Origin of the sequence: Escherichia sp. KTE96 (assembly GCF_000408525.1) — a bacterium.
Taxonomy (GTDB): Bacteria; Pseudomonadota; Gammaproteobacteria; order Enterobacterales; family Enterobacteriaceae; genus Escherichia; species Escherichia marmotae.
Genome location: NZ_KE137149.1, coordinates 1,420,832 through 1,478,502, shown reverse-complemented (window position 1 = coordinate 1,478,502; position 57,671 = coordinate 1,420,832). Strand labels below are relative to the sequence as shown.

50 protein-coding genes and 2 pseudogenes (2 of these 52 running past the window's edge) are annotated in these 57,671 nt (G+C 45.8%); 26 read left to right on the top strand and 26 right to left on the bottom strand.

What is annotated here, in order from left to right; genetic code table 11:
* Positions 1 to 105, bottom strand: partial view of a type I Zorya anti-phage system protein ZorB1 gene (gene zorB1, locus A1WG_RS07470; RefSeq protein WP_001515827.1) — the 5' end (the start) only. The gene continues 633 nt to the left of window position 1, outside the view; 105 of the gene's 738 nt are visible here — the first part of the coding sequence; its start codon is at positions 103 to 105; its stop codon lies off the left edge, out of view.
* 11 nt (positions 106 to 116) lie between these two features.
* Entirely contained in the window at positions 117 to 2,672 is a 2,556-nt protein-coding gene (gene zorA1, locus A1WG_RS07475; RefSeq protein WP_016242599.1) for a type I Zorya anti-phage system protein ZorA1, read from the bottom strand.
* A gap of 411 nt (positions 2,673 to 3,083) precedes the next feature.
* Here zorA1 and A1WG_RS23555 point away from each other — a divergent pair, with 411 nt between their 5' ends.
* Positions 3,084 to 3,224 carry a hypothetical protein gene (locus tag A1WG_RS23555; protein ID WP_228029511.1) on the top strand — a complete coding sequence of 47 codons (141 nt, stop codon included), beginning with the start codon at positions 3,084 to 3,086 and terminating at the stop codon, positions 3,222 to 3,224.
* 168 nt (positions 3,225 to 3,392) lie between these two features.
* Here A1WG_RS23555 and A1WG_RS07480 read toward each other — a convergent pair whose 3' ends face one another.
* From A1WG_RS07480 to A1WG_RS07505, 6 genes are all read right to left on the bottom strand, one after another.
* Entirely contained in the window at positions 3,393 to 4,775 is a 1,383-nt protein-coding gene (locus A1WG_RS07480) for an amidohydrolase family protein (protein WP_001515825.1), read from the bottom strand.
* 9 nt (positions 4,776 to 4,784) lie between these two features.
* Positions 4,785 to 5,735, bottom strand: a complete 951-nt coding sequence (locus A1WG_RS07485; RefSeq protein ID WP_001515824.1) for a carbamate kinase family protein — start codon at positions 5,733 to 5,735, stop codon at positions 4,785 to 4,787.
* Between the two features lie 142 nt (positions 5,736 to 5,877).
* Positions 5,878 to 7,296, bottom strand: a complete 1,419-nt coding sequence (locus A1WG_RS07490) for a YlbE family protein (protein WP_000083466.1) — start codon at positions 7,294 to 7,296, stop codon at positions 5,878 to 5,880.
* Entirely contained in the window at positions 7,296 to 8,843 is a 1,548-nt protein-coding gene (fdrA, locus tag A1WG_RS07495; protein ID WP_001515822.1) for an acyl-CoA synthetase FdrA, read from the bottom strand. The genes A1WG_RS07490 and fdrA overlap by 1 nt, the downstream gene beginning before the upstream one ends.
* Entirely contained in the window at positions 8,833 to 9,696 is an 864-nt protein-coding gene (locus A1WG_RS07500; RefSeq protein WP_001515821.1) for an oxamate carbamoyltransferase subunit AllH family protein, read from the bottom strand. Before A1WG_RS07500 ends, fdrA begins: the two co-directional genes overlap by 11 nt.
* 39 nt (positions 9,697 to 9,735) lie before the next feature.
* Complete coding sequence (locus A1WG_RS07505; protein WP_001515820.1) at positions 9,736 to 10,341, bottom strand: ankyrin repeat domain-containing protein; 606 nt, start codon at positions 10,339 to 10,341, stop codon at positions 9,736 to 9,738.
* A gap of 257 nt (positions 10,342 to 10,598) precedes the next feature.
* Here A1WG_RS07505 and A1WG_RS07510 point away from each other — a divergent pair, with 257 nt between their 5' ends.
* Positions 10,599 to 11,096 (top strand): DUF1097 domain-containing protein, encoded by a 498-nt coding sequence (locus A1WG_RS07510; protein ID WP_001515819.1) that lies wholly within the window; start codon positions 10,599 to 10,601, stop codon positions 11,094 to 11,096.
* Positions 11,097 to 11,187: 91 nt separating this feature from the next.
* Positions 11,188 to 12,120, top strand: coding sequence for a LysR substrate-binding domain-containing protein (locus A1WG_RS07515; RefSeq protein ID WP_001084382.1), 933 nt, complete (start codon positions 11,188 to 11,190; stop codon positions 12,118 to 12,120).
* A gap of 41 nt (positions 12,121 to 12,161) precedes the next feature.
* On the opposite strand, the gene pdeL is transcribed toward A1WG_RS07515, so the two are convergent.
* The 4 genes from pdeL to A1WG_RS07535 form a co-directional block, all read right to left on the bottom strand.
* Positions 12,162 to 13,250 (bottom strand): DNA-binding transcriptional activator/c-di-GMP phosphodiesterase PdeL, encoded by a 1,089-nt coding sequence (pdeL, locus tag A1WG_RS07520; RefSeq protein WP_001515818.1) that lies wholly within the window; start codon positions 13,248 to 13,250, stop codon positions 12,162 to 12,164.
* Between the two features lie 995 nt (positions 13,251 to 14,245).
* On the bottom strand, positions 14,246 to 14,941 hold the full coding sequence (locus A1WG_RS07525; RefSeq protein WP_000370394.1) for a LutC/YkgG family protein: 696 nt from the start codon (positions 14,939 to 14,941) through the stop codon (positions 14,246 to 14,248).
* The gene (locus A1WG_RS07530; protein ID WP_000023937.1) at positions 14,934 to 16,361 is read right to left on the bottom strand and encodes a LutB/LldF family L-lactate oxidation iron-sulfur protein; all 1,428 of its coding nucleotides are present in this window, start codon (positions 16,359 to 16,361) and stop codon (positions 14,934 to 14,936) included. Before A1WG_RS07530 ends, A1WG_RS07525 begins: the two co-directional genes overlap by 8 nt.
* 10 nt (positions 16,362 to 16,371) lie before the next feature.
* Positions 16,372 to 17,091, bottom strand: a complete 720-nt coding sequence (locus A1WG_RS07535; RefSeq protein ID WP_001102096.1) for a (Fe-S)-binding protein — start codon at positions 17,089 to 17,091, stop codon at positions 16,372 to 16,374.
* A gap of 493 nt (positions 17,092 to 17,584) precedes the next feature.
* Here A1WG_RS07535 and A1WG_RS07540 point away from each other — a divergent pair, with 493 nt between their 5' ends.
* Positions 17,585 to 19,138, top strand: a complete 1,554-nt coding sequence (locus A1WG_RS07540) for an L-lactate permease (RefSeq protein WP_024191840.1) — start codon at positions 17,585 to 17,587, stop codon at positions 19,136 to 19,138.
* 168 nt (positions 19,139 to 19,306) lie between these two features.
* On the opposite strand, the gene rclR is transcribed toward A1WG_RS07540, so the two are convergent.
* Entirely contained in the window at positions 19,307 to 20,170 is an 864-nt protein-coding gene (gene rclR / locus A1WG_RS07545) for a reactive chlorine-specific transcriptional regulator RclR (RefSeq protein ID WP_001515816.1), read from the bottom strand.
* A gap of 225 nt (positions 20,171 to 20,395) precedes the next feature.
* On the opposite strand from rclR, the gene rclA reads away from it, so the two are divergent.
* The 3 genes from rclA (at position 20,396) to rclC (ending at position 22,665) form a co-directional block, all read left to right on the top strand.
* Entirely contained in the window at positions 20,396 to 21,721 is a 1,326-nt protein-coding gene (rclA, locus tag A1WG_RS07550; protein WP_001515815.1) for a reactive chlorine resistance oxidoreductase RclA, read from the top strand.
* 108 nt (positions 21,722 to 21,829) lie between these two features.
* Positions 21,830 to 22,066, top strand: a complete 237-nt coding sequence (gene rclB / locus A1WG_RS0122110; protein ID WP_000475158.1) for a reactive chlorine resistance periplasmic protein RclB — start codon at positions 21,830 to 21,832, stop codon at positions 22,064 to 22,066.
* A gap of 11 nt (positions 22,067 to 22,077) precedes the next feature.
* Positions 22,078 to 22,665, top strand: coding sequence for a reactive chlorine resistance membrane protein RclC (gene rclC, locus A1WG_RS07555; protein ID WP_001515814.1), 588 nt, complete (start codon positions 22,078 to 22,080; stop codon positions 22,663 to 22,665).
* Positions 22,666 to 23,104: 439 nt separating this feature from the next.
* On the opposite strand, the gene A1WG_RS07560 is transcribed toward rclC, so the two are convergent.
* Positions 23,105 to 26,671, bottom strand: coding sequence for an SIR2 family protein (locus A1WG_RS07560; protein ID WP_001515813.1), 3,567 nt, complete (start codon positions 26,669 to 26,671; stop codon positions 23,105 to 23,107).
* Positions 26,672 to 27,371: 700 nt separating this feature from the next.
* On the bottom strand, positions 27,372 to 28,397 hold the full coding sequence (locus A1WG_RS07565; RefSeq protein ID WP_370567165.1) for an alpha/beta hydrolase: 1,026 nt from the start codon (positions 28,395 to 28,397) through the stop codon (positions 27,372 to 27,374).
* Between the two features lie 404 nt (positions 28,398 to 28,801).
* Here A1WG_RS07565 and A1WG_RS07570 point away from each other — a divergent pair, with 404 nt between their 5' ends.
* The 7 genes from A1WG_RS07570 to A1WG_RS07600 all read left to right on the top strand — a co-directional run bounded on the left by A1WG_RS07570 (position 28,802) and on the right by A1WG_RS07600 (position 35,614).
* The gene (locus tag A1WG_RS07570; protein WP_001515811.1) at positions 28,802 to 29,734 is read left to right on the top strand and encodes an AEC family transporter; all 933 of its coding nucleotides are present in this window, start codon (positions 28,802 to 28,804) and stop codon (positions 29,732 to 29,734) included.
* 47 nt (positions 29,735 to 29,781) lie between these two features.
* Positions 29,782 to 30,915, top strand: coding sequence for an alpha/beta hydrolase (locus tag A1WG_RS07575; RefSeq protein ID WP_001515810.1), 1,134 nt, complete (start codon positions 29,782 to 29,784; stop codon positions 30,913 to 30,915).
* 40 nt (positions 30,916 to 30,955) lie between these two features.
* Positions 30,956 to 31,636, top strand: coding sequence for a heavy metal response regulator transcription factor (locus A1WG_RS07580; RefSeq protein WP_001237983.1), 681 nt, complete (start codon positions 30,956 to 30,958; stop codon positions 31,634 to 31,636).
* Between the two features lie 15 nt (positions 31,637 to 31,651).
* Complete coding sequence (locus tag A1WG_RS07585; RefSeq protein WP_001515809.1) at positions 31,652 to 33,109, top strand: heavy metal sensor histidine kinase; 1,458 nt, start codon at positions 31,652 to 31,654, stop codon at positions 33,107 to 33,109.
* A 63-nt stretch (positions 33,110 to 33,172) separates the two neighbouring features.
* Positions 33,173 to 33,652: a (R)-mandelonitrile lyase gene (locus tag A1WG_RS07590; protein ID WP_001515808.1), complete on the top strand. Its 480-nt coding sequence runs from the start codon at positions 33,173 to 33,175 to the stop codon at positions 33,650 to 33,652.
* Positions 33,630 to 34,391, top strand: coding sequence for a carboxymuconolactone decarboxylase family protein (locus tag A1WG_RS07595; RefSeq protein ID WP_001515807.1), 762 nt, complete (start codon positions 33,630 to 33,632; stop codon positions 34,389 to 34,391). Before A1WG_RS07590 ends, A1WG_RS07595 begins: the two co-directional genes overlap by 23 nt.
* 158 nt (positions 34,392 to 34,549) lie before the next feature.
* Positions 34,550 to 35,614 carry an alpha/beta hydrolase gene (locus A1WG_RS07600; RefSeq protein WP_000859697.1) on the top strand — a complete coding sequence of 355 codons (1,065 nt, stop codon included), beginning with the start codon at positions 34,550 to 34,552 and terminating at the stop codon, positions 35,612 to 35,614.
* A 233-nt stretch (positions 35,615 to 35,847) separates the two neighbouring features.
* Here A1WG_RS07600 and A1WG_RS07605 read toward each other — a convergent pair whose 3' ends face one another.
* Both A1WG_RS07605 and A1WG_RS07610 read right to left on the bottom strand, forming a co-directional pair.
* A complete protein-coding gene (locus A1WG_RS07605; RefSeq protein ID WP_000848740.1) occupies positions 35,848 to 36,894 on the bottom strand; it encodes an NAD(P)-dependent alcohol dehydrogenase in 1,047 nt (348 codons plus the stop codon).
* A gap of 162 nt (positions 36,895 to 37,056) precedes the next feature.
* Positions 37,057 to 37,926 carry an aldo/keto reductase gene (locus A1WG_RS07610; protein ID WP_001515806.1) on the bottom strand — a complete coding sequence of 290 codons (870 nt, stop codon included), beginning with the start codon at positions 37,924 to 37,926 and terminating at the stop codon, positions 37,057 to 37,059.
* Positions 37,927 to 38,176: 250 nt separating this feature from the next.
* Here A1WG_RS07610 and A1WG_RS07615 point away from each other — a divergent pair, with 250 nt between their 5' ends.
* Positions 38,177 to 39,028: an aldo/keto reductase gene (locus A1WG_RS07615; RefSeq protein ID WP_001195264.1), complete on the top strand. Its 852-nt coding sequence runs from the start codon at positions 38,177 to 38,179 to the stop codon at positions 39,026 to 39,028.
* 26 nt (positions 39,029 to 39,054) lie between these two features.
* The gene (locus A1WG_RS07620; RefSeq protein WP_001515805.1) at positions 39,055 to 40,044 is read left to right on the top strand and encodes an aldo/keto reductase; all 990 of its coding nucleotides are present in this window, start codon (positions 39,055 to 39,057) and stop codon (positions 40,042 to 40,044) included.
* A gap of 34 nt (positions 40,045 to 40,078) precedes the next feature.
* Here the strand turns inward: A1WG_RS07620 and A1WG_RS07625 are convergent.
* Positions 40,079 to 40,997: pseudogene (locus tag A1WG_RS07625) on the bottom strand (LysR family transcriptional regulator).
* 148 nt (positions 40,998 to 41,145) lie between these two features.
* On the opposite strand from A1WG_RS07625, the gene A1WG_RS07630 reads away from it, so the two are divergent.
* From A1WG_RS07630 to ykgO, 5 genes are all read left to right on the top strand, one after another.
* Positions 41,146 to 41,928 carry an SDR family oxidoreductase gene (locus tag A1WG_RS07630; protein WP_000699099.1) on the top strand — a complete coding sequence of 261 codons (783 nt, stop codon included), beginning with the start codon at positions 41,146 to 41,148 and terminating at the stop codon, positions 41,926 to 41,928.
* A 125-nt stretch (positions 41,929 to 42,053) separates the two neighbouring features.
* Entirely contained in the window at positions 42,054 to 42,305 is a 252-nt protein-coding gene (locus A1WG_RS07635) for a YdgH/BhsA/McbA family protein (RefSeq protein ID WP_000645741.1), read from the top strand.
* A gap of 317 nt (positions 42,306 to 42,622) precedes the next feature.
* A complete protein-coding gene (ykgR, locus tag A1WG_RS07640; protein WP_000662202.1) occupies positions 42,623 to 42,724 on the top strand; it encodes a small membrane protein YkgR in 102 nt (33 codons plus the stop codon).
* Positions 42,725 to 43,197: 473 nt separating this feature from the next.
* On the top strand, positions 43,198 to 43,461 hold the full coding sequence (locus A1WG_RS07645) for a type B 50S ribosomal protein L31 (protein WP_000812360.1): 264 nt from the start codon (positions 43,198 to 43,200) through the stop codon (positions 43,459 to 43,461).
* Positions 43,461 to 43,601, top strand: coding sequence for a type B 50S ribosomal protein L36 (ykgO, locus tag A1WG_RS07650; protein WP_000866436.1), 141 nt, complete (start codon positions 43,461 to 43,463; stop codon positions 43,599 to 43,601). Before A1WG_RS07645 ends, ykgO begins: the two co-directional genes overlap by 1 nt.
* Positions 43,602 to 43,695: 94 nt before the next feature.
* On the opposite strand, the gene A1WG_RS07655 is transcribed toward ykgO, so the two are convergent.
* The 3 genes from A1WG_RS07655 to A1WG_RS07665 form a co-directional block, all read right to left on the bottom strand.
* Positions 43,696 to 44,373 (bottom strand): tetratricopeptide repeat protein, encoded by a 678-nt coding sequence (locus tag A1WG_RS07655; protein ID WP_001515804.1) that lies wholly within the window; start codon positions 44,371 to 44,373, stop codon positions 43,696 to 43,698.
* A 59-nt stretch (positions 44,374 to 44,432) separates the two neighbouring features.
* Positions 44,433 to 45,728, bottom strand: coding sequence for a prolyl oligopeptidase family serine peptidase (locus A1WG_RS07660; RefSeq protein ID WP_001143170.1), 1,296 nt, complete (start codon positions 45,726 to 45,728; stop codon positions 44,433 to 44,435).
* 88 nt (positions 45,729 to 45,816) lie between these two features.
* Positions 45,817 to 46,464 (bottom strand): O-methyltransferase, encoded by a 648-nt coding sequence (locus A1WG_RS07665; protein ID WP_001515803.1) that lies wholly within the window; start codon positions 46,462 to 46,464, stop codon positions 45,817 to 45,819.
* A 145-nt stretch (positions 46,465 to 46,609) separates the two neighbouring features.
* On the opposite strand from A1WG_RS07665, the gene A1WG_RS07670 reads away from it, so the two are divergent.
* Positions 46,610 to 47,287, top strand: a complete 678-nt coding sequence (locus tag A1WG_RS07670) for a TetR/AcrR family transcriptional regulator (protein WP_001515802.1) — start codon at positions 46,610 to 46,612, stop codon at positions 47,285 to 47,287.
* A gap of 156 nt (positions 47,288 to 47,443) precedes the next feature.
* On the opposite strand, the gene A1WG_RS07675 is transcribed toward A1WG_RS07670, so the two are convergent.
* Both A1WG_RS07675 and A1WG_RS07680 read right to left on the bottom strand, forming a co-directional pair.
* The gene (locus A1WG_RS07675; RefSeq protein WP_000677460.1) at positions 47,444 to 48,217 is read right to left on the bottom strand and encodes an ABC transporter ATP-binding protein; all 774 of its coding nucleotides are present in this window, start codon (positions 48,215 to 48,217) and stop codon (positions 47,444 to 47,446) included.
* Complete coding sequence (locus A1WG_RS07680; protein WP_001146466.1) at positions 48,214 to 49,281, bottom strand: FecCD family ABC transporter permease; 1,068 nt, start codon at positions 49,279 to 49,281, stop codon at positions 48,214 to 48,216. The genes A1WG_RS07675 and A1WG_RS07680 overlap by 4 nt, the downstream gene beginning before the upstream one ends.
* A 209-nt stretch (positions 49,282 to 49,490) precedes the next feature.
* On the opposite strand from A1WG_RS07680, the gene A1WG_RS07685 reads away from it, so the two are divergent.
* Together A1WG_RS07685 and A1WG_RS07690 are read left to right on the top strand one after the other, a co-directional pair.
* Positions 49,491 to 50,540 (top strand): ABC transporter substrate-binding protein, encoded by a 1,050-nt coding sequence (locus A1WG_RS07685; RefSeq protein WP_000700644.1) that lies wholly within the window; start codon positions 49,491 to 49,493, stop codon positions 50,538 to 50,540.
* 2 nt (positions 50,541 to 50,542) lie between these two features.
* Positions 50,543 to 51,235 (top strand): substrate-binding domain-containing protein, encoded by a 693-nt coding sequence (locus A1WG_RS07690; protein WP_001515801.1) that lies wholly within the window; start codon positions 50,543 to 50,545, stop codon positions 51,233 to 51,235.
* Between the two features lie 257 nt (positions 51,236 to 51,492).
* Here the strand turns inward: A1WG_RS07690 and A1WG_RS07695 are convergent, their stop codons facing one another.
* Positions 51,493 to 52,107, bottom strand: coding sequence for a YagU family protein (locus tag A1WG_RS07695; RefSeq protein ID WP_001019913.1), 615 nt, complete (start codon positions 52,105 to 52,107; stop codon positions 51,493 to 51,495).
* Between the two features lie 677 nt (positions 52,108 to 52,784).
* On the opposite strand from A1WG_RS07695, the pseudogene A1WG_RS24615 reads away from it, so the two are divergent.
* A pseudogene (locus tag A1WG_RS24615) lies at positions 52,785 to 52,961 on the top strand (integrase); the annotation flags it as partial.
* Between the two features lie 438 nt (positions 52,962 to 53,399).
* On the opposite strand, the gene A1WG_RS07700 reads toward A1WG_RS24615, so the two are convergent.
* Positions 53,400 to 54,365, bottom strand: a complete 966-nt coding sequence (locus A1WG_RS07700; protein ID WP_000049501.1) for a hypothetical protein — start codon at positions 54,363 to 54,365, stop codon at positions 53,400 to 53,402.
* Positions 54,366 to 55,037: 672 nt separating this feature from the next.
* On the opposite strand from A1WG_RS07700, the gene A1WG_RS07705 reads away from it, so the two are divergent.
* Positions 55,038 to 56,246 (top strand): type II restriction endonuclease, encoded by a 1,209-nt coding sequence (locus tag A1WG_RS07705; protein WP_000110239.1) that lies wholly within the window; start codon positions 55,038 to 55,040, stop codon positions 56,244 to 56,246.
* 34 nt (positions 56,247 to 56,280) lie between these two features.
* Here A1WG_RS07705 and A1WG_RS07710 read toward each other — a convergent pair whose 3' ends face one another.
* On the bottom strand, positions 56,281 to 57,671 hold the 3' portion of the coding sequence (locus tag A1WG_RS07710) for a DNA cytosine methyltransferase (protein WP_001288444.1). Its footprint extends 43 nt past the window's final position; 1,391 of the gene's 1,434 nt are visible here — the last part of the coding sequence; its start codon lies off the right edge, out of view; it ends in the stop codon at positions 56,281 to 56,283.

Sequence of the window (57,671 nt, the reverse complement as noted above, 5' to 3'; positions counted from 1 at the left end):
AAACAACACCATCATGGCAGTCATCAGATCTGCATAGGAGATCCAGAAAGGTTTTTCCGCTTCATCGCTGCGCCGTTGCCTGCCATTAAATACCCGGTTAAACATCAGCCTGTTCCTTACGCGCGACGATGACGGAGTACCGTTTCCAGCGTATCCACGCTTTCACCGATAATCTCAACCGAAGAACTTAAGGCTCCTGCCGCTTTAGTCAGTTGCGTATCCATCTCCTGTAGTGAACGATTCAGGCCGTTTTCCACCCCGGTCGTAAAGGATTCAAAACTGGTTCCCATCACCTCGGCAATGTTATGCAGAAACTCCTGAGCCTCGCGGTTATATTGTTGCAGGCGTTCGGAATACGCCTTCAGATCGTCAACAAAACGGCTGCGGGATGATTGTTCATCATGGCTACGGTTAATCAGCGTTTCGAGTGCGGTTATGGCATTCGCCACGACTTCACGGGTATTACGATAATCAGCAATCAATGCCCCCAACTCCGCGCTGGCACCGGAAAGCGTGCGCCCTGCCTGTTGCGTGCTATTCAGCACCTCGGCGGTCAATTGATTAGCCTCGGCAACGCGATCGCCCGCAGCTTCAAAGCGGTCGGCGGCCACGCGCATTTTGTCGGCTCCTGTTTGTATCTCTTCCAGATGGCGCGTGGTGTTTTGCGCCATCCGTTGCAGCAACTCGCCAGAGGCTGATTGCTGTTCACGTAGCATCTGCATCAGCGACTCAACCTGACTTTCAAGCTGACCAATGATTCGCTGCGCTTCCTGTTGCAACGCACTCTGCGCTGATTGCTGTTGCTGACTGAGCGACTTCTGACCTTCTTCCAGTTGTCCAAACAGGCTGCCAAGTTGGCTACCCAATTGATCAATACCGCTGGTCATTTTCTCTCGCAGGGCATCCTGGCTGGAATGCATGGTTTGCTGTAACGACGTCATAAACTGTTGTTGTTGCTCGGCCGCCGCCTGCTCACGCGCTTCGCTACGTGCCAGGAGCTGCTGAGTCTCTTCATGCAGCACGCGTTGCCCTTGTTCCTGAGTCTGGCTCATCTGTTTTTGCCCGGACTCTAGTTGGCTGAATACGCCCGCCAGGTTTTGCGTCAGCGCTTCCACCCCTTTGCTCATATTGCCTATCAGCAGATTTTGCGCCTGATTTTGCTGCTGATTAAGTTGCTGCTGGCCATTTTCCAGTTGTGCGAAAAGCGTTGCCATATGACTGCCAAGCGTATCCACAGAAGCCGCCATTTTTTCCATGGTTTCATTTTGCCCTTGCTGAACACTGGACTGGATAGCCTCAATAAAAGCGCGCATCTGTTCCGCCATCGCTTTTTCACGCGCTTCACTGTCGGCAAAGATTTTTTCCAGTTGTTGTGCCATCCGTTCGCCCGCACCCTCACCTTCTGCGCCAATACGGGCAACGGACTCCTGCAAACTACGCAGCATCTCATTCATCCCTGCCTGCATCTCCTGCTGACCGCTTTTCATTTCGCTTAACAGTTGAGAGATCAGTTGCGCGCTGCCCTGACGTGAGTCATCCCCGGCCTGACGCATATCCTGCAACAACGTAGAAAAACCGCTTTGCATCGACTGAATGGCTTCCACAGAACGCCCCATCATCTCCTGCATGGTGGTGAACTGCTGACCAAAGGTGTTATCCATTTTGCTCATAAAGGCAGTCAGGACGTTCTCCAGCATCGACTGCACACGATGGCTCTGATCGCCGGAAGCGGTTTGCACCACACCAGCAATTTTATCCAGCGGATTTTTCAGACTGGTTTCAATAGCGCCACTGACCTGTTCAGCAAACTGTTGGCCTGACTCGCGATATGTCGTTGATAATGTCTCTGCCAGCTTTTGATTTTCCCGCATCTGGCTATCTACCAGGTTTTGCAGCATTTCACGCAGGTCAGTGACCAGACCATCCTTAAGTTGCCTCGCATGGGTGGTGTTTTCTTTAGTACTGGAAAGAAGTTGCGAAAGGTAATCTTCACCGACGCCGCCTTCAAAAAGCTGGTCAATGCTGGCGGTAAGGAGTTCAAGATTTTTATAACATTGCGCCAGTCGCCATTTTTCAAACATGGTGACCAGAATAGAGAACGTAATAGCAAATGCCGAACCTAAAAACGCATACAGAACGTCGCGTAAAAGGTTAGCGACACTGGCGCTGACCTGCTCTGGCGTGCTGGGGTCAAAATGGTGCAAACCAATCATCAGCCCCGAAAAGGTGCCGATAATCCCAATTCCGGTCAGGATGCCAGGGAGATGTTTAAACGCTTCTGTATAGAGAGGAATTTCGACTAATAACGGTTCCGTAAACCATGCTGACGACGGAGCCGTTGAGCGGATGGCGCTAATTTTTTTTTGCCCGCTGTTTTCATCAAACTCAAACTGGCGATGTAGAGACTCTTTAAATTCGCTCCAGGGGTGCGCAAAAAATTTATCAGAGAATAACGCGTCTAATTTTTCGAGTTGTTGTGCCGGTTTTTCATTGCCAAGTAGCCGAATTGCTTTCGCTTTTTGTTTAAAGCGTGCTGAAACCCTAAATGAAGGAATAGCGTAACGGACAATGAAACCCAACAACAAAACCCCAACCACAATAGCGACATAAATCGGCACATTTTCTGGATTAACAGAGGTTAACGTGTCGAGGAACGAAGTCAGCGAAAACATCTAAATACCTTGAGTGAAGGAAAAGAAATTTGCAGGGCAGAACATCACCAGCAAGGAAAAAAACCGCCCGCTCATTATAGGAAAAGTCTCGATTTTTACATCTACAAAACGTTATATATCTCATAAAAACATTGATCAAACACATGCGTAAGAAATTTAAATCGCTTGATGGGAATAATTCACAGAATTTATGCTTTTTGACACAAAGATTGTGGATTTTATTTTTTGCCGCCGGGCTTACGGATGAAACTTTTTCATGGAGTGCGCGGCTTCTAATAACGTCCAGTCACTATTCAACGAGACAATTAAATGAGTGAGATTGACATTAAGGGCGATGAAACGCTGGTTGCTCTGCTACTGAACGCCGACAAAAACGAATACCACCAACGCCAATAAATTCATTTTGCGAAAATGGCACAACAATCGCTTAATGCCGCAAAAGTCGCAATTAAGGACGCCCGTCAGGCGTTCGGCCAATTCCAGCAAAATATGCTGGATAAGCCGTTACAGACCAGCCGCATGTTGATGGAAATGAAGATGGTAAACCGGTGAAGTATTATGCGTTGCCGAATGCTTAAGGCGACTCGTAAGATTTGCTGTGTGGTTAGTGGAACCACACACTATTTCTCATGTTCAGGAGAGTCAAAGCCAACAAAGCCATATTCAGGCGCCCCCATCCCTGGGGTTACTGCTCGCCGTTACAAACGCGTCAAATGCACATCACCCTGTCACACTCCCCCATACCAGTTGTCCTTTATGGAACGTCGCCGTGCGCGGCGAGATACGCGCCACCGCCTCGGCGGAACAGGAGGCATCCACCAGCACAAAACTGGCGTCATCCTGCGCTTTTGGCCAGACGCGCTCGCCTTTTTCATTCAGCGGCAAAACGTCACCAGTGGCTAAAAACAGCGAACGGGACAGGTTTTGTTCGTTAGGGCGAATATAAAGCTGCGCGTACAAATTGGCTTTCTCCAGCATGTCGCCCAGGCCGTAAGGCGACCAGTGATCAATAACGCTGTCGGTGCCGGTCATCACTTTTACGCCCTTGTCGTGTAGCTGCTTGAGCGGCATATGCAACGTGCCAATCGGCACCGTCGAGGCGATAGAAATTTGCTGCGCCGCCATCCGGTGCGCCAGTTCATCTACCTGTTGCTCGTTGAGCATGGCCAGCGCAAAGGCGTGGCTGATGGTCAGCTTGCCTTTTAGTTGCGGCGTTTTCTCTACCGTTTCAACCATATAATTGATGGCCGCCACGCCCGCCGGAGTGGTTTCGTGCAGGTGAATATCGACGCCTTTGTCATAGTCCAGCGCAATCTGGAACATGGTGTCGAGAGATTTTTCCATCGCACCATCAACACTGGTCGGGTCCAGGCCGCCGACGTAATGCGCGCCTGCCTGCATCGCTTCGCGCATTAAGGGTTCCGATTTCGACAGCAGCAAACCGTGCTGCGGGAAGGCGACAATTTCACACTCGAAGCCCGCCTGACGTCGTGCCAGCACCGCCTGCAAATTTTGCAGATTTTTCAGGCCGGAAACCGGTTCGATATTGCAGTGGCTGCGGGCAATGGTGGTGCCTTTCGACTGCAATAAATCGATCAGTTTTTCCGCCCGCTCCTGAGTGTACGGTTGCAGCTCCGGCAGCATTTTCTGCTCGAGCTTGATCATGTCCTGGATGGTGGTGCCTGCCGGGCGATTGAGTGAACGCCACGGCCCGCCGTAAAAGGTTTTGTCGAGATGAATATGCATGTCGCGGGTGGTGGGCAACATCAACTTACCGCCAGCGTCATAGTGCGGCAGCGTGGCGTCCGGATGCTGCTTGTTCTCGCGCAGCGCAACAATTTTGCCGTCCTGAATCTCCACGGTCTGGCGCGCCGTGCGGGTCTGCACCGCCACGCCGTTTTCGTAGTCAAAACCGTTTTCCAGCAGCACGTTGTCGAGATAGTAATGCGGGTCAGTGATTTTCATGGTGTTGTTCGCTTCGCAGTGGATTGTGTCAGAGGCTGCCGCATGGGCAAGCGGCACAGACGTACCAAACAGCGCGGCGGCGGTGACCATCTTACCGCTCTGGCTCAGAAACTCACGGCGGCTATTGCTTTCTTTCATCTTACGTCCTTACGTTTTAATAATATGAGTGCCCGTTTCACCGCGCAGCGCCGCGGGCAGGCATTCCGGCGTGGTGATAATCACTTCTTTGCCGCCCTGTTCCAGGAACGTCAGGCTGGCGATGATTTTTGGCAACATGCTGCCGGGCGGGAAATGCCCTTCCTGCATATAACGGGTCATAGTGGCAATATCTACGCGATCCAGCGCCTGCTGCTGCGGTTTGCCAAAGTGGATACACACTTTTTCCACACCGGTGGTGATCACCAGAATGTCGGCGTGAATTTCACGCGCCAGTAGCGCGGTAGAGAGATCTTTGTCGATAACCGCGTCCACGCTTTGGTAATCCCCCGCTTCGCTGCGTACCACCGGAATGCCGCCGCCGCCCGCGCCAATCACCACAAAGCCCTGTTGGATCAGCGCTTTAATAGCAGGTGCTTCGACAATACGTTTCGGTTCCGGCGAGGCGACAACGCGGCGATAGCCCCGTCCGGCATCTTCTACAAAACGCCAGTCAGGGTTTGCCTTTTGTAATGTGTCACGCTGGGTTTCACTGAAGAATGCGCCAATAGGTTTGGTGGGATGAGCAAAACCCGGATCGTTTTTATCCACTTCCACCTGAGTCACCACGGTGACGGCTTTTTTCTCGCCGTGGCGGGCAAGCCGGTTATTCAGCGCCTGTTGGATCAGGTAGCCAATGCCGCCTTGCGTATCTGCCACACAGTTCGCCAGCGGCGTTAGGGGCAGCCCTTCTCGCTCATGGGCAATCTCCGCGCGGCGTAAATCCAGACCGACCTGCGGCCCATTGCCGTGGGTCAGCACAATGTCGTAATCGGAAGCCAGCATTTCCAGCACCGTATCGGCGACGGCTTTCACCGCCTCCGCCTGATGCTCAATCGACTGGCTGGCGTTATCTTTGATAATGCTGTTGCCACCAATGGCAACGACCACAAGTTCTTTCATGTTGTTATGTCCGCTACAGAGGGTGATGGGGTTATGACCAACGCCAGACTGCCTGATGCGCTACGCTTATCAGGCCTACAATTCTCGTGCCATTCGCAGGCCGGATAAGGCGTTCTCGCCGCATCCGGCATAAACATGTAAGTCAAACGCCGTAACGTTCACACCAGCCAAGAATGGCTTTCTCGAAGCAGGCGAATGGTGGATGCACAATGCCCGCGCCAATCATGCCGACGCCTGCATCTTTATGAGCGATGGCGGTGTTGATCACCGGCAGAATGCCGCTGCTACCCACACGGGTGATGTCGATAGCCGATGGCACGCCCATAAAACCCAGCAGCGGAATGGTGACGTTAGGGTTTTCACCGAGGGTGATTTCACGCATCTGACGGGAGAAATCTATAGCCTCTTCCACCGTGCCGCCCACCAGCGCGACGATTGCAGGTGCGGTCGCCATAGCAAATCCACCAATGCCATAAGTTTCGGTAATAGCACTGTCTCCAATATCCAGCCCCGAATCTTCCGGCTTATAACCGGCAAACATCGGCCCGATGACCTGCTGCGCCGGGCCGGTAAACCATTGCCCCGGTAATCCGCTGACCCGCAGGCCGAACTCGACGCCGTTACGCGCCATCGTGGTCACTACGGTGCTGTATTCAATGCCGTGCGCCGCATCCATCGCCGCTTTACACATTGCCATCCACGTCGGGCCGGAGAAATAATCGCTGCTGGCAACAAACTCAAACACTTCGCGCTGTTGCTCCACGGAATAACCTGCCTGAATAATCCCCGGCGTCAGCGCCTGAATCAGCAGCGTCGTCCCGGCGTTATTACGGTTATGGCATTCATCGCCCATATGCAGCGCCTGCGCCAGCATTAAGCGCAGATCAATCTCGCCGATAATTTTCATCGCGTCGCGCAGCATTGGCCCCTGCACATCACGCATCCAGTTGAGGCGGTCAATCACGCTCTGGTCGTTAGCGCCCATACGCAAAATCTTCGCCATCTGCTCGCTCATGTTGGTGTAAGCGATGTTGCCGTAGGTTTTGTTTTTCACGATGTGCATAAACATCGAGGCCGAGGTAACGCCCGCCATCGATCCCACACAGTCGTGTTCGTGGCACGGCGAGAAAGTGATCTCCCCGGAAGCCGCCAGTTCAGCCGCCTCATCGAGATCTTTCGCCAGCCCTTCAAACACCAGCGCACCGGTGACCGCACCTTTCATCGCGCCGCACATTTTTTCCCAGGTAACCGGCGGCCCGGCGTGAAGAATGGTTTTCGCCGTCATGCCCGGCACCACGTTAATCGCCTGATCAAAACCAATCAGCACCGGATGCGACTGGGTAATCCGCTCCAGCGCCTGCTGGTTAGCGGCAGCGATTTTGTCCGCCAGCGGCGAATCAGCAATGTTGTCCAGCGCCTGTACCACCTGCATATTGCCCTGTCCCGGCGGCGTCCAGTCTAGTTGGGTCACTTCTACATGCTGCTTTTTCAGATCATCGCTAAACATGGCGATGCCGACGTTAATAACGTTCAACGGTTGGCTAAATAGTGACTGGCTCATCAGGCTTCCTCCCCTTTGCAGATAAATTCACGCGCCAGCAATCCGGTATTGGTGCTGCTGCTGGCCAGAATTACCCCGGCATCAAGCAGCATCTGGCTTTGTTGTGCTAACGATGGCGTATCAAGATCGGTGCCCAGTACATAGGCGAGAATGATCAACTCACGGCCTTCGGCTGCGGCGATCGCTTTCGCTTCTTTGATCGCATCGAGGGTGGAGCCGACCGGATCTTCATGCGATCCAAATCCGAGCACGAAATCCATCACGATCACCGCCACTTCTGGATCGCGCGCTTCTTCGATCAAGCGGCTGATACGGTTGGTCGGGTCAATCATCGGGTGCGGCTTGCCGTTGGTGAAGTCGTCATCGCCAAAGTCGAGGAAGGTGTGTTTGATGCTGCGGTTGATATCTTGCAGGCGGAATTCCGGATCGGGCTGGATGTTGCTATAAACATCGCCATGTTTTTCCATCACCGCGAACATGGTTTCGTCACACAGCGTGCCGCCGCAGAACAGTCCACGAATGTATTTCTGTTGTGGTTGCAGACGCGCACGGACATCAGCAATCAACGGCTGGTTCAAGGTATGCAGATCGAGATGTTCTTGTTTCACGCCGGAGAGCATTACCGCTTTCAGCGCCGCCTCTTTGCTGCCGCGGGCAAACTGTAGCCCCTGCTCATCCACTGGTGTTTCACCACGACCGAGGAAGCAAACCACCACCGGCTTGCGGCAGGCGCGCGCACGTTCCAGCACTTTACGAGCCACCGCAGGCGCAGGCGGTTTGGAGATCAGCGCGATGATTTCAGTTTGCGGATCGTTTTCCAGCATTCCGATGGCATCGAGCATCATCAGACCGCCAATTTTCTCGCTCAGGTCGCGCCCACCGGTGCCGATCAGTTGCGAAACGCCGCCGCCAAATTCATGGATACGGACGCTCAGTTCCTGGCTGCCGGTGCCGGATGCACCAACAATACCGATGTTGCCGCGACGCACGGCGTTACCAAAACAGAGCGCCGCGCCGTTGATAATCGCCGTGCCGCAGTCCGGCCCCATCATCAACAGCCCTTTTTCGTGAGCGAGTTGCTTGAGCGCCAGTTCATCTTCAACTGAGACGTTATCGGAGAACAGCATCACGTTGAGGTCGTTTTGCAGCGCCTGACGCGCTTCGCGCGCGGCAAACAGGCCATTGACAGAAATCACTGCCAGGTTACTTTCCGGGATATGCTTTTTGGCGCTGGCAAGGGTGGCGTAACGCGCCTCATGCGAGCCGCTTTGCGCTTTGCTGTTGAACAGTTCTTCAATCTCCGCCAGCAACTGCTCGTTGTCTGCGTCTGGTTTGCCGTTGATGACAATCATCAGGTCGCCGTTTTTGGCCTGTTCCAGCTCCGGCGTCAGCAGCCCTAAATTTTTCAACACGCCTTTGTTCATTTCGGTCGCCATCGCCACAAATGCCTGCTCGACGCCGTCGAGTTTATTTGCGCGCGTGGAGATGGACATCAGCGAGACAGAATCAAAATAGGTATTCGGTTTAATGACTATTTTAACTGACATAATTCCCTCCGTAGGTTTGGCTCAGCGCACAACCATCGGCCATGCCATACAGCATGTCGCAGCCGGAACTGGAGCCAATATGTTTAATCTTTTCTATTGCCTGAGTTGAGTTCCCAGGGACGCTATAAATAATGTCGTAAATAAAATAATGAATATTTTCCCGACAACGTTGTTGCAATGCCGCTTCTAACGTTATGGCACTTAATAACGTAGTGTTATTTCTGCCGCATTGCAGGCCGCGATAAAATTCCCCTTTGTATTTTTCTGCCGGATGTCCGGAAATAAATAAAACAAGCGCCAGACCTGTTAAATAATCATCGGCTGAAGGTGTCAGCCCAATCCCTAACCCCATCATGTTAGCGACCGCTGATGCGATATTTTGTTTATCGCTTAACGCCTGAATTACACGACGTCTTTTAATCTGTAATTCTTTATTTAACGCCTGATAAAACGGATTATCACCGCAATAATTAAACAGGGTTTCATTTTCCCCCAGATGCTGATGAATAATGTCGTGCCACTGTTGCCAGGCGATAAAGTGGAAATTCTCAGTGGTCAATTGCAGTGCTGGAGACAGCCAACGCTGGCAACGACGCTTATCTATATGAATATGTTGACCAACCGTAATCCCGTGATCGTCAAACTGAACCTTATCGCCATGACGGAACAGACCATCAAAGTGAGTGAGTGCCAACCGACAACTGTTTGGCGCATTGTCGTACTCTTCACAAAGTAGCGTCAGCAACTGTTGGTGAGCCGGGAGTGCAATGTTTACCGCTCTGGCAAAGACCTGTTCAACCTGACCTTCTCCCCGCTGCGCCAGAAAATCCGCATCCGCAGTTAGCGCCCACACACACCGTCTTTCTGGTGTGTCGATAGCAAGCCTCCCGGTTTATGCGCCTGCGGCAATCAGCAACTGCGCAATCTCTTCAAAACCGCGTTCCCGCGCCAGTTCCAGCGGTGTTTTGCCATATTTATCAGTCAGATGCGGGCTGGCACCGTGTTCCAGTAATAACTGGACAATCGCCTGTTGTTTAATCCCGCCATCATTAAGCACAATCGCTTCCAGTAGCGGCGTCCAGCCAACATGATTGGTCTGGTTGACGTTAATATCCGTATGCGTCAAAAGCTCTTTCACAATACTTAAATGGCCTTTTTCACAGGCTGGCGTCAGGCCGACACCGCCAAAACGGGTGACGCAATTAAGATCGGGTTTAGCCGGTAAAATAATTCGTAGCAGCGTTAAATCATCGTTCAGGCAACTCATTAAAAAAGGATTTAAGCAGGTATGGTCTTGTTTGTTAATATCTGCACCGGCATCAATTAACGCCTGCACACATGCATATTGCTGATATAAACTTGCCAGCGTAATTGCCGTTTTCCCCTGGCGATCGCAGGTATTAATATCGACACCCAGCGCAAGGCAGGTTTTTACTTTATCAATATCACCTTGTAGGGCAGCCAATAAATAGTCGGCAGGTAGATTTTTTATACTCATTCACATTCCCCTGGTTTTTGTGGCTGTTTTCGATGAATTGAGAATAGCAACGAAACTCAACCAAAAGAACCCGCTTAAATTTAATTCGCTGTATTCCGTCTTTTTGTTGAATGATGCTCAACAATCTTTTAGCAGTGTGCGCCAGTGCAATATTTATCTTTTTCTCCCCATACCCTTTCACTCAATCAGGTTTTATTTCTCTATAGTCTGCATATGTATTAACAGCTTCCGTCCACGTCTAACCAGAGGAGAACAAGATGAACGGACTCACTGCAACGGGTATTACCGTCGGTATTTGTGCAGGGCTTTGGCAGTTAGTGTCTTCACATGTCGGGCTTTCTCAAGGATGGGATTTATTAGGAACAACAGGCTTCGTCGCCTTTTGCAGTTTTTATGCCGCAGGCGGCGGTAAATCGGGGTTTATCAAGAGTCTGGCAGTCAATTATTCCGGGATGGTGTGGGCATTTTTCGCTGCACTGGCTTCCGGCTGGCTGGCCTCTGTGAGTGGGCTTTCCGGATTCTGGGCAAGCGTGATTACCACCATTCCCTTCTCGGCGGTGGTGGTCTGGCAAGGGCGTTTCTGGTTACTGTCATTCATTCCCGGTGGATTTCTTGGCATGACGCTGTTTTTTGCCAGCGGGATGAACTGGACAGTAACGCTACTGGGTTTTCTGGCGGGTAATTGCGTGGGGATAATTTCAGAATATAGCGGACAAAAATTAAGCGAAGCGACAACCAAAAGCGGCGGGTGTTAAAAGTTATTCAAAAATGATTATCTATCTTTAATAGATACCTCTACAGTCATGGCTGGAGAAATTCATATTAGAAAATGGCGGGAATGGTTTAATGAACTCAATTTTTACCGAAGAAAATCTGCTGGCGTTTACTACCGCTGCACGTTTTGGCAGCTTCAGTAAAGCCGCAGAAGAGTTGGGTTTAACGACTTCCGCCATTAGCTACACCATCAAGCGAATGGAAACGGGGTTAGATGTGGTGCTGTTTACCCGCAACACCCGCAGCATTGAGCTAACGGAATCCGGGCGCTATTTTTTCCGCAAGGCCACCGACCTGCTGAATGATTTTCACGCTATTAAACGCAGTATCGATACTATTTCGCAAGGCATAGAAGCGCGGGTACGCATTTGTATTAATCAGCTACTTTATACACCCAAACACACCGCACGCTTATTGCAGGTACTGAAAAAGCAATTTCCCACCTGCCAGATTACCGTCACCACCGAAGTGTATAACGGTGTCTGGGACGCGATTATCAATAACCAGGCGAATATCGCCATTGGCGCGCCCGATACGCTACTGGACGGTGGCGGTATTGATTACACCGAGATTGGTGCGATTCGCTGGGCCTTTGCCATCGCCCCGGCTCATCCGTTAGCCTTCATGCCGGAGCCAATCGCTGAAAGTCAGTTACGTCTCTATCCCAATATCATGGTGGAAGACACCGCACATACGATTAATAAAAAAGTGGGCTGGTTGCTACACGGTCAGGAATCGATTCTGGTGCCAGATTTCAACACCAAATGTCAGTGCCAGATTCTGGGCGAAGGGATTGGTTTTTTGCCGGATTACATGGTTCGCGAAGCGATGGCGCAATCACTGCTGGTTACCCGCCAAATTCATAACCCGCGCCAGGATTCGCGCATGTTACTGGCAACCCAGCACTCCGCAACGGGTCAGGTGACGCAGTGGATTAAAAAACAATTTGCGCCAAATGGCATATTAACAAGGATCTATCAGGATTTACTGCATCGGGAGAATTAATACCCGGCACTCTCCCGATGCACTCTGAACTGCGGCTTATATCAACCACCCGCTTTCATTACCCATTCAGAGATAAATTTATCACCCGATACTGGCGGGGAGAACAAATAGCCCTGCAAAAAGTGAACGCCTTTGCCGATCATTAAATCCGCCTGCTCCTGAGTTTCAACCCCTTCCGCCACAATATTAAGACCAGGCTTACGTGCCAGTTCGACAATATTATCCACAATATGGCCGGAGATTTCGTCCACACTGGCCATTTGCACAAACGACTTATCGATCTTAATAAAATCGACCGGAAACGCCTGCAAGTAACGATAGGTCGCATAACCAGTACCAAAATCGTCCAGAGCAAATGTGATGTTATGGCGATGCAGGCTGTCAAAAATCGCTCTGGCTTCTGGCGTTACCGGAATTGGGTTACGTTCCGTCAACTCGAGAACCAGTTTGATTTTATCGTTGCCTAATTTCTTAACCAGGTTCAGACACTCCTTTTCAAACCCGGATGCCAGGAAACAACCCGCGGACACGTTAATACCAATATGGAAATTATCCGGCAGCAAATGTTTTACTGGTGCCAGAATATCCGCGGTTTGTTTCATCAACTGACGGGTCATTATCACAATCAAGCCGGATGATTCCGCCAGAGGAATAAACTGATCCGGAGGAATAATTCCCGTTTGCGGATGCTCCCAGCGAACCAGCACTTCACAGCCAGTCAGTACCCCTGTCTGTGCGCAGAAAACAGGTTGGATCCACGGTTTGAATTCATGGTTTTCCAGCGCCAGACTGATTGCCTCAGGTGTGACAATATGGTGATAGTGGTTGTCAGAGATATATCTGTGACTGTTATTACCACTGGCGGATATGATCTCCGGATTGTACTGGAAGAAAATATCGCGCCAGAAAGTAATATCGCTTTGGATCCCCAGTTTCTCAAAGAGCTGTTTCTTTTGATGTGAAATTGTCTTTGCGCTGCGATTTCTATATTGTGATATTTCTGTAACCGACATCCCCTGCATCAGCAGCTTGAGTAGCAGTCGCTCTTTCTCGGATACGTTACCGGGCAATGACAAATGAACCGTTGTACCGAACTCTTGCAGAAAAACACGAAAATCACATGAATCCATGAACACACCTTTTATCTTTTATCGCTGTTCAGTATGAGTTACTACTGGTGGATTCCCGAGCACGCATAAGGGGTAACCATAAACATCAACAATGCCGTATCGATAACAACAAACATCACTATCAATCAGTTTATCGTTACCTCTAATGTTTGCTCAATAATGTTTACGCTAAATACCTCAGAAATGTAATCACAAGTGAATCTCAGTAGATAATAACGCAAGTTTAATATTAAAAGCCAACAATCTCAGTCACGCATTTGGGGTACTATAGAAGTAGTTCGACTATTTCTATATTTATAATTTACCACTAAGTACTGACCTTCATTCACGAGCGAAGGCGCATTATATGAATTTAACAATCCAAATCAACTTAAAATATCCCAACTGATATGAACATGGCGTCAACATCCGATTACAAAATGAGTAAAGATGTGTCTTAAACACACAAATTATTCATACTATGCACATAGTTTCATAGCATCAATTTTAAGGCTGAATCCATTCAGCTTATATTGAAATATTAATAAGAGATTAAGAATAAATAATATTTAAAACATCCAATAAAATATCATACACAGACAATTAAACCTTAATTAACATGTAGTTACAATAATTCTGACGCATTAACTCCACACGCCTTGCATGAATAAGACCCCAATTCGAATATGTAATTACAATTACCTCAAATAAGAATAAACTTATTGAACAATGGTTTCGACCCGGTGGTGATTTTGGGCATCAATGTTTCTTTTTATGTTTTTATTATTCACTGTCTGGCAGACCATCAGTCTAAACTAATGGCTTCGCTGTATAGATATAACCTCTGCGAGAGGATACACGATTATCTACAACGGTGATGATGCGCTAAAGGTATAAGAAAGTGCGCCATATACAGGACATGGCGCAGACTTGTGTCCCACTGTGTAAATCGGTAATAGCGGTATAGTCGCTGTCTTTCTTGCTACTGAATAGCAGAATGGCTATCAATATTTCTCTCAGCAATCCTCAATAATCAGGTATACCGCTTTCACCGGGCCATGAACTCCAACGACTTTGATAAGCTCAATGTCCGCTGTTGAACTGGGGCCACTGATGATGTTAATGCAGGATGGCATACGTTCACCGGCCTGCGCTTTCTGATGCAATTTTTCTGCAAGTTGTGCCACTCGCGGCAAGATGGTGCTTTTACGCAGAATAAAAATAGAGGACTCCGGTAGCAGGCTCAACGAACGCCCGCGCTCGGCAGCGGAAAAAAGTACCACGCCTCCCGACTCTGTTAAGCCATATTCAGCATACACAACGCCAACTTTCGCCTGCTCCGCCTGAGAGATATTCTCTACACCTTTCGCCGGGTCCCAAACAATGGCATTGCATTCCTGCTGTAAACGTTCGCTGATCCCCAGTTCCTCCAGTCGCGAGTCACCGCTAATCACAACAGACTGATCTCCCAACTCTTTACACAGGCGTAATGCGGCTTCTGCAGCCTGCGCCTCGCTGGTCAGTTCACAACGCGTCAACATGACATCGCTGGCAAACTGGATGAACGCATCACAGCGCTGCTGCTGATTCAGTTCAGTAAGCCGCTCGTTAGCATAGTTGTTAAGCGGCACATCTTCTGCTTGCGGTTCGAGTCGCAACGGGCGACCCAGAGCCTGAGCAATGTTGTTCAAAAATTCGCTACGATTATCCATTCTTTTTCTCCTGCGCCTGATGTTTCTTAAACCAGCTACGGAAACTCTCGCCGTCAGCTTCAGGAAGATCGCGTGCTTCCATCCAGTCACTAATCGCGCCAATCCTGAGCGGTGTTTTGCCGCCATTGATAAACCAGCTCGCCGCATGAGCGCCTGCCATCATTCCGACTTTCCACAATCCCGGATGACTATTGGCATAAGCGAACATTTTTATCGCTCGTTGCTCTGCTTTTGCTGTGATCCCTTTTTCAGCCATCACCCGACGATGACGCAAAATCAGTTTCGACAGAGGAATACGTACCGGACAAACGCTGTCACAGGCTGTACATAAAGAACAGGCGTAGGGGAGATCTTTAAAATCTTTATAGCCGCCAAGCAGTGGCGAAATCACTGCGCCGATTGGCCCTGGGTAAATAGAACCATATCCGTGGCCGCCAATATGGCGATATGCCGGACAAGTATTCATACAGGCCCCGCAGCGAATACAACGCAGCACATCCCGAAATTCAGAGGCCAGCACCTCAGAGCGCCCGTTGTCGACAATAACCAGATGAAACTCTTCAGGGCCATCAACGTGTCCGGCTTCGCGCGGCCCTGTCAGCCAGGTGTTGTATCCCGTCAAACGCGCGCCAACAGCACTGCGCGCCAGCATGGTAATCAATACATCAACCTCGGCAAAAGTGGGGGCAATACGCTCCATCCCCATTACCGCAATGTGCGTTTTAGGTAACGTGGTACACATCCGCGCATTGCCTTCATTGGTCACCAGGCATACCGAACCCGTCTCTGCCACCGCGAAATTACAGCCGGTAATACCGATTTCAGCACTGAGGAAATCTTCGCGGATTTTTTGCCGGATGAATAAGGTCATTGCTTCAGGCGTTTCCGGGCCGTCATAGCCCAGGCATTCATGTAGCACCCGGCGGATCTGGTGGCGATCTTTATGGATAGCCGGAACCACGACATGAGATGGCGGATCTTGATCCAACTGGAGAATATATTCACCCAAATCAGTTTCAATCACCTGAATGCCCGCATCCTGCAACACATGGTTGACACCAATCTCTTCGGTCACCATTGATTTGGACTTCACCACCTTCCGCGCGTTTTTACGTTGGGCAACCTGTAAAATATAGCGGGTAGCGTCTTCTTTGGTTTTTGCGAAATAGACGTGGCCGCCGTTTTGCGTCACTTTTTCTGAGAGCTGGTACAGATAAGCGTCAAGATTACTCAGAACATGATCACGAATCTGGGCGGCACGATCACGCCACTCCTCCCAGTGCCCTAATTCATCAACCATTTTTTGCCGATTTGCACCAATACGCTGCTGCGCGTTTGCCACCGCTTTGCGCATGATCGGATCTTCAATTTGCTGACGGATGCGTGTTTTAAATTCTGTATTACTGGTTTTGATCGACATCTTTATATCCTCAGCGACTCATCAGCACTTCAGCAATATGCATCACTTTGACTTTCTGCCCTTCCCGTTGTAACCGCCCACTAATGTTCAGCAGGCAACTCACGTCAGCACCAATGAGATACTCAGGACGAACCTCCATCAGATGTGAAACCTTTTCTTTCACCATCTCGCCGGATATTTCGGCCATTTTGACCGAGAATGTGCCGCCAAATCCGCAGCAGGTGTCCTGTTCGGCAAAGGGCAACAACTCCAGCCCGCGCACATTTTTCAGGAGCGTAAGTGGCTCATCCTTCACCCCCAACTTACGGGCCAGACTGCAAGACGGGTGATACACAGCCCTCCCTTGCAAGCTGGCTCCTACATCAACTACCCCTAATTTATTAACAATAAAAGAGGTGAGATCCTGCATACGCGCAGCGACCTTTTCGGCACGTAATGCCCATTCAGGCTCCTCAGCCAGATAGGTCGGGTAACTTTTTACGGCATAGGTGCAGGAACCGGCAGGAGAAATAATGGGATCGTCGTTTTCCTCCAGTGCGGCGATCAGATTTTTCATCCCTGGAATCGCTTCTTTGATATAACCACTATTGATCGCTGGCTGACCGCAGCATCCCTGTTTCTCCGGGAAATTTACGTGACAGCCGAGTTTTTCCAGTAGCAACACGGAGTCTCGTGCCATCCTTGATTTCAGTGCATCACCAATACAGGTAACAAAGAAATTTACATTCACAACCAATACTCCATTACTTCATTTCTGTTTATGCCCGATGGCAACCACCCCTTATGGGTTATCAATCATCAACAAAAATAGGGGCTCTTTTTTAATCAGGTAGCAAAATACAATTTCAAACTCATTTGTATGACAAAACAGATAATCCGTCATTCAATTCCGGGATGCAATAACTAATTTTATTTCTTTCGGCATCGCTCACATTTTTATAATGACACACACTATCAACACGGGATCATGAATTTGATTTAAGAAGGCAATAAAGTTCATAACCATGAACTCCAATACCTATTTTGAGCTACTCATTTTGGGGCTGTGAAAATATACACTCATTGTTTTATACGTCGAGTAACCAACAATAAACATACAATCATCAACAGCCATAATTTTATTTTACTGAAGCGATTCAGTTTGCATTTTTTATTTTTACAATGAGATAGCCTTCTTCGGAAAAATATATAAACAAGGTCAAGCGATATAGTTGGAAATAGAAATGCACGGATATTTAATGTTTGCTATAGCACTCTCACCTTTGCTCCTTATGGTATTTCTGATTCTGAAACTGAAGATGCCTATCCATTATTCAGTTCTGATATCACTGGCATTCACTGCTGTTTTATCTGTCCTGTTCTGGGACATGCCAGTACAAAATCTTAAAGCCTCCGTGAGTTATGGCGCACTCAAAGGGTTATGGCCGATAGTGATTGTGATCCTCGGCGCGATATTCAGTTATAACGTGATGCAGGCAACCAAAGCGCTGGATATTCTCCGCGATATTCTCGCCAGTATTAGCGAAGATAAGCGTATCCAGGTACTCCTTATTTCGTGGTGTTTTGGTGGTTTTCTTGAAGCTGCCGCCGGTTACGGTACAGCGGTCGCAATCCCTATCGGTATCCTCATCGCGCTGGGATTCAACCCACTGAAAGCCGCAATTGCTTCACTGGTTGCTAATACCGTACCTACAGCGTTTGGGGCAGTGGGTATTCCGGTTTCGATTCTGGCCGAACAGGTTAACCTGTCGGTTTACACCTTAGGTGGCACAATTATTCTGCAATTGGCGATTTTTAATCTCCTGCTGCCCTTTGTCATTATTGGTATTATTGGCGGCGGTGTGAAAGCAATTCGCGGCGTATTCCTTATCACGCTGCTATGTGGCATTGCGACACTTGTTCCGCAGTATTTTGTTGCCATACATCTCGGTGCCGAATTACCCGCTTTTGCTGGCAGCCTGGTTAGCCTTTTCACTGTCGCAATTGCCAGCCGTTTACGCAAAAGAGACGTAGATCCCGAGTGGCGTATTGAAGCCAGCCATACCCGTGAAATGGCACCACGCTCAGTAAAGGTGCTGTTTCGGGTCGGCTCTATTTACCTGTTCATTTTTATCTTTATTCTGCTGTGCTCACCGTTATTCCCAACGATAAAGGCGGCAGCATCTCAGTTAGCTTCAGCACTGCATTTTTCACTGGTCGATGGTGGAACATTGGTGTTAAAAATCGAATGGCTCACGACGCCAGGAATGCTGATTATCTTTGCGACTATTCTCGGCGGTTTTATTCAGGGGGCTTCAGCACGCGGTATGCTGGAAGTTTTTGTCAAAACCGTGCTCCAACTTAAAAATTCTATTATTGCAATTATGGCTATTGTCGCTATGGCAACAGTTATGGATCTCAGCGGCATTATTTCTACGCTGGCACAGTCAATTGTCGACCTCACAGGAAGTTCATATGTCTTCCTCGCCCCGGTCATTGGTGCTCTGGGTACTTTCGTCACTGGTAGCGACACTAACTCGAATATTTTGTTTGGCAAACTGCAAACTATTGCAGCCAGTAAGTTACATATCGATCCCAACTGGCTGGCGGCGGCAAATACCTCCGGTGCAACGGGAGGAAAAATGATTTCGCCACAAAGTATCGCCATTGCCGTTTCAGCCACGAAAATGGAAGGACAGGCTAATCAAATAATGTCTGGCACCATGAAATATTGCTGTGCCTACATCGCGATACTTGGCTTAAAAGTTGGCCTCTTTTATTTCTGGTTTATGCGATAATATGCTTTTATATTTGTCAGAACACAAATAAAGGCTAAGTAACAGAAATCTTATCTCCAGAATGCCAGGATGTTCTTTATATCCTCCAGAACATCCTGCTGTTTTCCTCCACTACGCTAAGTATGACAGACTCTATTTTTATGCCCGGTAATCTTATTCATACTTAGCTTACAAGATAACCTCCTGAAGTTGTCTGACTCTTTCCCGATATTCTCCCGGAGTACAAGCAAACTCCCGGACAAAAGCCTTGTGAAAAGATGATTCACTGGCATAGCCTACCGACTCAGCAATCACCACAACAGGGAGCGTTTCCCGGGAAAACATCTGGGCCGCTATTTGTAGGCGTAACTTTGTTAATACAGCCAGTGGCGTAGTTCCGGAAACATCACGGAAAAGTTGGGCAAAACTTGCCCTGGACATGTGAGCGATGCTGGCCAGTGATTCGACGGTCCAGGCGTATCCGGGCATTTCCAGCATTTGCTGGATCACCGCACCAAGACGCGGATGCAGTAGCAAACTGAGAATGTTTTTCTCTGTATTAGCCTGTGCAATCCATTCACGTACCGCGAGTGTAAATAGTGTCGCGCAGACCTGGCTACACAGTGCATCCGCTCCCGGCATTGCCGATCTGGATTCCTGTTGTAAAAAAGGGATCGCTTCCCTCAGCCAGTGAAATTCCACACTGTCGCTTTCCGGTGCCAAAACCAGCACTTCCGGCAAAGAGGTTAAAAAATAACGCGCCGAACGTTGCAGTCGAAGAGTGCCGCAGACAATACAGGTCGATTCATTTTCGACGTGACTCAGGCGATGCGCTGAATTGTGTGGTAACAGAACCACACTCCCTGAGCGTAACGTAAAGGTCTGCCCCGTCGGTATTTCCAGTTTCGCCGCACCTTGTGTTAGCGCATGCCAACGAATAACCGACAGTTCTCCTGCGCCATGTGGAAGCTGCCAGTCGCTTCCTAACTCGCAATTTTTATCGATCGTTCCTTGTGGAGCGTTAAGCATCAACAAACGGCTAAGGGCATCCATATCAGACTCCTGAGTGGTTATTGATTACAGATAGCAGCAATCTTATATAAGCATTAATCTAATATCATCAATTAGTTAATCATCATCGTCATATTGTGACCCTGATTAAAAAACAACAAACACCAGACGATAAGACAAAATTTTAAGCGTTGTGAAGAAATATTATTTTTGCCTTTACGTCTATAGTCATTATGTCAAATGAATACGTTTCGACAGGAAATTATCATGAATAAATATCAGGCAGTTATTATTGGTTTTGGTAAGGCAGGAAAAACATTAGCCGTCACGCTGGCTAAAGCGGGTTGGCGTGTGGCCCTCATCGAACAATCGAACGCAATGTATGGCGGGACTTGTATTAATATCGGCTGCATCCCGACCAAGACGTTGGTTCATGATGCACAACAGCACGTAGATTTTGCCAGTGCCATGCAGCGTAAAGATGAGGTCGTCAGTTTATTACGCGATAAGAATTTCCATAATCTTGCAGATATGACCAATATCGACGTGATCGACGGACAAGCGGAGTTTATCGATAACCATATTCTGCGCATTCATCGACCTGAGGGAAATCTGGAGATTAGTGGCGAGAAAATTTTTATTAATACCGGTGCGCAAACCGTGATTCCGCCAATTCCTGGAATAACCACAACGCCTGGCGTCTATGACAGTACCGGATTACTGAATCTGAAGGAATTACCCGAGCATTTAGGTATTTTGGGCGGGGGATATATTGGCGTTGAGTTCGCCTCTATGTTCGCCAATTTTGGCAGTAAGGTTACTATTTTCGAAGCCGCGCCTCTGTTTTTGCCTCGTGAGGATCGGGATATTGCTGATAATATCGCGACTATTTTACGCGAACAGGGCGTCGATATTATCCTCAATGCCCATGTGGAGCGAATCAGCCACGATGAAAATAAAGTGCAAGTGCATACCGGGCACGCCCAACTGGCGGTGAATGCATTGTTAATAGCTTCCGGCCGTCAACCGGCTGCTGCTTCGTTAAAGCCAGGAAATGCCGGTGTCGCGGTAAACGAGCGCGGAGCAATTGTCGTTGACAAGCAATTACATACCACAGCGGACAATATTTGGGCGATGGGAGATGTTACCGGCGGGCTACAGTTTACCTATATTTCACTGGATGACTTCCGCATCGTGCGCGATGAGTTACTGGGAGAAGGCAAACGTAGCACAGACGATCGGAAAAATGTGCCTTATTCCGTATTCATGACTCCACCGCTGTCCCGGGTTGGTATAACGGAAGAGCAGGCCAGGGAAAGCGGCGCGGATATTCAGGTGGCAACATTACCTGTAACAGCAATTCCGCGCGCCAGAGTGATGAACGATACCCGTGGGGTATTAAAAGCGATTGTCGATAATAAAACCCAACGCATATTAGGGGCATCACTGCTGTGTGTTGATTCCCACGAGATGATCAATATAGTGAAAATGGTGATGGATGCCGGACTGCCTTATAGCGTATTACGCGATCAGATTTTTACTCACCCGTCGATGAGCGAATCGCTCAATGATCTATTTTCATTAGTCAAATAACCCAAAAATCAGACGCCAGGACAAATATTCTGGCGTCTCAGAGAAAAGCATTTTATTAGCTTTTGCTTATTCTATAACTTCTTAATCACTTCATTGATGGTATTTTATATGTTTAAAAAAACTGTTTTATTTGCAACGCTATTATCTGGCGTTATGGCTTTTTCCACCAATGCAGATGACAAAATAGTTCTGAAACATGTCAGCGTCTCGTCAATATCAGCCTCACCAACAGTTCTGGAGGATGCCATTGCCGATATTGCCAGAAAATACGATGCTTCATCATGGAAAGTCACCTCAATGCGAATTGATAATAACTCAACCGCAACGGCAGTATTGTATAAATAAGGATGTTTACAATGGAAAAATACCTGCACCTGTTAAGTCGGGGGGATAAAGTTGGCCTGACATTGATTCGACTGAGCATTGCGATTGTTTTTATGTGGATTGGGTTATTAAAGTTTGTCCCTTACGAGGCAGACAGCATTACACCATTCGTCGCGAACAGTCCGTTAATGTCGTTCTTCTATGAACATCCGGAAGACTATAAACAGTATCTGACTCACGAAGGCGAATACAAGCCAGAAGCCCGGGCATGGCAAATTACCAATAATACCTATGGTTTTTCCAATGGCCTTGGCGTCGTGGAGGTGATGATTGCGCTACTGGTTTTGGCTAACCCTGTTAACCGGTGGTTGGGTTTATTGGGAGGACTGATGTCATTTGCCACACCTCTGGTAACACTCTCATTTTTAATCACCACACCTGAAGCCTGGGTGCCCACACTGGGGGATGCTCATCATGGTTTTCCTTATTTATCCGGTGCCGGTCGTCTGGTGTTGAAGGATACCCTGATGCTGGCTGGCGCAGTCATGATAATGGCCGATTCAGCACGGGATATCCTCAACCAACGAAGTCATGAATCATGTTCAGATTTTAAAGTTTAAATTTTTATAATCAGAACAGAATTTGTTTCTCATTATTCAGGCGTCAGTCTTCTCTTTGTACAGGCGAGGCTGACGCTATTTTGATGCTCAATTATATTATTAGCGATATGTAGTAATAATTTTCGATAACCATGACACCAATTAAACAACGTTTATCTTCATACTTTCCTATTCCTGTCTCTTGTTTCTCATTCAACTCGGAACAACCTGAATTAAATCACAAAGGTTATAAATCATGGTAAGCAGTCTTATAGCGACATATTATTTTTTTAAGGTAAAATCTCATGCCACATTAAATTACGGCAGCCACACTAAGATAAACAGAATTTAAACCCTATATGATACTAGATTGTGACATTGTCCTCCCTATCAAGATTAGTTAACAATATCGCCTGTGGCTGAATAACTCCATTCAACCACAAGCGGATAATTTTATGTTTTAATTTTCAGTCTGTACTGTTGCTATATACGCATTCCTGACTTCCGGCAACGCATCGTTCATCGATTCTTCTACGATACGTCGTAATTCTGGATGTTGTTGATCACTGCGACGTAAAATTTCACTCGCAAGTCTTATACATGCAGCACGAACAAATGAGATACTGACAGACTCTCGGCTAAAAGGAACAATATTTTCGTACCCTGTGTTATCAAAAATAATGGGTAAGGAATCAATTAACGATGCTGTACTTTCCGTATCCAGAAAGCCTTTGCAATACATCTCATGGGCCACCGAAATCAGCGCCTGAAGCCCGGCGATCCGACCTGACTCTACAATCATGATAAAACGCTTTATCAGAGTTTCGAGCATGGATGAAGAAGTATGTTCTCGCCACGCCAGTAATGCATAGGAAGCATGAGCGATAGTATTTGGTTCTCTCGATTGTAATTCCCGACGAAGAATTTTTTCCAGAGTATATGAAGGGACTATACCTTCATATACAAAACGAGGAAGGCCAACAAGTACGACAGGAATATCGTATTTTTTACCGAAATTATATAGTTTCTGAAAATTGTCTTCAGTAAGAATCGACTGAGGTAGTGCAGGTACTATTGATCTGGCAAGAGCTTTGCCAATCAAGCGTGCGCACTGCTCATCACATTGTTGCAACAATCCCAGAATATCATTCTCTTGTTTTTTCGGCTGCCACATCACCATCCGCTCAAACAAATCACTCGCCTGTACTGACGTAGGAAATACCTTAGCACTTTCACTCAAAGCAGCATTAATCATACTTGCAAGGCGGGCTTGCTCGAACAGGCTATCGCCCTGTACATCAAATAGATATTTTTTGACGAGTTTGCCTACGACATTCGGTTCCGGGGAAGGTATTTCAAGCAGAGCTGAAGGATATAATCCTGTCGCCGGCAATACCGTGAAATTCGGTTCTTCACTCCAGACCCGATTCTGAATTTTTAGCCGCTCTTCTTGGGTCAGAAAGCCCTTTGATATTAAAGGGAGCAGACGTTCGAGTGCGGGTGCACTTTTTGCAGAGTTCGGCATAATCTGGTTAATAATAGCGTCTATTCGGCGATCGATTGCCGGATTTTGCGATCTCTTGCCAGGAAAATGAATAACCGGATTCATCCATATGCGCGGCTCTCCATCACCGAATTCAGACGCAAGCGGAATGTCTAATGCATCAGGAAGAACGTTAACGTGCTGATTCTCAGGTATACTTTCCAGAGTAAACTTAGCCAGGTCCCGCAACGCATCGATTAACAATGGATGACGGAACGCAAGTTTATTGCACAATGAACAGGCCCGACGAAAATATTGTATTGCCAGGTCGGGAGTTGCACGTATTGAAAGGCGCGCAAGCACTTCAATAAACACACACAGTCGGTCTAGAATATACCTGTAATCATCGCCCGAATAGTTAGTTAATTTTGCAATATAGTAATCAACCGCCAGTGAACACCTGCTGAGTAATGTATCCGCATCGGCTTGTGGTAAGCATGCAATTCTAAGCCTGGAAAAAACACTATTCATAACTTTACAGTTATCGCTGCTTGCCGAGCGAATAGCGAGTGTAAGATAGTCGAGATTGTTTAAGCCTTCCAGGTCAGTAAGTTTGACAGCATATGTAACCAGAAAACTCATATATCGCCAGCGCAGCGGGATACCAACCGTTGCAGATATCCCTTCAAACAACCGTAACGGATGCAATTCATTACTGAACGTCACCCGATAAGCGTTATCTTTGTAATATCCCGCTTCGAAAGATGGTTCAATAGTCTTCTGTTTCTGCTGTTCTTCCAGCACCTTGTTGATACTATTACGGATATTTTCAATCTGATCCCATGGGCTACATTTTGAACGCTGATGATCTGCAAAAATGATTTCTGTATCATTTTTCGCAGACCAAGGAGCTGTTCCATGGAGCAGCCACTGCGCCCATGCCAGCTGGGACTGAATATACAATGAGTTACGGTTATGTCGATATTGTACCAGAAGCTCACGATGCGCTTCTGCGATGAATTTTTTACCTTGTTCAAATTTACCCAATTCAGCATACAAGGCGGCTTTTCTCATCTTCCAGACTGCACTACTACCTTCTATTTGGTCGGCCAGTTTTTCTAGTACTGAATAATCAAAAGCATCACGTGAAACAAGGGCTTGGTGATAAATCAGCTCATTGTAGCTTTCTGGCCAGTACTTTGTGCCTTTCTCCAGAATTGAACTAGTGAGCTGGATAATATTTTGACTTTCGTCAGAAGCTATTCGCCGGGTGTTTTTGAGCAAAAAAAGTGCAATTTCCAGCTGTTGTTTTTTACTGAGTGAACAGGGTTTCGCAGGATCACACACCTTGAGCAGCTCTTCAGCCATCCAGTATGGCAAGTCTTCGAATGATTTATCAAAGCGCCAACTCATTTCGTATAAAAGTGCTTCACGGTTTTCCGCAGACATTAGCGATAAATGCCGCAGGCCAGGTACGGGATAATTGATCTGCATGCTCACATCCTCAAGTAGATGCACAGGACATACGAGCCACCCAGGATAAGATTCTCTGTCTTGCTTAAGCAAAGCAAGCTGATTTTCCAGTAGCTTTGCACCATGTGAGGGGTCATACAATTTGGCATTTTCTTCTTCACTGAAGGTGTTAGGACGTAGTCGTGTAGGCTTCCATTCCCAGACCGGAACAGGTTTACTCTCCTCAAGAAACTGAAGAAAAATTTTGGTTGCTTCGAAATGTTTCACGTCTTGATCATCGAATTCTGCAACCAGTTCATGCAGGTCTATCGGGGCAACATTGATGGACTCAAGGTACTTTCGCTTTGGTCCATTCAGATTCAAAGAACCGACGAGGTAAATGCGACGGGAATGCATAGCGAGATTATCTCTTACCCACCCGGCCCATTGTAAAAAATTAGGATCTTCACCGGAAAAACCCAACAGGCAGAGTTCATTTTCGATAAAAACCTGACGAGTAAAATTCACGAATGCAGCTAAGGATTGTGGATATCTTCGATAATCTTCTTGGGTAAAAGTCAGTTCATCCGTAACATCGATTGTTCCATGCAACTTCACTATTCGCGGCGATCGACAGCAAGAAAGATCACTCTGTTTGTTTACGATGCTGTAAACACGGCTATGAAGTTCTGTAGAGGCACGTTCAAGAAGTGTATCCCAGTTGGTCGTTAGTACTTCAGACCAGGGTAACTTAAGTAAGCGCTGGTGGAGTTCACCAGGAGACCACGCAACATCGTTCACTGTCTTCTTAATTAAATCATGAAGAGCTAACTTACCGAAAAAGGCACAATACTCCTCGGCCAGGCGGAGCGGATCAGTGCTCCTGGAATTTAGCTCTGTAGCAAGCGCCTGTGAAAAATCATTCCACAGAGGTAGTTTCTTACGCGCATCACCTGTCGTGGCTGCACTTCTGCTGAATCCCGCACCAACCATTACCGCTGCACCGTGATAGGTATTGTCACGTTGCCATAATGAAGACGCCAGTTTTTTTAACGCCGAGTAGTCAGGTAGAGATGATAGTTTCTTATCCACGTCCCTAAATCCAATTTTGTGTAAAATATGAAATAGTTGTGATTACATAATCACGTCACTTGCACTCAAGGTAATAATGGGTGACCACACTCGAACTGGGTCATCGATACACTCACCTTTCAGCTAACTCTCTTACTGAACCTGCAAGCAAAATCGACACGATTATAAGTTGCAATAGCATAAATGAGGCATAAGAGGATGAGGATAACGTGCTTACTTGAGTGTAAGGTAATTATTCGATTTAGATGATAACAGGAACAAAACATAACCAACACAACGAGAGAATTCAGAATTCTTTGTCATGTCAAAAACCTACAGCGTCATAACATTATTCCAGCAACCTTTGAAATAAATAGCTAACTGTAACAATGCCAAATTCTAGTTCTGAATTGGCATACCCCATCTTTCCCCAACTCGTCCTGCTCTGTTTTCTGCAGCTTTTTTTGACGCGATATACCAACCTTAAATCAGCCATGAAGGCTTTGTGATGTTTTGAGCAATGTATTTAATTAAGTTACGTATCTGATTAATGACACACATCTGGACTTATTTTTGTGGATAAATGCAGTTTATAGTATCCGGGAACTCGGTCAGCGAGTCCACGTAAGCTATCAGAATGTTATCAATGCCACAGTTTTGTAGGCAAATTAATACAGGCTGGTAGACTGACCCCAGCCTGCTGGAGAGCATCGGAGGTTAATTAAATATTCTTATCAAAGAAAACGTCTAATTTTTGCGTCGCCTGGTCAACGTATTCAGGCACCCAATAGGTCTCAATATGGGTAGCGCCATCGATCAGGAAGAGTTCTTTGTTTTTCGTACCTGTGGCTTTAGCGAATGCATCTTCAGTCATGTACAACGTATCCGCTTTTGTACCGGCAATCATCAGCAGTGGTTGATTGATGAGATCGATATGGTCTGTCACGTCAAAGCTCATCAGATCCAGCAAACTACTTGTGGTGTATTTAAACGTTGAATTTGGATGTGCGTGCGTTTTCCAATAATACTCATAGCCCTGTCGGTACAAAGCAAATGGCAATTTAGCGATCTGTTCATCAGTCAGGTTGGCATCACCGGAGTAAAGCACTTCACCTCCGGCTGCTTCCTGAGCGCGTGCGTCAGAAGCCTGCTGGAGCCGCTGCTGGATAGTATCCAACTGTGAATTCTGAAAACCATTACGCCGCACAAGACCTGAATTAAACATGCTGATGGTGGCAATCGATTTGAAGCGTTTATCCGTCTCAGCGGCAACAAGTGAATAGCCGCCTCCTCCACAAATCCCCAGCAAGCCAATACGGGTGCTATCAACACCGGGATACTGACTGATGAAGTCAGCCATGCCGTGGATATCTTCAATACGATTTGCGGGCTTGTCTACGTTACGCGGCAGACCTCCGCTGGCCCCCTGATAAGCAGCATCGGCGGCGATGGTAATATATCCGTGTTCTGCCAGGCGTTGGGCATATAACCCGGCAACCTGCTCTTTTACGCCACCATTAGGGTGAGCCACCACGATTGCCGGATATTTTTTCGCAGGATCATAGTTAGCCGGTGTATACACATTTGCTGCAATTTGAATGCCATGGAGATCATATTTCACCGGATGGATATTGACCTTACCTGCGACATTCTCGGTGATAGCCCCGTCATAAACGAGAGTAAATGGGTTCTTTTTGTAATCTGCTGCATTGGCTGAGGTGATACCGACTACCGCCGTCATCAGCATTGCACTTAAAAGAGTCAATTTCATGGTTTCTCCCGATAAAAATGCGTGTTCATAAGGTAAGCGAGATGGAACATTCAGACACAGGGTAGAGAGAAAAAACTGTCAGCATCATGACCGCTAAATAACATTTTTGTCAGGAAACACCCCTGATAATCGCGTTTTCTGTTGTCGGTGGTTGAAATGAGAGAACGCAGACCCTTTCCCTGACCTGATTTATGAATCAGGCTGATTAACCCTATCGGTAAAGCTCTCTCAAATGCACATAAATATGTTGCTATACTCAACCTGACTTAAGCGGTTGTGATATACCCCGTATAAAATAAGTCACTTATAACAGTTCAACAAATAAAATTCACAGCTTCCGGGTTAATAATTATTATATATACCATGGCAAGGATATTAATATGGCGACACTTGAGCAACTTATCATTTTCTTTCTTCTTATTGGCGTTGGCGTTATAGCTCGTAAAGTGGGAGTCATTACACCAGGAAACACTCCCCAACTCACATCTCTTGTTTTTAACTTTGCGATGCCAGCCATTATACTTTCCGGAATAACCACTGACCAACCACATATTTCCGGAAAAGAACTTTCCATCGTGCTTGCATCTGCATTTACTGCGCTTATTTTACTGATTATTTGCAGCCGTATACTGGCAAGAGTTTTACGATATGAAAGAGAATATCATGGTGTGGTTACTGTTATGACAACATTTACCAATATTTCCATGATGGGGATCCCAATGATATATTCATTGTATGGCGCTGAAGCCATGATTTATATCACTGTGTTTTTACTCCCATATAACTTATTATTCTTTTCATATGGCTATTACTGCATGAAAGACCAGAGTGGAAATGCTGAAGCGCTTAGCTTGAGAAATATGTTAAACGTCATCAACCCAGGGATTATTGCCTGTATCCTTGCTTTAATTTTATATATTTCAAATATACACATTCCTTACGTCATTGCACAACCAATCAAAATGCTGGGCGCAATAACTGGCCCGGTTTCAATGCTACTGATTGGCTCATTCCTGTTAGATATCGAATGGAAATCTGTTTTTAAGGATGTAAAAGTATGGGTATTCACTTTTTTTAAAATGGTCATTATTCCGCTTGTCATTATATTAATAATGAAGTTATTCATTACAAATGGGCTATTACTGGGTGTCCTGCTGGCTGCGGTAGCGACGCCGGCTGGTGCCGGAACTCCCTTATTAGCTCAGATGTTAAATAAAAAAGTTTATCCGTTAGCTCTTAAAGGTGCAACGTTAACCACACTGGTGTCACTTATTACGATGCCTCTCGTAGCAATGATGACAGGTATTGGATAATACCTGGAGCACTATTTGAAGCCATAATAAAATATCAGAGATAATATATGAGCCATAAAACTTCCTTCAAAAAAACGGTCGGTAATGTTTTGTTGTCCGGACTGATATTTTCTGTTTCTGGTTGCGCAATGCACAACATTCAGAGCCAAAGTGCAGAACCGCATATTGTATTACAAACCCAGGGAAGCTTTACTGTAGGTGGTACAACGGTAAAACATTCAGGCACATTTTCAGAACAAAATTTTCTGTCTCCTGATGGTCAGACAGCTTATGGCGATCATGCTTACGTCTTCTACCAAATTCCGGTAAATACACATAAATATCCTCTGGTCTTCCAGCATGGCGGGGCACAAACCAAAAGAACATGGGAAAGTACACCAGATGGACGCGATGGATTCCAGAATATTTTCCTGAAAAAAAACTATAGTGTTTATCTCGTTGACCAACCCCGTATGGGTGAAGCCGGTTTATCAACCAAAGATGATACGGGTAAAAATCCCTGGGCGGGCAATCCTATGTATGCCGACAAGACATTTTTTCTGTTGTCCCGTGTTGGCAATGAACAGGGCGTATTTAAAAATTCGCAGTTTCCTGACAATCCTGAAAGTATTGAAGCATTCCAGCGTTCCTGGAATCCCTACTCAGGAGAACTTGATAATGAGCTGAATGCGAAAACACTTGCTCAGTTATTTGAAAAAATTGGCCAGGGTATTTTAATCACTCACTCGATGGGCGGCACTATTGGCTGGAGAACCCCCTTTTATACCGACAATGTAAAAGCTATTGTTGCTTATGAGCCAGGTGGAACACCATTTATCTTCCCGGAAAATGAGATGCCATCCCCGGTGAAAACCACATTTGCCCCCTTGAGCGCTTCCGCGATGGGAGTTCCCATGAACGAGTTTCTCAAACTCACGCGGATCCCAATCGTTATTTATTATGGCGATTTTATTGCTGAAAAACCGGATACGGCCGTTGGCCCGGATAAATGGAGAAGTGAATATGAAATGGCAAAGCAATTTGTTATGGCCATCAACCGTCACGGTGGAGATGCTACCCTTGTCCATCTCCCTGATATTGGCATCAAAGGCAATTCTCATTTCCTGATGGCGGAAAAGAATAATCAGGAGATTGCCGGGATAATGGCATCGTGGTTACACGATAAAGGACTCGATAAATAAACCAGTGCCCTAAAATCATTAATGGAGCGGGATAAATATTATGCGCCTTTTACTTATAGAAGATGAAGAGAAAACCTCGACATATATCAGCCGTGCATTAAAAGAATCAGGGTTCATCGTTGATATTTCTGCCAATGGCGCTGAAGGGCTTCATTATGCGCTGGAATTAGACTACGACGCGATAATTCTTGATGTGATGCTACCCGGAATGGATGGTTATCAGGTGCTGGAAGGCGTCCGGACCAGGAAACAGACCCCCGTGCTGATGCTGTCAGCACGGGGATCGGTCGACGAACGCGTCAAAGGGCTGCGTCTGGGAGCAGATGATTATCTCCCTAAGCCCTTTTCACTCATTGAATTGGTGGCGCGTATTCAGGCGTTGGTGCGTCGCCGCCCTACGGATGGCGCAGACATCACTCAGCTTCATATTCAGGATCTGCATCTCGACTTACTGGCGCGCAGGGTATTTCGCGGAGGAACGAGACTGGAACTAACCGCGAAAGAGTTTTCCCTGTTGAGTTTGCTCGCTCGCCATCAAGGGGAGATCCTGTCAAAGATGATGATTGCCGAACAAGTCTGGGACATGAATTTTGATAGTGATGCCAATGTGGTTGAAGTCGCTATTAAACGTTTACGCGCCAAAGTTGATGCCCCATTCGACGTTAAGTTGCTTCATACCGTTCGCGGCATGGGGTATGTCCTCGAAGTCCGGCCTGAGTAAATAAAGGGGATAAGCATGCTCAAGCGTTCCATCTCTGTCCACCAGGCGCTGATGTTTGCCTTATCCGCGCTGCTGATTGTTTCCGTTATTGGCATCCTGCTCAGAAGCTCTTTGCATGATTCCTTACAAAAACAGATGCACAACGAACTGTTGTTCAGGGAATCATTGATGAGTCCGTGGATCACCGCTCGAACCTCAGCCGACGGTTGGTCCACGCTTGCCAATAAATTCACCGTATTAGCCAATTCCGAAGGTGAGCGCGTGCGCTACTGGATAGTCAGCGATAACCCGCGTTTCAGCGTGGGAGGAATACCGCCAGTGGGAGTTCAGTGGTCTTCTTTGCGGGAGGGATTTAATAAAGTACCCGGCGCATCAGAGGGCGCATGCTCGCTGTTTCTGTTAGTGAAAACGATCCCGGCAAACGGTGAAAGACCTGAGTTACGTTATGTGGTCGCCATTGACTCCACGCCGTACATGGGCACGCTCAATGCCTTTACGCGGACACTGTTGATCATTACTGCTCTGGGCGTAGCGATCGTCGCCCTGCTGGGCTACGTTGTTTCAAAGATTGGCCTGCGTCCGGTGGGAATGCTCAGTAAGCAGGCGCAACATCTCGCACCAGGGGATCATAGTCAGCGACTGGATGCCAGAGCCTTGCCCGAAGAGTTGCAGCAACTGGCCTCATCATTTAATGGCGTGCTGGAGCGCCAGGAAATCGCCTGGCGGCAACTTGAAAGTTTTAATGCTGATGTTGCTCATGAACTTCGCACGCCGCTGACTAACCTGATTGGCCAAACGCAACTGGGGCTATCACGCCGACGATCTTATGAAGAACTGGAAGAATTATTGGGCTCGAATCTGGAAGAGCTTGAACGTATGACGTCTATTGTCAATGACATGCTGTTCCTGTCTCATGCCCACGCGGGGGAACATGCGTCTCAGCTTAAACAAGTCTCCTTGCGAGAAGAAACCCTTAAGACAGCAGAATATGTCGAGCCTTCTTTTACAGAAAAACAGCTTTCGCTGGATGTTGAAGGCGATGTCACTGCGCTTATCGATCGGCGGCTGTTCCACCGCTCACTGGCCAATTTACTGGAAAATAGCGCAAGACATTCCCCCTCCAATAGCACGATTACCGTGCGGTTAAGCGAAAGAGATAATCAGGCCTGTGTTGAAGTTTCCAATCCGGGCGATCCGATAGCACCTGAGCACTTACACCGGCTTTTTGAGCGGTTTTATCGCATCGACACCTCCCGGGCAAGAAGTGATGCCCATCATGGGTTGGGTCTGTCGATTGTGCGCGCCGTCGCTATTATGCACCGGGGAGATGCCTTTGCCCGTAGTGAAGGTGGCATCAATACATTTGGCCTCACCTTTGCGATGCAAGCAAATAAAACAGCGGGCAATTCGCCTTCAGGCACTGAGTCTGGTGCAGCGTTAACTGACAAAATTGTCAGGGAGGCGTCAGCCTGACGACATGTCACGCTGATTAGAATCATTGCATCCCCTCCATCATCGTAGATAAGGACGCTTTGCATGATCAGACAGTTACGTTATCTCGGGTTACTACTGCCACTCTTCACCGCTTCATCCTGGGCAGTGGAGCAAAATTCCGCTGTCCATATTGCTCCCGCCGGAAGCCAGAATGCGGTGTACGGATCAGCGGAGAACTTTACCGGTCGTGTCCGGGTTGATCCGCTGTTCAACGCAGACAACGACATCCGTGTTTCCGCGGCTTATGTCACCTTTGAACCAGGCGCTCGCTCCGCCTGGCATACTCATCCGGCTGGTCAGCGGCTGATTGTGACCGCTGGTGTTGGGCTCACCCAACAAGAAGGCCAGCCGGTACAGGTGATCCGTGCTGGCGATGTTGTCTCTTGCCCGGCGGGCGTCAAACATTGGCATGGTGCAGCCCCCGGTAGCGCGATGACACATCTGGCAATAACCGGCGTGGTGGATGGCAAAAGCGTTAACTGGAAGGAGTTAGTGACAGATGAACAATACCACGCCCATTAAGATATTAACGGCAGCGGTACTGCTAACCTTTGGTTTTGCGCTTACCGCAAATGCTGCGCTCATCAATAAAGGAGCTACCAAAATGAATCATGAATACACGGTTTCAGATACGCTTTCAGCTCGCCAGCAGGCCATCCCGTTGATTGCCGCCTCAATGGCCAGCAGTCAGATGGATAAGCTGAATGCAGCACTTAATCAGGGACTTGATGCAGGACTCACGATAAACGAAGCTAAAGAAATTCTCATCCAGCTCTATGCCTATACCGGATTCCCCCGCAGCCTGAATGCTCTGAATGAGCTGATGAAAGTCGTCGAAGCACGTAAACAACGTGGCATCGAAGACATTGAAGGTAAAGAGCCAATCGCCCCGGTTCCCGTCGGGGATGAACTTCGCCGTGTCGGTATCGCAAACCAGACTAAAATCGCAGGAGCGCCTGTCCAGGGGCCACTGTTTGATTTTGCGCCCACGATAAATCAATTCCTGCAAACGCATCTGTTCGGGGACATTTTCGCCCGCGATAACCTCGACTGGCAAAGCCGTGAACTGGCAACAGTTGGCGCATTAGCAGCCACGCCAGGCATTGAAGCCCAATTGTTGTCACATACGCGAGCAAGCATGAGAGTTGGCCTGACAGCAGCGCAGTTACGGCAGTTGGCACAGGTTCTGCGTGAACATGGTGACCATGATGCGGCCACAAGAGCTGAAGAGGCACTGCAAAAAGCGATTGAAAGCAAATAGAGAAGGTCGCCATGCAGACTGGCCCCCTGATCAGAGAACATATGTGATTCATCATCCGCATTCATGAATCTGCCAAATAAAGGCAATCAAGGGGGCAAAATAATTAACGCTGGTAACTCAGATATGATTGAACGGCAACCATAACAGAGGATGTAATCTTGAAAACTGTCTTAAAAACGCTGGCTATCTGCATGATGGCAGGAGGTCTGGCGGCGCAGTCGGTCTCTGCCGAACCATTGGTCATTCAGGAACAAGGAAGCTTTTCTGCCGGGGGCACCATCATCACCGCGCCAGGAACATTTGATGCGAAAAAGCCGCTGGACTCGGCGGGGCAAACTTATCATGGCGATCATGCATCAGTGTTCTACCAAATCCCGGAGAATCCGCATAAATATCCCATCGTTATGCTACACGGCGCAGGTCAATCTTCCCGTACCTGGGAAAGTACGCCGGATGGTCGTGAAGGATTCCAGAACATATTCCTGCGTCGCGGATTCTCCACGTATATTGTCGATCAGCCGCGTCGGGGTGATGCCGGACGTACCACTGTAGAAAGTACGGTTACACCAAAACCCGATGAGCAGATGTGGTTTAACCAGTTCCGTGTTGGCGTGTGGCCAGCGTATTTTAAAGGCGTTCAGTTTTCCCACGACAAAGAGGCACTGAATCAGTATTTCCGCCAGATGACCCCGAATACAGGGCCGTTTGATGTCAATGTCATCTCTGATGCGATGTCTGCCGTAGTGGATAAATCAGGTCCGGCAATCCTCTTCACTCACTCTCAGGGTGGTGGTCCAGGCTGGTATACCGCGATAAAAAACAACAAGGTAAAAGCCATTGTCGCCTTCGAGCCAGGAAGTGGCTTTGTGTTCCCGGAAAAAGAACTCCCACCCCCTATGCCAAGTGCGTTCGACACGCTGAAGGGTGAACCAGTGCCAATGGAGCAGTTTATGGCGCTGACTAAAATCCCGATTCTGATTATTTACGGCGATAACATACCGGATAAGCCTGTAGCCATGCCCGCGCAGGACAGTTGGCGAGTACGCCTGGCAATGGCGCGTACGTGGCGTGACGTGGTTAACAAGCATGGTGGGGATGTGACGGTGACGCATCTGCCTGAAGTAGGGATAAAAGGTAATACCCACTTCCCGTTCTCTGACCTGAATAATGTGCAAATCGCTGATTTGGTCAGTAAATTCATTCATGACAAAAAACTTGATTAATTAAGCAAAGGGGGCTGACTCGCGCTCCCTTTATGTTGGGACTTCCCATATTCCGTCACATCAGGATACAAACTGATACTCTTTCCTTTCCGCAATGAGAAGCACGAAAGAATCTTCATGATTTGATGGCATTCATCGTTGTTGCGCGTAAAAGGAGTTTCACCAGAGCAGCGGTTCAATTTTGTGATTTATTGGTAAATATAAAGAATCGCTGCTCTGAATTACTCCGTTACTCAGCCATTCAGTGAAGCCATGTCAATGACAAAACGATGCGCCATATCCCCTTTTGCAAGGCGGGCAAAAGCATCGTTTATCTGATCAATATTGATCATTTCACATTCGGGATAGACATTATGCTTCGCGCAGAAATCCAGCACTTCCTGTGTTTCTGCAATACCACCGATGAGTGAACCTGCAACACGGCGACGCCCCATAATCAGAGGGATCGTTGAAGGTTCTTCCACAGGACCAACCTGGCCAACAATAACTAATGAACCATCAATATCTAGTAATGGGGTGTAGATATTCAGGTCGTGTTTAACGGGAACTGTATCGATAATCAAATCGAATGCGCAGGCTGAGCTTTGTAATGCCTCGGGGTCTGAAGACGGGAGAATGCCTTTTGCACCGAGCGATTTTGCCTCATCCTCTTTGCTTTTCGTCCGGCTAATCACAGTAACGTCAGCCCCCATCGCAACGGCCAGTTTTACCGCCATATGGCCTAATCCGCCTAACCCAATAACGCCAACACGGCTGCCAGGGCCAACATTCCAGGTACGTAATGGTGAGAACGTGGTGATACCTGCACAGAGAATCGGCGCGGTTTTCGCTAAATCCATATTTTCAGGGATCCGCAGGACAAATTCCTCACGTACCACAATATGTTTGGAGTAGCCTCCCTGAGTGATTTCGCCGCTAATCCGATCCTTAGCACCATAAGTTGGCGTCATCCCGTGGCGGCAATACTGCTCTTCGCCCTGCTCACACTGGTCGCAGTGCATACAGCTATCGACCATACAGCCAACGGCAACATGATCACCTACCTGATATTTTTTAACCCCCTGCCCCACTGATCTCACGACACCAACAATTTCGTGCCCCGGAATTAACGGATAAGGTTGAGGCCCCCAGTCGCCATTAACTGTATGTAAATCTGAGTGACAAACGCCACAATAAAGAATTTCAATGGCAATATCATTGTCACGTAACTCACGACGTTTAAAATGATAAGGAACCAGCTTTGCGTCGGCAGAGAGTGCAGCATAACCAATAGTTTTCATAACGTGCCTCTTCATTGTGAAATGATTAATAATTTAAGGATCATATCCTTAAAGCACTGGCTAAAAGCCATATTGTCTGAATGTGACTACTTTATAAAATAAAGCCTGTACGCTCAGATAAAACATCCTCATCCAAATGATATAGCTCAACAAATACTAAAATCAGTCATGTATTTTTACGCCAAGACAACCACGAACAAACTCAGGATTAAAATGTTTTACGGATTCGCCAACATAGCCTAAATCGAGTGAACTAATTTGTTCCATTTCTTCATCTGTCAGGGAAAAATCCCAGATGGCGAAATTTTCCTCAATACGGTGTTGATGAGTCGATTTCGGTATAACAACTACGCCTCGTTGAATATTCCAGCGCAGGATTACCTGAGAAATCGATTTCTGGTGAGTATTTGCAATACTCTGAAGCATTTTGTTTTCAAATGGCTTATGTCTTCCACCGCCTAATGGAGCCCAGGCTTCAGGCTGCACATTATAGTACTTCATCGTTGCCAGCGCCTCAGGTTGAGCAAAATAGGGATGCAGTTCCACCTGGTTTACCATTGGTTTTACTCTGACAGTTTCACAAAAATTTGCTAATACATGAGGATAGAAGTTGGAAACACCAATCGCTTTCAGTTTCCCCTCATCATAAGCCTCTTCCAGGGCGCGCCACGCACTGAAATAATCGCGCATTGCCTGGTGCAATAAATAGAGATCAAAGTATTCAAGGCCCGATTTTTTTAACGATGCTTCAATTCCTGCTTTTGCTGTATCGCGATCGACCATGTCCTGTACCCAAAGTTTTGAGGTAATAAATAATTCCTCTCGGGTACAAAGACCTTCCGAAATGGCCTCACGAACCGCTTCACCGACAGCATCTTCATTACCGTATACCGCAGCAGTATCGATAAGACGATAACCTGTCCGGATAGCACTCAACACCGACTGTTTACATTCTTCTTTATCGGTAACCTGAAAAACCCCAAAACCGACCATCGGCATTTTAAGATTGTTGCTTAATACAGAAAATTCCACGGTAAGCACCTCCATCACGTATGGATCATTATTCTAAGTTAAAATACAACTCCCGATTAGTATGCAAATTGTGATTTCACTTATGCAGATAATTCATTAATAAAATAGACCCACCTGGTTACTAGGCCACTCAAATCTGCATTCTGGCGGATTAATGAATTTTGTTCATAGCCCCTGACAAATCCTTCCGTCTAATCTCATCACTCCCTTTACGTTATGCTTCCCGTGAACAATAACGGGAGGTAACACCATGCAAACTGTAAAACTGAACAACGGTATTGAAATGCCCTTGCTGGGTTTTGGTGTATTTCAGATGACAGATGCCGCCGAATGCGAAAGAGCGGTTATTGACGCTATTGACACCGGTTATCGCCTGATTGATACCGCCGCTTCATATCAGAATGAAACCCAGGTTGGGAATGCGCTAAAACAAAGTGGTATTGCGCGTAACGAACTCTTTGTCACCACTAAACTCTGGTTGCAGGATACGAATTACGAAGGTGCCAAAGCCCAGTTCGAACGCTCACTGAATCGACTGCAACTTGATTACGTTGACCTGTATTTGATTCACCAGCCATACGGCGATGTCCACGGTGCCTGGCGCGCCATGGAAGAACTGCAACAGGCAGGCAAGATCCGCGCTATTGGCGTCAGTAACTTCCACCCTGACCGACTGGCTGACCTTATCGCCTTTAATAAAGTCGTTCCGGCGGTGAACCAGATTGAAGTTAACCCCTTCAACCAGCAATTACAGGCCGTTCCGTGGATGCAAAGTCGTGGTATTCAGCCAGAAGCCTGGGCACCGTTTGCGGAAGGTAAAAATGGTCTGTTCCAGCATCCTGTATTGGCGGCAATAGGCAAGAAATACGGCAAAAGCGTGGGTCAGGTTGTTTTGCGCTGGATCTACCAACGAGGCATCGTTTCGCTGGCGAAATCAGTACGAAAAGAACGCATGGAAGAAAACATTAACATTCTTGATTTTGAACTCAGTCCTGAAGATATGCTGCAGATTACTGCCCTTGATACTGCAACCAGCGCGTTCTTCTCTCACCGCGATCCCGCAATGGTGGAATGGCTGACTGGCCGCAAACTTGATGTTTAAGCCGCGATAAAAGAGGTATTCATTCAATGCAAAAACGTTATCTGGGTAAATCCGGACTCGAAGTCTCCGCCCTTGGACTCGGTTGCATGGGCTTGAGCTACGGCTACGGTCCGGCAACAAATACCCGTCAGGCTATCGAACTCATTCGCGCTGCCGTTGAACGTGGCGTTACCTTCTTCGATACCGCCGAAGTGTATGGTCCGTATCTGAATGAAGAAGTTGTTGGCGAAGCCTTAAAACCGTTTCGTGACCGCGTGGTGATTGCCACTAAATTTGGCTTTACCTTCGGTGATGATAATAAGCAGCAGATTTTAAACAGCCGCCCGGAACATATCCGTGAAGCCGTTGAAGGATCATTACGCCGTCTGAAGACAGATGTTATTGACCTGTTGTATCAACACCGTGTCGATCCAGATGTCCCGATTGAAGACGTTGCTGGAACGGTGAAAGACCTTATCGCAGAAGGTAAAGTCAAACATTTCGGTCTGTCCGAAGCGGGTGCGCAAACCATTCGTCGTGCACATGCAGTACAACCTGTCACCGCCCTGCAAAGCGAATATTCCATGTGGTGGCGTGAGCCTGAGCAGGAAATTCTGCCGTTGCTGGAGGAGCTGGGAATTGGTTTTGTGCCATTCAGCCCATTAGGTAAAGGTTTTCTGACGGGGTCAATTAAACCAGGGACAACTTTTAGTAAGGATGATTACCGCAGCACCGTACCGCGTTTCGCTGCACAAGCCATTGAAGCCAATGAAAAACTGGTCACGTTGTTGGGTGAGCTGGCTGCAGAGAAAGGGGTAACGTCTGCCCAAATTGCACTGGCCTGGCTGTTAGCACAAAAACCGTGGATTGTTCCCATCCCGGGCACCACTAAACTGCACCGGCTGGAAGAAAACCTGGGCGCTGTCGACATTATTCTTTCGCAGAAAGATACACAGCAGATAACCCTGGCACTGGAAACAATTAAAATCGTCGGTGAACGTTACTCGCCTGAGCACCAGGCACGCGTAGGTCGTTGATGCCCAAACGGGTCCACAGCAAAATGCGGACCCGTTATTCCGAGTAGCGAAGTGCATCGATCAACAGCGCAAAAGCAGGCGGGTGCTGCTTACGGCTGGGATAGTAAAGATAATATCCAGGGAAAGAAGGACACCACTCCTGTAAAACCTGAATAAGTTCGCCTGACTTTACATAATCCTGAACCGAGTTTTCGGGAACACAGGCGATACCAAATCCTGATAATGCTGCATCAATTCTTTCTGGCAGCAGATTAAACGTCAGTTGCCCATCAACTCTGACCCGTAACGGTTTTCCTTCTCGCTCAAACTCCCAGTGATAAATTCCACCGGCAGTTGGCAAACGCATATTGATACACTGATGATTTTGTAGATCGTGAGGCGTTTCTGGTAAGGAATTAGCCGCAAAATACGCCGGTGCTCCCACCACGGCCATCCGCATATCAGGTCCAATCTTCACGGCAATCATATCTTTATCCACACTTTCACCCAGACGGATCCCGGCATCAAAGCGGCCTTCAACAATATCGACAAAACCGTTATCTACCACCAGTTCAACATTGATTTCGGGATACTCCCTGAGGAACGGTTTTAGCTTCGGCCAGACCAGACTGCGCGCAGCATGTTCCCCGGCAGATAAACGAATATTCCCGGAGGGCGTGCCGTTCAGTTGAATAAGTGATTCCAGCTCCTGTTCAAGCTCGTCAATACGAGGCTCAAGACAGGCAATTATTCTCTCCCCTGCTTCCGTGGGAGCCACGCTGCGGGTAGTTCGGGTTAAGAGGCGGATATTTAGCCTTTCCTCCAGCGCCTTAATCGCATGTTTCCTCCAGCGCCTTAATCGCATGGCTGAGAGCAGACTGAGAAACACCGAGTTTGCCCGCGGCTTTGGTAAAACTTCGCTCCCTTGCCACCACAAGAAATATTTGCAATTCGTTGAAGTTTTCTTTGAGCATTGGCGATTTCCTTGTAGAAGCATTCCCTTCAAAACGCACTCATGAAGGGTGTTCATAGACACAATCATTTTAGCCCCATTATTGACAATAATGATAATTGATATTCTGGCTGTATCGAAAATAAGGCTGAATTATCAGAAGGTTTATCATGAAAATACTCGTTGCAGGAGCGACAGGAAGCATTGGCATTCATGTTGTGAATACTGCTATTGCAATGGGCCATCAGCCCGTGGCTCTGGTCAGGAATCGGCGGAAAATCAAATTACTCCCTCGTGGAACAGATATTTTCTATGGCGATGTTTCAATACCTGAAACACTCACCGATTTACCGAAAGATATTGATGCCATCATTTTTACACTTGGCTCCGATGGTCAGGGACGTATTGGTGCCAGAGCGATAGATTACGGCGGTGTACGTAACATTTTGCGAAGATTCATGGCTACACCTGTTCGCATCGCCCTGATGACAACAATTGGCGTTACTGAGCGCCTCAGTAGCTGGAATCAACGTACTGAAGTTCATGACTGGAAAAGACGAGCTGAACGCCTGGTCAGAGCCAGTGGGCATACCTACACTATCGTCAGACCCGGCTGGTTTGATTACAACAATGATGATGAGCACAGAATCGTTATGCTTCAGGGGGATAGACGCCATGCGGGAACACCGGAAGATGGTGTTATCTCCCGGGAACAAATCGCCCAGGTTCTGGTAACTGCTCTGAGCAACGATGCAGCAAAAAATAAAACGTTCGAACTGGTCGCAGAGCGAGGAGAAGCACAGCAGGATCTCACCCCTCTGTTTGCAGAGTTGCAAAGTGATAATCCACAAAAAAATGATGGGGTTTTCGATATAAACAATATGCCCCTTACTGAAGAACCGGAATGCATTATTAACGACCTGAATCTGTATTCAAAAAATTCAAAAATCTGACAACGTTGTCATATGACAGTCAGTCTTATGACAGTTTAGAACTGTATATTTACATATCAAGAAGGAGGAGGCTCCTCCTGATATTCGTCAACTTCCAAATATATCGTTCAAAACAGGTATCAGATATGAAAGCACTACTAATTACTGCATTATTCATGGGATTCATTTCGGTAAATACCGCATCTGCTGCTGAGGAGATTCGTCATGCAGATGGCAAAGAAAAGATTGGTGTAGTTTCAGTCAGTAATGCCCTGACGCTTGATGAGGTATCAAATGCGCTTTCTCGTAAAGCTGATGAGCAAGGAGCAACGTCGTTCAAAATCCTGTCTACGACTGGGAATAACAAACTGCATGGTGTTGCTGAAATCTATAAGTAAATAGTAACTGACTGTTTATCATGAGCATCGATTCCATGACTTGCCCTTACGGCGAAAATACAGCCTCTGCGGGCTGTAAATACGGTGCTCTCTAAATGTGAATAGCACAATTACGCGGGGATCTTACAAGAAGAGCAGAGTAATCCTCAGGGCCAATTTCAGGTGTCGAATATGGATCACTTTTGTGCGATTAGTAATAATTGATGTAATACATCTTTTCAAATTTGTGATACACCTCAAAAAATTGGTTGACCAAACTCGCTATCTATATACAAGGCGCTTATGAGGTGCGCTCTTTTTAAAGCGAGGAAATACCAATGAAAGAGAATAAGATACAGGAAATCAGTAATAAACTGATTAATATTGTTGTTTTTGTTGCAATTGTAGAATATGCCTATTTATTCCTCCACTTCTATTAATTACATCAAAAAACAATTCCCTTAGGTGATATTTAATATATGTATCTTCTACCTCCTTCATAATAGCTATGCCTGTGGGAGAGGTATTTGTACTGTTTCAAAGGGAAGCTTAAAAAAACCGTATTTGTGCCGCACTGAAAGAGATTGCGCATTGAGTCAGCATTTTAGTTACCCAATGCGCATGTTGGTTCACTAAATTGCTACTTTGGCTGTGTGATAAATAATCAGCCGGTAAAGCAGAGCTTACCCACATTCTCAAATGCTTTCATACTGCTCCGCGGGTCGCGTCGTAAATCAGCAGTTCGGCTGCTGAATAGTGCCGTTACCAACGATAGCCAACAACATCTCTCACTTCCGGCACGTTCGGTTAGCTGCTGGAATCCCGCATATCCAGGTGGTCATGGGATTTTGTTGAAATTATCTGGACGAGAATGTATCTTTATTGTTATGTTATAACGTAACAGGAAGAAGTAATGAAACAAAATATCCATCCTGAATATCGTACCGTGGTGTTCCACGACACCAGTGCTGATGAGTACTTTAAAATTGGCTCCACTATCAAAACAGACCGTGAGATTGAACTGGATGGCGTAACGTATCCGTATGTAACGATTGATGTCTCTTCAAAATCACACCCGTTCTATACCGGGAAACTGAGATCCGTTTCATCAGAAGGAAATGTGGCGCGATTTACCCAGCGTTTTGGTCGTTTTGTTAGCACGAAAAAGGGGGCATGATGAAAGTCCTTAACTCTCTGCGCACAGCAAAAGAACGCCACCCAGACTGTCAGATTGTGAAGCGAAAAGGACGGCTATATGTTATTTGTAAATCTAATCCCCGTTTTAAGGCTGTTCAGGGGCGCAAGAAAAAGCGTTAACTCTGAGTTCGAAGGTTCAACAATACTTGTCTGGCTGGTCGCATAATCATGCCTGATTAATGCTGGTGTATTCAGTACGCCAGCATTAACTCACCTACTGCTGACGCTGTGTATTAGCTGCATCAATCGCTTTTTGATACCACTTTTCAGCCAGTTGGGGATTTTTCTCGACGCCCAATCCTAGTGAATAAATATCACCTAAAGCCACAAAACTGGGGGCAGTGATATGATCCATTCTGTTGATATGTTTAAGATAAAGGTTTATCGCTTTTTGGTAATCGCGTTCTACACCATAACCTTGCTCATAAAGTTTCGCCAGACGATACTGCGCCGTAATATCATTATGTTTATCGCCGTTCTTATAATATTCCGCTGCTTTTTTATAGTCCTGAGAAACGCCTAATCCTCTTTCATAAATAATCCCAAGATAACGTGCAGCTTTCATTTCTCCCGCTAAGTCAGCTTGCTCAAAAAGGCTTAAGGCTTTGGCATAATCAAACGGTACGCCATACCCATTAAGATATAAAATCCCTAAATCCAGTTTCGCTCGGGGATTTCCGCTGGCTGCTGATTTCGTCAACCATTTAAAAGACTGAGCGTAATTCACCGTTTGGTTGTAGTTTCCATTTAGGTATGCTTCCCCCAATCTGGCTTGTGCTTCTGCATCTCCTTGAGCAGAGCGTGTAAGTATTTCGTCAAAATTCATTTTTGATGCCGTATCTGCATATACAGATGCAGAAAAAAATAGAATTACAAATAATAATGTCTTCATTCTGTCTCTCGGCAAAAATGACTGTCAACACGTTACCTGATGACAGTCTGGTCTATTTTTTATTGTTTACGTTGGTTAAATAACCATTCGCGAATAGGTTCTATGCTGTAAGCAATACGCCATGTGTTACGATGCCCACTTGCCCCTTCTCGCGAAGAGTATTCATCAAATACACTGTCTTTTATAAAAACGGTATAACGGATATTAGTTTGTTCTTCAAACAAAGTGTCGGCAGCAAATCGATATTGCTCAGGCTCCCACTGGCCATTCCATGCCGCGCGAGAAACCTTTCCGCCAAATTGCTCAAGACGTTCAGTAATCGCGTTGAAGCTGGGAAAAGCTCCTGAATCATCCTCTGAGGCCATAAACCATAATTTGTTTTTAGCTATTGGAGCAACCTGTTCCGCATCCCACTTTCCTGCAACCAGGTAACTTGCTGTGAAAAAATCAGGATATTTAATATTCATGGCGATGGCCAGCATACATCCCCCTGACTGACCAGTAACATAAATACGCTCAGGATCTATTTTATATTCTTTTACCAAATACTGAACAAGATTTATTGTTGTATCAAGCAATGTTGAGGTACGCCAGTCATCATCAGCAATGATTTCATTATATTGAGGAGCTAAAACATAACAGGGGCGTTTCATTTGCTCTTCAGGTTCTGCCCAAATTACTGCGCCTAACCCCTGAAACAGAGTCGTTGTAACTTGTGCACTGGTAGCCCCTGCATCATGCATAAAAAGAACCAGTGGTAATGGTTTATTTTGTTCTTCAGGAATAAAGAAATTATATTTTAGTATTTTCCCGCTTTCTTTATCTTTATATTCATCTTGTCTAAAACTATCCACTACCAGGTTTGAAACGGCGTTAGTTTCCAGTGTGGTATTTTGTGTGACGACAACAGCAGAAGCATCTTTATATTTAATTGTTTGGTTCAGTTTTTCTCCTGCAACCCAGGTAGGTTTACCTTGCCCTTGTTTGGGCGCTGCTTTTTGTATTGTTGGGTCCGTTATAGTTTCTTGCCATTCATTTTGTGGTTTGCTGTGTTCCAGTTCAAGTATCGCGTACTTACCTGATTTTGCTTCAACCAAAGCTGTTGACTGGCTGACAAATGTTTTATTGATGTGATAATTTTTTACACTAAACTCTATTGTTGAAAGTTCTTCCTTGTTTATAGGTTTTTCAAATTCTACAGCGATCGCAATAAGTCGAACTCCGTCACCAAAAACTTGTGTAATAGCTGTAGCATTTATTGCTTTGTTATTTGTGTTTGCAAATACAATGCGAGGCATTGAAACAATTAAAGCACCCGCAACACTTTTAATTAAAAACTCTCTGCGCGTCGGCATAAATGCCCCTTTACTTCTGATAAAAAGTAGATGAGTATCAGTATGAACAAGGACTATGATTTTTCAACTTTATCATTCGTACTTATATTTAACTTATCTTCAGTGCTAACTCTGTACCTCGTTTTATCGGTAATGTTATAGAAATAAAACCATTCTGTGGATCACGAACATAAGATAAAAAATCTGGTTCTGCGTTATCATTTAATATATATCCTCCCACTCGTAGCTGCGGCGCAACAATCTCAGTAACCTGACGAGCAAGACTTGGGCCATCAGCAAGAGGGAAACCATCAATAAGAATAAAATCGACAGGACCACCGAGATCTTTCAGCGTTTCTCTCGCATCACCGACACGAATATCAACAAAAGACGTAAGACCAGCCTCTGCCAGATTTCGGGACGCGACTTCAGCCTTTTCCCGAACCATTTCAGAACCAATCACCAGTCCGCCACCATTATCTTTCATCGCAGCGGCAAAATAGAGTGCTGACATACCTACAGAAGTTGCAAAGTCCACAACACGAGTGGCTTTCATTGCCCGGCACAGTAAGTAGATAAGTTCCCCCTGCTCCGGGGCTATGGAAAAGCCATAACCGGAAAATTTTTCAGGATCAAGTACAGGAGCTTCGCGAAACATCTCCTGCGGGGGATGTTTACGTTCATTATTCATGCGTTCCAGAACACGTATAACCTGGGGATCACGAATGGGGCTGATGCTATTATTTAATCGACTCATAAATAAGGACCTGTATTTTATGAAGTGATGTTACCTGGTTGTTTTCATACACCATGTTATGATCATTGCTTATGTTGTTGGTATAGTGATACCATTTTTGGTACTGGTCAAGTACCAAAAATGAATACAGGAGTAAATGTCTTTGATGAACAAGAGCGAAGTGAGTACACCGGTGCGACGGGGAAGACCCAAAAGTGCGGGACTTGATGAGCGTAAGAAAGCAATAGTTATTGGTGCGTATAGTGCCTTCATTGAGCTTGGTTTTGCCCAAACCTCAACCACAGAAATTGCTCGTCGGGCAAAAGTATCAAAAAGAACAATTTATGAAGTATTCAGTAATAAAAAGGAAATTTTTTCTGAAGTAATTAAAGAATATAAAACCCTGTTCCTCGATCTTCCAAGACCGGAAAACGAGATGCTTCCTATTAATGAAACTCTGTTTCGCATATTCCGATTAGATATAGGTCAGGAAGAAGCTAAAGAGAGAGAAGCACTCTTAAAATTAATGACACGTGAATCAATTCTTTTTCCAGAGCTTTCAGACTATTTATATGCCACTAAAACGCTTCATTCAAGAGAACTGTTAATAGAATGGCTGGATATTCAACAAGCTCAAGGGCGTATTGCTGTTAAAAACACGGGTAATTGCGCGGGGATGCTAATGGATATTGTTTTTGGCGCATTAATTCCTCGTCGATGGGTTTTGGACGTTAACGAAGATCAGACACTAACACCTGAAGGTCGTCAGCAGCAACTTGAGGAAATAAAAGAGCGTATCGAAACCGTTATACAAGGGATCAAAACTGAGCCTGCTCATCCATAGCATTTGATGGACGTTTTTTATGCAAATTACGAGGTAGCACTCATACTTTATACAAATAATCTTGCCATCAAAGATGAAACCGGCTTACTCAATCTGACTGATGAAAGTGTCGAAAAGCGCCGGAAGGCGCAGGATGAAAAATATTTAATACGCGTGCTAATCCGGAATAACACCATCGACAATAAGTTGTAACAAGCCCTGAGAACAATGCTCTATCCGTCCACGAATATGATATACACTAGCCAGATTCTCTGGCGTAATGACCTCTTCTGGATTTCCGCTGGCAATAAGTTTACCTTTTTTTAGCATGACGACATAATCACCGTATCGTAATGCGATATTTATATCATGAACTACCATAACTGTGACTATATTGCGACTCCGTGTCTCGCTTCTGACTAAATCCATAACATGAAACTGGTGGTTTAAGTCCAATGCACTCAGTGGCTCATCCAGTAGTAATATAGATGGATTTCGGGCCAATGATTGTGCCAGCCCAACCAGTTGCCGCTGACCTCCGGATAATTGATCCAGATAACAAAAGGCCAGATGTTCTATTCCTAGTTGTCTGAGAATAGCTATTGATTGTGTTTTTTCATCTATGCTCCCTATCTTTGAAGTACGCAGAGCAACAAAAATAGATTCCAGCACATTCAAATGCACGTCATGCGGTAAGAACTGTGGTAGAAATATTGTACTGTCGGCACGGGCTGAAAATGGCATCTGCATAAGGTTGACCCCATCAAGAAATATATTACCGCTAACCTTATTCAGCCCCGCCAGGGCACGTAGCAACGTCGACTTTCCACAACCATTTGGCCCCAGAATGATGGTTATTTTTCCGCGAGGGAGTTCAGATAAACTAAGATCACATATTACGTTTTTTTTCTGATAACCCGCGTTTAATTTATACAGTGAAAGACCTTTCATAACAAACTCCTGCGATAACGCAGAATAATACTAATAAATAATGGAACACCAACAAGTGATGTGACAATACCAATCGGGATAATGACACCAGGAATAATACTTTTTGAGGCAATTGAAGCCAGAGAGAGCACCAGACCTCCAGTTAATGTGCTTCCCGTCAGATAAAAACGATGTTCCTCACCAAATAGCATTCGGGAAATATGCGGAGAGACAAGACCAATAAAACCAATCGGACCAACGAAGGCTACCGACAATGCAGCAAGTAAACTTATACGTAACAGGGAAGAAAGACGCAGTTGATAAGCATTGATACCAAACCCCATAGCCCTCTCTTCTCCCATGCGCAATGCTGTAAGTTGCCATGAGCGAGAAAATGACCATAGAAAAACAATGATAAACACGCCTAATAAAACGCCCAGTCTGCTCCAGGATGCACGAGCCAGACTGCCCATTGTCCAGAATACCAGTCCCTGGAGAGTATCCTCATCCGCAATAAACTGCATCATTGCCACAAGTGCATTGAATGTGAATACCAATGCGATACCCAGAAGAATCACTCCCGAAGTTGCTATTCTTAGCCAACGAGACATGCTATCGAGTAATAAAGCTGACAGAAGAGAAAATATAAAAGCGTTTGCTGGAACAAACCATGTTGCCGATATACCAGGAATACCGATCCCCAGGACAATAGCCAGAGCTGCACCAAATGCCGCTGCAGAGGAAACCCCAAGTGTAAAGGGACTGGCTAATGGATTGTTGAGGATCGTCTGCATTTCTGCGCCCGCGAGTCCCAAAGCCATGCCAACCAGCAAAGCCATTAAGGCGTAGGGTAATCGGATTTCCCAAACAATGACCTGGATGCTGGTATCAGAGCTAAATGGATGCACTAATGCGTGCCATAACTCACTGACTGACAAACTGGAAGAACCCAGAATAATATCCAGAAATAGTGAGAAAAGTGTCGCCAGTGTTATTATTGAAATCAATATAATTCGTTTACGGACAAGTTGGTGGTACTGATACTCTATCGCATCAGGTGATTGTGAATAGATGAGGTACGGCAACGTAACGACTCCTTTATCTCTGCTATTCTGGCAATACGTCTTTGGGGTTACAGATAACTGAATTGAAAGTTTCTGCTGAACAAATAAAAATCACATTCTCTTCATATAACCACATCAAAAATATCCCCGAATCACTTTTCCCAGCGCCTGACTGGTGTTACCATTTCGGTATATAACCATTTATATACCGATTTTTAGTGTGATGGAATATGAAAATAAATAATAAGTTGTTTTTATTAATGATTTTTTTGCTTTCTTTATCATTTACTACGCAAGCTGAACGAACTTTCACCGATCAGATTGGTCGTGAGGTGAAAGTACCCGACAAAGTTGATCGTATTGTTGTACTTCAACATCAAACTTTGAATCTTTTAGTGCAGATGAATGCCACCGATAAAATCGTGGGTGTTATGTCAAACTGGAAACAGCAACTTGGCAGCAATTATGCACGTCTTGCACCAGAATTAGTCAGCAAGGCATCATTAGGAGATTTAACCCATGTCGATGCTGAAAAATTGGTGGCCTTGCATCCACAGGTCGTTTTTGTCACCAATTATGCGCCGCAAGAAATGATCGACAAAATCAGTAGCCTTGGAATTCCAGCAGTAGCAATTTCTTTGCGGCACGATGACGAGGGAGAGAAGAATAAACTTAATCCAACAATGGCTGATGAAGAACAGGCTTACGTAAAAGGGCTATATGAAGGGATTATGCTGATAGGCAATATCATCAATAAGCCTGAAGAGGCTAAAGCGTTAATCAAGGCCACTGAAAATGGTCGTAATATTGTGAGTGAGCGGCTGCAGAATCTACCCGAAGAAAAGCGTATTCGTGCCTATATGGCTAATCCAGAATTGACAACGTATGGTTCCGGAAAATACACAGGATTAATGATGAAACATGCCGGTGCAGTAAACGTCGCCGCGTCCACCATTAAAGGGTTCAAACAAGTCTCAATGGAACAAGTAATTGCATGGAATCCTCAGGTAATTTTTGTGCAAAATCGCTACCCTGGCGTGGTGAATGAAATACGGTCAAATCCGCAATGGCAGGTAATAGATGCTGTCAAAAATCATCGTGTTTATTTGATGCCAGAGTATGCAAAAGCATGGGGTTATCCGATGCCCGAGGCTATGGGTATTGGAGAGTTGTGGATGGCGAAAAAACTGTATCCTGAAAAATTCAATGATATCGATATGCATAAAATAGCCAATGACTGGTATAGAAAGTTTTACCGTACTAATTATCAAGGTGAATAATAATGCGTGTACTTGCTGCGGGTAGTTTACGCCAGGTATGGAAATCACTTATATTGGGATTTCAGGATGATAATGTTCATTGTGACTTTGGTCCAGCCGGTATATTGAGGGAACGTATTGAAGCGGGTGAGAGATGTGATCTTTTTGCATCAGCGAATATGGCTCATCCGCAAATGTTAATGGCCACAGGACATGCCTTGTGTATTAAACCTTTTGCCTATAATCGTTTGTGCCTGTATGTTCGGGCGAATAAACTTAATGAAAATGACGATTGGTATTCTTTATTAAACAGGGAAACGTTGCGAATCGGAACATCAACCGCGGGATGTGATCCCGCTGGTGATTACACTCACCAGCTTTTTGAAAATATGGGTAGTGTTGGAGTAAAAATAAGACAACGGGCAGTTGCATTGGTGGGGGGAAGACATTCATTACCTCTTCCAAAAAATGTGATAGCCGCGCAGTGGCTAATTGAAAATGATTATACCGATTTGTTCATAGGTTATGCCAGTTACGCTCCCGGCTTACAATCAATTGAATCAGTAAAAGTTATAGAAATACCTGAACATTATAATCCGATTGCTATCTATGGATTTGCCTGTCTGACCGAGAAAGCCAGGCCACTTTGCAACTTTTTAGTTTCGCCAGATGCCAGGGCGATACTTGAGCAACATGGGTTTATGTCATCACGTTGAGCCTACACTCTTCGCATTACAAACTATAAATACCATTATATAAATAAATCAGTTAATTCATCATAACTGCATTTCCACACCCTGTCCCAAAATATGTGAAATTTTATGAATCTCAGTTTTACCCAGTATGCGTATTGATACCTGCATAGTCCAGGAGAAAGTAAATGGCGATGTAGACGTATGAAAAGAAGAATAAAGCCACGGCTTTGATCTATAAAAATGGCGCTATATCTGCGCCATTTTTATCATTCAATTCGTTATCTGTTTGAACCTAAAGGGATCTCAGGATCAGGCTCGTGAGTAATTCTGTTTCGTAAATCTCTACGAATAATTTCAATAGACCAGAACCATACTAAATGTCCAAAAATTTCAGAGACATTCTCATACCACGGAAGATCAAAAAGAGGTGGTGTAAGTCCCATTAGAGGGAATGAAATCATATGAACAAAAAGTTGTGCTAAAGCGCCTGCAAGCAAGCCCTGCCAAAGTTTAATTTTGGGAAATACTTCGGCTACTACGCAATAACCAACAGCAAAAACTATCGAAAAGATTATGTGCGTTACACCAACCCAGTTAAAGACATGCCCGGCGAAGGTATAAACCGCCGAATTTGGATCTGTCAGTCCCAACCAATCCCGAAGAAAAATATACGGAGGATTGAGAAAGTTACGGGAGCAATCAATTTGTCCTGCCGCCCTGATTAATGATTCCGGACCACACGCTGCATTAAACATATCAATCGGACTACGTGGCGGCAATGGGACTTCTGCCCCCCACTTAACAAATGCTGAAACAACGCCAGCAATCAGCCCGATAAATGCAGCAAGACCATAACGTCTACGGTTTGGTGGAGTTTGCTCAAATATATTCATACTTACCCTGTTTATTTCATTACGTTAAAGCACCTCTTTAGGAGTATTCATAAAAATAATGAGAATGTAAAGAACTGTATTGTTTTGTATTGATAACAGGTTATTTAATAACCTGTTAACGTATACTCCATAATTTCTCCACATTTTCATGTTAAATATAGTAAAGAGAGTATGATGTTTCTCTCAGAGATAATTAATCATTCCTTTTGCCCACCTCAACGGTGGGCTTTTTTTATGCAAAGTCTAAAAATTACACAGACAATAAAAATAATTCAAAGTAACCGTAACTTATCACTTATCCGACTGTTACAAACTACAATAGTTAATCTTTTCTGGTTATATTTTATCTGACTGCTAATATTTAAACAGACAGGAAATTAATAAGAATTGCTAATCATTCAACACACATACCACTGAAAGGTCACCAACCTGCCGCAGGTGGTAAAAATGGTATTGCTGCGGTTTTGTTGTGATTTTTATAAGCAGTATTGGTGAATTATGAACCATCAGCCCCATGTATGACGTGCATTTTTCCGAGTATCCTTGTTACTGAGCCGGGATGCCGGATAGTGCACGAATAATAAAAGTGTCTCAGCCGAAGAATAAACGGCTCCGCTGGATGGAGTCTCATGAAACACAAAGGCTGATTGTTGAATTTGTATTGATAACAGACTTCGTTGCAGGAAATGGGAGGCTGGGAGTCTATCGAAATGGTTCGTCGATATGCTCACCTTTCAGCCAGGCATCTCACCGGACACGCGAGCAAAATCGACGCAATTATAAGCCGCAATGACACAAATACGGCACAAGAGGAGAACGTGGTTTACTTAAAGCAAGATAATTTATTGATTTAAATGGTGCCGATAATAGGAGTCGAACCTACGACCTTCGCATTACGAATTATAAGAATCCGCTTCTAATTCAAAGCATTACCCCATCAACACTGCGCTCACACGTCCCACCACATCAAAACATGTAAAGCCTTGCAAGCCATTGCGAGGCCTTATGTGTCTCAGTTTTGTCCCACCTTGTATTACGACTTGCATAGCCAATGAAGATAAACGTGACGACAAACGGCGCAGCAGTCTTCTTTTCCTTCATACTTTCCCCACCCAGCATGCATACCTTTATGCCATAACTGAAGTTTATGTCTGTTATGAGCGAAAAGCGGGCATTAACGCCCAATTAAAGTGTGAAGCACGTATTCACCATACTCAATTTGAATACCTTAATCACTAAATTTGAACCAAACTGAAAATGCCAAGCGTGCTGAGCCATTCTTAAATTGTTTGTTATATTTCAAGCACGACAGAGTCAATAGACAACCTTGAGTTATCAGAAATATCCTCGACAAACTCAGCCCACGTACCTCTCTCGACTCTTCGACTGCAATAATGCGAAGTAGCCCTAATGAAGCCAATAGCGACATCATACAAATCTTGGATAAATTCTTCTATAATAGCTTCGTTGTTGTCACCGTAGGATAAAAATATAGAGTCACGATAGTTCGCTTTACCACGGTATCTAAATGCCTGAATAAGGAAATTAACTTGTCCTTTTTCTAGTGCGTGATCGCGAACTTCGCGAGCAGCTTTCGTGCGAAAGTTGTCAACACCAAGAGCTTTGAAATCACGAGAAGTTCTCACCCTCTCTTCTGTTTCCCACTTTTTGTAGCCATGAGTCCCCTTTAGATAGGAAACCAGTGCACCATGAGCAGTTTCATTATCATAAGCTCTATTATTCAGGTCGAAACGGTTAGCACCTCTATATGCAGCAATCTCGGCATCAGCAGTGTTTGAAACTAAACTAGTTAGAAGAAGATTAAATGGATATGGGATAAGTTCTTTTTCCGCGATATCTGACTGCCAAACTTTTGCTGTGGCTGTATGTGTCTCTTGAATAGAACCAGAAGATGCTGCAACCATCGCGCTAGCGGAAAAATAGATACTGTAATACCAAGAAATAATAGCTGAACGACATATGTCATATTTATCTTCGACATCTTTATTCATACTTTTCAAAGATGACAGATTATGTAAGGCCATCATTGTGTTCTCAAACACAAGCGTATCAGCTTCACGATTGACAGGTCTACGTTGTACCCGAGCATATAAATCATTTAGTTTATCATCGGCACAAGCGCCACCGTTAACGACTTCGGCAAGGGCCCTCATCCAATTTACAGTCCCCTGAAACGCAAACCGGGGCTCTGCCTGATCACCGGCTTCAAATAGCCTGTCTAATAGCCACTTACTCATGATAAACCTTTGGAAATATGCGGTTATTCAGCGGAAAAATCTGTATCTAAACACGGACTTTTCCACGTTTGTAAATTTAATGTGTGGAACACTACATCGCTTTTGTATAACTGACAACAGCTTATAGGTACAGCCGGGAATTGTATTTGTTATAAATACGGATTAATCCACCTAACAAGTGGTGGCGATACCTTGATCCGGACAAGATATTTTTGCAGTGCAACAACGTCTGCAATTGGCACAGAGCAGACCAGAGACACAGGCGTAAAGCCATGGAGGATCGGCGGGAGGAGGTAAAAATCCTCTCATGCAAAAAATACGCAAAATCGATAACAGTTGGAAATCATTCAATACTCGCACTATCGGAAGTTCACCAGCCAACCGCAGCACGTTCTTGCATACGACGTGGCTGCGGTTTCAACTCCCGCCAGCCCACCAATCATGATTGGACGGTGTAAGGACAACACCAACAAAAACAGGAAGTTAGCAGTCTTAGCAGGACACCGACCAGACGGTGAGGAGACAAAAAAGGATACGCAAAGGAGCCGCGGCTCTCGAGTGACACAAAAGCCCGCTTATGCGGGCTTTTTGTTTTTCCCTTAAGTTCCTAGCCGCTTATCTATAACTATGGAAAAATGTTAACCCTGACTGTATGTTAACAAAGGGATGTATATGTCGGTTTTTCATAACTGGCTGCTTGATATCGCAAGCGGGAATTACTTTATCTACATCAAACGCCTTTCTGCAAACGACACAGGCGCAACAGGTGGCCATCAGGTCGGACTTTATATCCCCTCAAATATCGTTGAAAAGCTTTTTCCATCTATCAATCATACTCGCGAACTGAACCCTTCAGTCTTCCTTACTGCGCATGTATCATCCCATGATTGCCCTGATACCCAAGCACGCGCAATTTATTACAACAACCGTTATTTTGGTAAGACCCGAAACGAAAAAAGAATTACGCGCTGGGGGAGAGGAAGTCCATTACAGAACCCTGAAAATACAGGAGCCCTCACAATTCTTGCTTTCAGGTTAAACGAACAGAACACTGACTGTTCCGAGGTAGATATATGGGTCTGCGTCAATCCCGATGAAGAGGATATCATCGAGTCTGCTATTGGCGAAATCATACCTGGAACCCTAATTTCCGGCCCTGCCGGACAAATTTTGGGCGGATTGTCTCTTCAGCAAACTCCAGTAAATCATAAATATGTTATTCCTGAAGACTGGAAGAAGCGTTTTCCTTCTGGAAACGAAATTATTCAATATGCTGCTGGCCATTATGCTAAAAACTCCAAGGATCCAGATGAGCAACTGATTGACCGTCGGCGTGTCGAGTATGATATTTTTCTACTCGTCGAGGAATTACATGTTCTTGATATTATTAAGAAAGGATTCGATTCTGTAGATGAGTTTATTGCATTAGCCAACTCTGTCAGTAATCGACGTAAATCAAGGGCAGGCAAATCACTTGAACTTCACCTAGAGAAGCTTTTTATCGAGCACGGACTACGGCATTTCTCCACTCAGGCAGTTACTGAAGGTAATAAAAAACCAGATTTCCTGTTTCCTTCAGCAGAGGCATATCATAACGTTGAATTTCCTGTAGAAAACTTACGTATGCTGGCAGTAAAGACCACCTGCAAAGATCGCTGGCGTCAGATACTGAATGAAGCAGATAAAATCCATCAGGTACATTTATTTACACTGCAAGAAGGTGTTTCTTCAGCACAATACCGAGAAATGAAAGATGCGGGTGTCAGACTCGTTGTACCATCAACTTTACATAAAAAATACCCAGAAGCAGTTAGAGAAGAATTAATAACGCTCGGAGCATTCATTACTGAGCTGATAGAGCTTTACGCTGAACTATCATAGGCTGACTCCCGGCTTAAAAGGCCGGGAGATGTTCTCAAGGCTGCCCAGTCTTACCAGCATCAGCAGAAACAGCTTTGAGGATATAGGGTTCCAGAAGTCTGGCAACAGCTTCAAATACTGGCACCACAACTGAGTTACCGAACTGCCGATATGACTGAGTATCTGAAACCGGAATACGGAATGGTTTCCCTCCAGGTTTTTCAAATCCCATAAGGCGTGCGCACTCTCGGGGAGTCAGCCTGCGTGGTCGACGAGCCTGATTACTCTCATTCATAAAGTCAGCCTCTCCCGTTGCCATATCCCAACCACGATCAATAAGAATTTCTGATCCGTCTTTGTGATATCTGGCAGAAAGTGTGCGTGCAATGCTTTCCTTATTCTCAGGATTGACCAACCCAAAGCCAAAACCATTCCCCTTGGCTGCATGCTTTTTGGCGTAGTTATAAAGGTACTCCCATAGTTTTGGCGTAAGTATATATTTACTGTCGACTACAGGCTCCAGCAATTCACCAAATGATGGGCGGTGTTCCGGATAAAAACGACTGATATCACGCAAGGTAAACCCCTTGTGAATATTCAGATCTCGTCTAAATCCGACCAGAACAATGCGTTCACGATGCTGAGGCAAAAAATGCTTCCCATCGATAATCTTTGGATCGTTTTTTCCCATTTCTGCAGCATCGGCAACTTCGTAGCCCAGCTCGTCAAGGGTCTCCATAATGACTTTGAAAGTTTTACCCTTATCATGGCTCTTCAGATTTTTGACATTTTCCAGCACAAAAATTGCCGGTTTTTTTGCTCGTATAATACGTGCCACGTCAAAAAAAAGTGTTCCTTGTGCTTCACATTCAAAACCATGCGCACGACCAAGTGAGTTTTTCTTACTAACACCAGCAAGGCTAAATGGCTGGCACGGGAACCCCGCAAGAAGCACATCATGATCCGGCACATGCTCATCAATATATGCATAAGCATCCGTTTCCAATACATCGGTTTTATCACTCAGCGTGACTTCCCGAATATCGAGATTGAATTTATGCACCTGTTCATCGTTAAACCAGTTGGCCTTGTATGTACGCACAGCATCTTTATTCCATTCACTGGTAAAAACACACTGGCCTCCAATGGCCTCAAAACCTTTCCGTATCCCTCCAATTCCAGCAAATAAGTCAATGAAGCGGAAAGCATATTCCGGATGGTTTGCAGGTGGTTCTGGTAGCATCTTACGCAGAAGAGACTCTTCTACTGAAGTCAACGATTTTGGTAAACACTTGCCATTAATCCAGCGGTTAATGGTTTCACGGCTCCACTCATTTTTTCCGACTTTTCTCAGTAATTCAGCCACATACTTCTGATCATAGATTTCCAGCACTTTCTCGATAAGCTTTTTATCATTTTCCTGTCGCAGCTTTTCTTCCGCCTCGG

Coding starts and splice junctions, on each gene's coding strand:
- zorA1 (WP_016242599.1), bottom strand. CDS start 2,672: ATGTTTTCGCTGACTTCGTTCCTCGACACGTTAACCTCTGTTAATCCA.
- A1WG_RS23555 (WP_228029511.1), top strand. CDS start 3,084: ATGGCACAACAATCGCTTAATGCCGCAAAAGTCGCAATTAAGGACGCC.
- A1WG_RS07480 (WP_001515825.1), bottom strand. CDS start 4,775: ATGAAAGAAAGCAATAGCCGCCGTGAGTTTCTGAGCCAGAGCGGTAAG.
- A1WG_RS07485 (WP_001515824.1), bottom strand. CDS start 5,735: ATGAAAGAACTTGTGGTCGTTGCCATTGGTGGCAACAGCATTATCAAA.
- A1WG_RS07490 (WP_000083466.1), bottom strand. CDS start 7,296: ATGAGCCAGTCACTATTTAGCCAACCGTTGAACGTTATTAACGTCGGC.
- fdrA (WP_001515822.1), bottom strand. CDS start 8,843: ATGTCAGTTAAAATAGTCATTAAACCGAATACCTATTTTGATTCTGTC.
- A1WG_RS07505 (WP_001515820.1), bottom strand. CDS start 10,341: ATGAGTATAAAAAATCTACCTGCCGACTATTTATTGGCTGCCCTACAA.
- A1WG_RS07510 (WP_001515819.1), top strand. CDS start 10,599: ATGAACGGACTCACTGCAACGGGTATTACCGTCGGTATTTGTGCAGGG.
- A1WG_RS07515 (WP_001084382.1), top strand. CDS start 11,188: ATGAACTCAATTTTTACCGAAGAAAATCTGCTGGCGTTTACTACCGCT.
- pdeL (WP_001515818.1), bottom strand. CDS start 13,250: ATGGATTCATGTGATTTTCGTGTTTTTCTGCAAGAGTTCGGTACAACG.
- A1WG_RS07525 (WP_000370394.1), bottom strand. CDS start 14,941: ATGGATAATCGTAGCGAATTTTTGAACAACATTGCTCAGGCTCTGGGT.
- A1WG_RS07530 (WP_000023937.1), bottom strand. CDS start 16,361: ATGTCGATCAAAACCAGTAATACAGAATTTAAAACACGCATCCGTCAG.
- A1WG_RS07540 (WP_024191840.1), top strand. CDS start 17,585: ATGCACGGATATTTAATGTTTGCTATAGCACTCTCACCTTTGCTCCTT.
- rclR (WP_001515816.1), bottom strand. CDS start 20,170: ATGGATGCCCTTAGCCGTTTGTTGATGCTTAACGCTCCACAAGGAACG.
- rclA (WP_001515815.1), top strand. CDS start 20,396: ATGAATAAATATCAGGCAGTTATTATTGGTTTTGGTAAGGCAGGAAAA.
- rclB (WP_000475158.1), top strand. CDS start 21,830: ATGTTTAAAAAAACTGTTTTATTTGCAACGCTATTATCTGGCGTTATG.
- rclC (WP_001515814.1), top strand. CDS start 22,078: ATGGAAAAATACCTGCACCTGTTAAGTCGGGGGGATAAAGTTGGCCTG.
- A1WG_RS07565 (WP_370567165.1), bottom strand. CDS start 28,397: ATGCTGATGACGGCGGTAGTCGGTATCACCTCAGCCAATGCAGCAGAT.
- A1WG_RS07570 (WP_001515811.1), top strand. CDS start 28,802: ATGGCGACACTTGAGCAACTTATCATTTTCTTTCTTCTTATTGGCGTT.
- A1WG_RS07575 (WP_001515810.1), top strand. CDS start 29,782: ATGAGCCATAAAACTTCCTTCAAAAAAACGGTCGGTAATGTTTTGTTG.
- A1WG_RS07580 (WP_001237983.1), top strand. CDS start 30,956: ATGCGCCTTTTACTTATAGAAGATGAAGAGAAAACCTCGACATATATC.
- A1WG_RS07585 (WP_001515809.1), top strand. CDS start 31,652: ATGCTCAAGCGTTCCATCTCTGTCCACCAGGCGCTGATGTTTGCCTTA.
- A1WG_RS07590 (WP_001515808.1), top strand. CDS start 33,173: ATGATCAGACAGTTACGTTATCTCGGGTTACTACTGCCACTCTTCACC.
- A1WG_RS07595 (WP_001515807.1), top strand. CDS start 33,630: ATGAACAATACCACGCCCATTAAGATATTAACGGCAGCGGTACTGCTA.
- A1WG_RS07605 (WP_000848740.1), bottom strand. CDS start 36,894: ATGAAAACTATTGGTTATGCTGCACTCTCTGCCGACGCAAAGCTGGTT.
- A1WG_RS07615 (WP_001195264.1), top strand. CDS start 38,177: ATGCAAACTGTAAAACTGAACAACGGTATTGAAATGCCCTTGCTGGGT.
- A1WG_RS07620 (WP_001515805.1), top strand. CDS start 39,055: ATGCAAAAACGTTATCTGGGTAAATCCGGACTCGAAGTCTCCGCCCTT.
- A1WG_RS07630 (WP_000699099.1), top strand. CDS start 41,146: ATGAAAATACTCGTTGCAGGAGCGACAGGAAGCATTGGCATTCATGTT.
- A1WG_RS07635 (WP_000645741.1), top strand. CDS start 42,054: ATGAAAGCACTACTAATTACTGCATTATTCATGGGATTCATTTCGGTA.
- ykgR (WP_000662202.1), top strand. CDS start 42,623: ATGAAAGAGAATAAGATACAGGAAATCAGTAATAAACTGATTAATATT.
- A1WG_RS07645 (WP_000812360.1), top strand. CDS start 43,198: ATGAAACAAAATATCCATCCTGAATATCGTACCGTGGTGTTCCACGAC.
- ykgO (WP_000866436.1), top strand. CDS start 43,461: ATGAAAGTCCTTAACTCTCTGCGCACAGCAAAAGAACGCCACCCAGAC.
- A1WG_RS07655 (WP_001515804.1), bottom strand. CDS start 44,373: ATGAAGACATTATTATTTGTAATTCTATTTTTTTCTGCATCTGTATAT.
- A1WG_RS07660 (WP_001143170.1), bottom strand. CDS start 45,728: ATGCCGACGCGCAGAGAGTTTTTAATTAAAAGTGTTGCGGGTGCTTTA.
- A1WG_RS07665 (WP_001515803.1), bottom strand. CDS start 46,464: ATGAGTCGATTAAATAATAGCATCAGCCCCATTCGTGATCCCCAGGTT.
- A1WG_RS07670 (WP_001515802.1), top strand. CDS start 46,610: ATGAACAAGAGCGAAGTGAGTACACCGGTGCGACGGGGAAGACCCAAA.
- A1WG_RS07675 (WP_000677460.1), bottom strand. CDS start 48,217: ATGAAAGGTCTTTCACTGTATAAATTAAACGCGGGTTATCAGAAAAAA.
- A1WG_RS07685 (WP_000700644.1), top strand. CDS start 49,491: ATGAAAATAAATAATAAGTTGTTTTTATTAATGATTTTTTTGCTTTCT.
- A1WG_RS07690 (WP_001515801.1), top strand. CDS start 50,543: ATGCGTGTACTTGCTGCGGGTAGTTTACGCCAGGTATGGAAATCACTT.
- A1WG_RS07695 (WP_001019913.1), bottom strand. CDS start 52,107: ATGAATATATTTGAGCAAACTCCACCAAACCGTAGACGTTATGGTCTT.
- A1WG_RS07700 (WP_000049501.1), bottom strand. CDS start 54,365: ATGAGTAAGTGGCTATTAGACAGGCTATTTGAAGCCGGTGATCAGGCA.
- A1WG_RS07705 (WP_000110239.1), top strand. CDS start 55,038: ATGTCGGTTTTTCATAACTGGCTGCTTGATATCGCAAGCGGGAATTAC.